This window comes from Lysobacterales bacterium, assembly GCA_016703225.1.
Classification (GTDB): domain Bacteria; phylum Pseudomonadota; class Gammaproteobacteria; order Xanthomonadales; family Ahniellaceae; genus JADKHK01.
This window is the reverse complement of sequence record JADJCM010000002.1, coordinates 341459-397043: the sequence shown is the minus strand read 5'-3', so window position 1 is coordinate 397043 and position 55585 is coordinate 341459. Positions and strand designations below refer to the sequence as shown.

Below are 55585 nucleotides of genomic sequence, written 5' to 3'. Positions count from 1 at the left end.
TTCGGAGGCTGCGCGCAACGCCAGCGCAATGCGCGCCGGGCGGTGCCCGAAGCTGCGGAACAACGCGGTGGCCAGATGCGCCATCACCATCAGGAACACTTTGTGCGCGGCCGGCACCGCTTCGCGCGCGGTGATCTGCGCTGCATTCGGCACCGCGTGCAGGCCAAAGTCGGCGAAGGCGCTGATTTCGGCCGGTATCGGCTGCGCGTCCTCCATCGCCTCGTCCATACCGACCAGATGCGCCGGATAGCGCGACAGTGTGTCGTAGGGCCGCGCCAGCGCGAAGTACATCGCCTTGGCGACGCGCTGGCGTTCGACTTCGTTGATCAGCTTGCGCTGCTCGGCATGCAGCAGGAAGCGATTCACCAGGAACTTTGGTTCGGTCGCGCAAAACGCTTCGCAGAAGCTGAAAATGTTGGCGACACGCGCAGCGTCGCTGAGCACATCGGTGAGCGCGGTGAAGGTCGCCCGTCGCCGGTGATTGACGCCGATTGCAGGCGGACTGCCACCACCGAGAAATGCCTGAGCCATGCGGCGATCATTGCCCCATCACGACTGCTTCCGCAAGAGCGGTCAGAAATGCGGCTTGTCCGGAGCCGACTGGTAGTTCGCGACCGCGGACAGGATCTCGGCGCGCGCCGCGTCCGGGCCGGCCCAGCCTTCGACCTTCACCCACTTGCCCTTCTCCAGGTCCTTGTAGTGCTCGAAAAAGTGCTGGATGCGTTCGCGCATCAATTCCGGCAACTCGTCGATGGTGCGCACGTGGTCGTAGGCCGGGAACACCTTGCTCACCGGCACCGCGATGATCTTGGTGTCGGCGCCGGCCTCGTCGGTCATCTTGAGCATGCCGACCGGACGGCAGCGGATCACGCAACCCGGAATCAGCGGCAACGGCATCACCACCAGCACGTCGGCCGGATCGCCGTCACCGGAAAGCGTATGCGGGATGTAGCCGTAGTTGCACGGATAGCGCATCGGCGTGCTCAGCACGCGGTCGACGAAAATCGCGCCACTGGCCTTGTCCACTTCGTACTTCACCGGCTCCGAGTTCATCGGAATCTCGATGATCACATTGATGTCGTCCGGCACGGCGCGGCCGGACTCGACGAGGTCTAGACCCATGCTGGCGTTCCTCAAGCGGGGCGACGAGCTTAACGGCAGCGCGCTAGAGCCGGGGCTCTGGCGCGCTGCCCGCACCGTGCTCGAATCCGTCCAGGAAGATCACAGGCGACGGGCTCGACGTGCAGGCGCCGGCGGTCGAAGCGAAAGCCATGCGCAATTCGCTGTCAGGATAGGCGTGCCCACCGCCTGAGCCTGCTGCAGCGAGGTTTCAACATTCAAGTGCCGGGCGGTTTTGCGTCGGGGCGGCGCGGTGCAACCGGCGGCGGAACGCGGCGCCTGAATGGGACTCTGCAGAGAACGAGGCAACGATGAAACCCGAAGTGCAGTCGTTTTTCGATCAGGACACCGGCACCTGGACGCACCTGGTGCAGGCCGCGGGATCGACGCAGGCGCTGGTGATCGATCCGGTGCTCGACTACGACGCCACCGCGGCGCGCATCACGACGCGCTCCGCCGATGCGCTGCTGGCCCTGCTCACCGAGCGCGGGCTGAAGCTGGCATGGATCCTTGAAACACATGCGCATGCCGATCATCTGAGCGCGGGCGACTACTTGCGCGGCCGCACTGGCGCCGGCATCGCGATCGGTCGGGGCATCCTCGACGTTCAGCGCCATTTCAAGACCGTGTTCGGACTCGGCGACGAATTCCGTGCCGACGGCTCGCAGTTCGACTGCCTGCTCGGCGATGGCAGCGTGCTGCCATTCGCCGAACTCGCGATCGAGGCGATTGCCACACCCGGCCACACGCCTGACAGCCTGAGTTACCGCATCGGCGATGCGCTGTTCGTCGGCGATACGTTCTTCGCACCCGACGTCGGCACCGCCCGCTGCGACTTCCCCGGCGGCGACGCCGCGACCCTGTTCGCATCGATCCAGAGACTCTACGCCCTGCCCGACGCCACCCGCGTGTTCCTGTGCCACGACTATCCACCGGCCGGGCGCGAACCCCGCGCCGAGCTGAGCCTGGCCGAAGCGGCAAGCACGAACCGGCAACTGCGCCGCGACAGCGAACGCGACGAATTCGTCGCATTCCGCAGCAAGTGCGACGCCACCCTGTCGATGCCGCGCCTGATCCTCCCCGCCCTGCAAATCAACATCCGCGCCGGCGCCTTGCCGCCAGCCGACGGCAACGGCGTCCACTACCTGCGCCTACCCCTGCAACTCCCAACCTCGTAGCCGCGCGCCGACGGGACTCCAGCGTTCTCGCAGCCACAAAAAACCCCGCCGAAGCGGGGCTCTTTGCGAAGCGGATGTTGCTTAGATCGACAGCATCGGGATCAGCAGCAGGGCGACGATGTTGATGATCTTGATCAGCGGATTGATCGCCGGGCCGGCGGTGTCCTTGTAGGGGTCACCGACGGTGTCGCCGGTCACCGCGGCCTTGTGGGCGTCCGAGCCCTTGCCGCCGTGGTGGCCTTCTTCGATGTATTTCTTGGCGTTGTCCCAGGCGCCGCCGCCGGTGCACATCGAGATCGCGACGAACAGGCCGGTGACGATGGTGCCCATGAGCAGACCGCCGAGCGCGGCCGGGCCAAGAATCAAACCCACCAGCACCGGCAGGATCAGCGGCAGCAGCGACGGGATGATCATCTCCTTGATCGCGGACTTGGTCAGCAGGTCGACGGCCTTGTCGTATTCCGGCTTGCCGGTGCCTTCCATGATGCCCTTGATCTCGCGGAACTGGCGGCGCACTTCCTCGACCACCGCGCCGGCGGCGCGGCCCACGGCCTGCATCGCGAAGGCACCGAACAGGTAGGGGATCATGCCGCCGATGAGCAGGCCGATCACCACCTTCGGATTGTCGATCGAGAAGTTGACGGCACCCTCACCGAGGTTCTCGCTGAGCTTGGCCGAGTAGTCGGCGAACAGCACCAGCGCGGCGAGGCCGGCCGAGCCGATGGCGTAGCCCTTGGTCACCGCCTTGGTGGTGTTGCCGACGGCGTCGAGCGCGTCGGTCACCTTGCGGATTTCCGGACCGAGCTCGCTCATTTCGGCGATGCCGCCGGCGTTGTCGGTGATCGGGCCGTAGGCGTCGAGTGCGACGATCATGCCGGCCATCGACAGCATCGAGGTGGCGGCGATGGCGATTCCGTACAGGCCCTGGATCTCGTAGCAGCCCCAGATCGCCGCAGCCACGGCCAGCACCGGCAGCGCGGTCGACTTCATCGACACCGCCAGACCGGCGATGACGTTGGTGCCATGGCCAGTGACCGAGGCGGCAGCGACCTGACGCACCGGGCCGTATTCGGTGGCGGTGTAGTACTCGGTGATGACGACCATGGCCGCAGTCAGCACCAGGCCGATCATGGCGCACTCGAACAGCGGCATCACCAGTTCGGCGGCGAACATCTCGCGGGTCACGAAGAAGAATGCGATCGCCGAGATCGCACCGGAGACGCCAAGACCGCGATACAGCGCGTTCATGATCTTGCCGCCCTCGCGCGCCTTGACGAAGTAGGTGCCGGCGATCGAGGCGATGATCGAGACCGCGCCGAGGATCAGCGGATAGATCACGCCGGCGTAGCCGTAGGTCGCAAACGAAAGGCTGGCGATCAGCATCGCCGCGATGATGGTCACCGCGTAGGTTTCGAACAGGTCGGCAGCCATGCCGGCGCAATCGCCAACGTTGTCACCGACGTTGTCGGCGATCACCGCCGGATTGCGCGGATCATCTTCCGGAATGCCGGCTTCGACCTTGCCGACCAGGTCGGCGCCGACGTCGGCACCCTTGGTGAAGATGCCGCCACCGAGACGCGCGAAGATCGAGATCAGCGACGAACCGAAGGCCAGGCCGATCATCGGATGCAGCGCGTCCTTCAGTGCCGCGGCGTCGAGTGCTGCGCCACCGGCAATGATCATGAAGTAGCCGGCGACTCCGATGATGCCGAGACCGACGACCAGCATGCCGGTGATGGCGCCGCCGCGGAACGACACCGCCAGCGCGGGATTCAGGCCCTGGGTGGCGGCATGGGTGGTACGCACGTTGGCGCGCACCGAGACGAACATGCCGATGAACCCGGCCAGGCCCGAGAGGAAGGCGCCGATGGCGAAGCCGATCGCGGTCGGCCAGCCGCTGTGCACGGTGCCGTCCACGCCCTTGGTGCTGAGCCCGAAGCCGATGATCAGGAACAGGATCACGCCGACCACGGCGATCGTCTGGTACTGACGACGCAGGTAGGCACCGGCCCCTTCCTGGATCGCCGCTGCGATGGTCTGCATGCGCTCATTGCCCGCGCTTTGCGCGAGGATCCACTGCACCGAGATTGCGCCATAGCCCACGGCGAGCAAGCCGCAAGCCATCGCGATCCAAAGACCGTATTGTTCCAACATTTCTGTCTCCAACAAGCGAAGTGACCCCGGCAGACCCGCCGGAAGCGAAAAGAGCCGGCGGATTCTACGGGGAGCGGCCAGAGCCGGCAAACGCCAGGAATGGCCGGGATCGGGCGCTGTTGCTACGCTCGCCGGCTCGTTACGCCCCCGCCATGACCCGAACCCCGGACGACATCAGCGCACTGACCGGCCTGCGCGGCTTCGCCACGCTGTGGGTGGCCACCTACCATTTCTGGGAGTTGGCCGGGCTTCCGGCAGTGCGGCTGGGGCCAATCGACCCCTCGCCGCTGCTTCAGAACGGCTATTTCAGCGTCGACATCTTTTTCGTGCTCTCGGCCTTTCTGGTCGCGCGGCCGTTCCTGCGCGCGGCGCAGGGTCGGGTGCCGATGCCGTCCTATGGCGGCTACCTGTGGCGGCGGGTGCGGCGCGTGGTGCCGGCCTACTGGGCCAACCTGTCCATCCTCTCGGTGCTGATCTGGTTCGGCACTGGCAAGTCGCCGTTGGATGCCATCGGCGTGCTCTCGCATCTAGGCTTTCTGTTCTGGTACACGCTGCCGCCGGGCAGCATGCCGTTCAATCCGGTGTGGTGGACGCTGCCGATCGAGTGGTGGGCCTACTTCCTGCTGCCACCCCTCGCCCTGGCCCTGCGTCGCGTACCGGCGTGGCTGTGGCTGGCGGTGATCATGGGCTTTGTGATGTGGACACGCATCAGCTTCGTCGAGCACTTCTTTGCGGGCGATCAGTCGTTCTGGTGGCAGGCACAGGACTACCGCAATCTGCGCGCCCGCTTCGACCAGTTCGCGATCGGCCTGCTCGCTGCCTGGTACTTCGAGCGTGGCATCACGCCGAACCAGGCCCGCATTGCCGGATGGATCGGGCTGGCGCTGTTTGTGGCGACTTTCGTGTACGTCGGCTGGTTCGTGCCGCGCTGGCTGCACGACGCGATCCGGCCGTGGCTCTACCTGCACTACACCGTGCTAGCCACCGCGGTGGCGCTGATCGTGCTTGCCATCGCATCCGGCTGGCGTCCGCTGGCGCGCTGTTTCGAGGGTCGTGTGCTGATGCTCGCCGGTACCATGAGCTACTCGCTGTATCTATGGCACTACCCGGTATTCGCCTGGGTAATGCAACACGGCAGCGTCTTCCAGACCTGGCCGCTGCTGCTGCGGGCCGCGTTCGCGCTGTTGCTGACCGCGCTGGCGACATGGATCGCCTATCGCCTGTTCGAGCGCCCGTTCCTGTCGATGCGTGCTCGCGGTGACAAAGCTGCTGCCGAGGCGGGACAATCGCCGCATGCATAGCCATCACCACGGCCCGCACGGGCATGCGCACGCCCATCCGTCGCACGATCACGGCACGGACGATCCGCACGATCGTCATGCCGTCTCGCAGACCGGGGCCGGTAGCCGCTATGTGATCGGCGTGGTGCTGAATATCGTGCTGGTCGTGGTCCAGGCCGTAGTCGGCTTCACCATCGGTTCGATGGCCTTGCTCGGCGATGCCGGGCACAACGCCGGCGACGTGCTCGGGCTGATGCTGGCGCTGTGGGCGATGCGACTGGCGCGGCGCAAGCCCGACGCGCGCCACACCTACGGCTACGCGCGCTCGACGATCTTCGCGGCGAATACCAACGCCGCACTACTGCTGATCACCTGCGGCGCGCTCGCAGTGGAGAGCGTGCGCCGTTTCACCGAGCCGGCGCCGGTACCGGGCTTCTGGGTGATGGTCGCGGCCGCCGCCGGCCTGATCGTGAACTCGGTGTCGGCACTGGTGTTCTGGCGCGGCGGCCACGCCGACGCCAACCTGCGCGCAGCCTTCCTGCACCTGGCCGCCGATGCCGCGGTCTCGCTCGGCGTGCTCGTCGTCGGCGTGGTGCTGATGTTCAAGCCCTGGTACTGGCTCGACCCGCTCGCCGGCATCCTGGTGTCGGTGGCGATTTTCATCAGCGCCATCGGCCTGCTGCGCGAATCGCTCGACCTTGCCCTGGACGCGGTGCCCAAGGGCCTCGACATCGCCACCATCGAGTCCGCGATCCGTCAGGTCGCCGGCGTGCGCCACGTCCACGACCTGCACGTGTGGCCGCTCTCGACCACCGTCACCGCGCTCACCGCGCACATCGAGCACAACGGCAAACGCGATGGCGATGCCCTGCTGCGCGATGCCGAGGCGGTGATCCAGCAGCGCTTCGGCATTAGCCACACCACGATCCAACTCGAGAATGTCGGCTGCGATCGGCACTGCGGCTGAGCTGGGCCGATACACTGCTCGGCGGAGCTTTCGAAGACGGAGGGAAGGCGCCCATGGCCACGCATCCCCACACCAGCACCGTGATTGCCCGCAGCGCGCTGCTGCTCGCTCTTGCCGGCGTCAGCCACGCGACAGATCTGCCGCGCTTCTCTGGCAACGCCGTCTGGCAGCAACCCGTGGACAGCGCGCCGCTGCATCCGCAGTCGGCGAGCATGATCGCCGCGTGGACCGCGCTCGGCGGCTTCGGCTACGGCCGCATGCAGATCGATTTCAGCATGGTCGTCAACCGCGCCGCCGCCGGGGTACCGACACGCGCGATCAGCGGCTATCCCTACGACGACTACTACGATCCCGACTGCGACCCGATCGGCAGCAGCCTGCCGGTGCCGGCGGGCGCGCGCATCGAGGGCAGTGCTGGGCTCGCCTGCGACAACGAGAACGAGGACTGCCATCTGCTGGTGGTGCAGGGCAATACGCTGTACGAGGCCTATCACGTCGATGCTGATTCGCCGACGACGCTGGAATCGCAATGCCTGGTGCGCTGGGAGCTTGATGCGCTGTACTCGGAGCGCCAGCGCGGCGAGCACTGCACCAGCGCCGATGCCGCCGGTTTTCCGATCTCCCCGCTGCTGATCAACAGCGACGAGGTGGCAGCCGCCGCGGCAATACCCGGCGGCACCGTCGGGCACGCGCTGCGCTTCATCATCCCGAACGCGCGCATGGCCAACGACCCGGCGCTCGGCGGCGTCAGCGGTCGCTTGTACGTGCGACCGGCGACGCACGCCGGTGGGCCATCCGGACCCATTGGGTCGATCCCCTACGGCGCGCGCCTGCGCCTGCGTTCCAGCTTCCCGATGGCCGGCTACAACGCCGCGGCACAGGCGATCCTGCGCAGCATGCAGCGCTACGGCATCGTGCTCGCCGACGGCGGCAACATCGCGCTCACCGCCGAGAGCGACGCGTTCAACGCCAACACCTGGGCCTCGCTCGGCATCGGCTCGCGCGTGTTCGACACCACCCCGGGCGCGCAGACCGTCAGCGCCAGCGACTTCGAAGTGATCGATACCGGCCCGCGCATCGCCGAAACCTACGACTGCGTCCGCGAAGACCCGCTGCCGGCACCGCTGTTCGCGGATGGGTTCGAGTAGCGACTGCTCACGCCGCACGCACGCAATAGCGCCCGGCGCGCTTGGCGCGGTAGAGGGCGGCGTCGGCGGCGCGGAACAGGTCGTCGGGGCCTTCGTCGGCGTGCGGCACGCGGCTCAGTACGCCGGCGCTCAGGGTCAGGGTCTGCGTGTCGTTGCCGAGCGTGCGCGGCGGCAGCGCCTCGACCAGAGCGCGCATGCGCTCGGCAATGGCGCTCACGGTGTCGAGGTCGGCATCGGGCAGCACGCAGGCGAACTCCTCGCCGCCGTAGCGCGCCACCAGGTCGTGCGGGCGGGTGGCGCTGACCAGCGCCTCGGCGATCGCGCGCAGGGCGGTGTCGCCGGTGAGATGGCCGAAGCGGTCGTTGTAGTCCTTGAAGTGGTCGATGTCGATGATGATCAGGCCGACCGGCAACTGCCGTTCGAGCGCGCGCGGCCACAGCGTCTGCAACACCTGCACCAGGCGCCGGCGGTTGGCGATGCCGGTCAGCGCATCGGTGTGCGACAGCTCGGTCAGGCGCAGGTTGGCCGCATCGAGTTCGGCGGTGCGCGCCGCGACCTGGTGCTCCAGATCACGCGCCCGCTGCCGCGCGGCACGCAGGTACAGGTGCACGCCGAGCGCAAGCGCGCCCAGTGCCGCGAACACGGCGGCCAGGCGCACCAGGTCGCGCTCCCACCAGTACGCGGCGACGTCGAAAGCCTGCACCTGCGGCGCGCTCGCGCGTCCGGCCCAGTCTCGCGCTTCGACGCGGAACACATAGCGCCCAGGCGGCAGCCGCGGGAAGCTGCGGCCGGGTTCGGCGCGCCACTCGCCCGGTGCGGCGTCGTAGCCGAGCAGCTGGCTGCGATAGCGCGACTCGCGCTCGCGCTGGCCACTCAGCAGCACGAAGTCGATGCGCAATTCGCCGGCGCCGGCCGGCACCCGCGGCGTCGCGCCCGGTCCGTGCAGCAGATCCACGCCATCGGCCTGCAACGCGGTGAGATGCAGCACCGGCGCCGCCGCGCCTGCGGCCGGGGGCTGGTCGAGCGCCGGGTCGTACATGCTCAGGCCGGCGAGGGTGCCAACCCAGTAGCGGCCGTGCGCGTCGACCGTCTGCGAGCCGGTGTTGCACTCGTCGTGCACCAGGCCATCGCGGCGGCGGAACGCGCGCGAATGAAAGCCATCGCTGCCGTCGGGCGTCAGCATTTGCACGCCGTTGTTGGTGCAGAGGTAGGTGCGGCCGGTGCGGTCGCGCAGCACGCTGTAGACGAACGGATCCGGCGGCGGCGGCAAGGCCTTGCGCACCGCCACCGGCGTCGTCGGCTCGGTCACGTCGAGCCGCACCACGCCAAAGCGATTGCTGCCGGCCCAGAGCACGTTGCGGTCGCCATCGCGCAACACGGTGACGCCGCGGAAGCCATCCTCGGGCAAGCCCGCGATGCCAGCCAGACGCTCGAAACGGCGGCCGTCGAAGCGCGACAGACCCTGCGTGCTGGCCGCCCACAGCCAACTGCGCCCGTCACCATCGACCTGCGCGGCCAGGCCCGAGACACTCCACGGCAGTTGCATGCCTTGCGCGAGGAACTGCTCGAAGCGGCCATCGCGCCAGCGATAGACGCCCGAGCGCAGCGTCGCGATCCAGATCTCGTGGCGCGACCCGTCGCTGCGCGCGAGGAAGGCCGTGGCCATGTCGCCATCGGCCAGGTTCCATGGCACTTCGATGCGCTCGAAGTGCAGGTCGTCGTGGATGCGCCAGAGGCTGCCATCGATCAGGCTGAGCAGCCGCCACGGTCGCCCGTCGGGGCCATCGACGCGCGCGATATGGCGGACACCCTCCGCCGGCAGCGTGCCGTCGGCCTGGCGGAACCGGCGCCAGCGTCCGTCGCTGAACAGGTCGAGCCCTTCCTTGGCCGAGCCCACCCACAGCCGCTCGCCACCGCGATCATCCGGCTCCACCAGCACGCCGAAGATGCCGTTCTCGCTGGCACCGAGATGGCTGACGGTCTGCCACGACTGGCGCCCGAGCACGGCGCGCGCGATGCCGCCTTCGGTGGCCAGCCAGAGCAGGTCTTCGCCGTCACGCCCGCGCTGCAGCGCCAAGCGGCGCACGGCGTCGGAGGGCAGCCCATGGCGGCGGTCGAACACGGTCACCTGATCGTCGCGGATGCGCAGCAAGCCGGCGCGACTGGCCAGCCACGCAACGCGCTCGCCAGCGCTGCCGGTCGTTGCTACGCCGGTGTAGATGGCTTCGCTCGGCAGTTCGCCGCTGCGCGCGCGCCACCAGCGCACGCCGTCCGCGCGAATGCGCACCACGCCCTGACCGTAGGTGGTCACCCACAATTCCTCGACGCCATGGTCGCTGGCGCGAAAGGCGTCGGTGGCCAGCAGCCCATGCAGTGCGGGGTCGTCCGGACGTTGCCAAACCCCGTCGACGCGGCCGCCGCGCAAGGGCCGGAACCACAGGCCATGGCTGGTCGACAGCCACTGCCGCGGCCCGCCGAACAAGGTATCGGTGTGCACCACGCCAAGCGGTCTCTCGATCGCGGCGCCGGCATTGCCGGCGTCCTCGCGCCAAGCGCCGTCGCGGTATTGCCACAGCCCGCCTTCCTGCCCGAGCCAGACCTCGCTGCCGCCATCGCCGGCGTGGGTGACGTAGAAGTTTTCCGGCGCATGCGCGCCCATCGCCACCGGCAACCAGTCGTCTCCATCCAGACGAAACAGCCCCTGTCCCTGGAACGCCGCCCACAGCGAACCGCCCGCAGATTCCAGATCGGTCACCAGGCTCCTGGTCTGCGGCGACGGCCACAACTGCCAGCGATAACCATCGAAGCGCGCCAGCTGCGATGCCGATCCGGCCCAGACGAAGTCGTCCGGCGCCACCCCGAGCGCGTTCCACACCTCATCCGACAGACCATCCTCGACGCCGTAGGAACTGAACACCGGCGCCGCCTGGTCACTCACATCGATCGGGCGGATCGGCACTGCAGGGGCCGCCGCCGCGGTCAACGCCGCGGCGGTACCCCACAACCACTGCCCGATCCGCCGCATCATCCGCCGCCCCGTGCCCCTTGCCCCGAACCGAGCATAGACGATCGCCCCGGCGCGGCCGAATCCGGAATCAGATCTTTGCGTACTCGCCCTTCAGCGCGCCGCCGATCATGATGTTGCCGGCGTGGCATTCGATGGTGTGGGCATCGCGGACCTCGTTCTTCTTGTAGTAGCTGGCGAGATCGACGACGGCGTTGGCGCCGCGCTGCTTGGCCGACTGCTGGAACGCGATCAGCGCCGACAGCATCACGTACTTGCAGCCGTACTGGTCGTCCTTGCCGACGCCGTTGGTCTTCTTGTTGGCGACGCCGCTGCCGAGCCGCTGCTGCACCTTCGGCGTGGCGGCGCCGGCGAGGAAGAACTTGACCGAACCATCGAGCTTGCCCTGCGCCTCGGGCATCGCCAGCACATCGGCAAGCGCTACTTTGACCACGCTGTCGCGGGCAGATGCGGTGCCCAACCCGGCGAGGACGATCAGTGCTGCGGACAGTAGACGTTTCATCGGAATCTCCTTGGATTGCTTGGGAAAGCTCAGTGTGGCCAGCGGCGGAAGATCAACGAAGTGTTCAGTCCGCCGAAGGCGAAGTTGTTGCTCATCACCACGTCGGTGTCGATGCAGCGGCCCTCGCCGCGGACGTAGTCGAGCGCGCCGCAGCGCGGATCGACGGTGTCGAGGTTGATGGTCGGCGCGAACCAGCCGCTGCGCATCATCTCGATGCTCATCCATGCTTCCAGCGCACCGCAGGCGCCAAGCGTGTGGCCCATGTAGCTCTTCAGCGAGGAGATCGCGACGCGCTCGCCGAACACCGCGTGCGTGGCCAGCGACTCGGCGATGTCGCCCTGCTCGGTCGCGGTGCCGTGGGCGTTGACGTAGGCGATCGCCTCCGGCGCGAGCTTGGCGTCGGCGAGCGCGAGCCGCATCGCCACCGCCATGGTTTCGGGATTGGCGTGGGTGACGTGACAGCCGTCGCTGTTGGTGCCGAATCCGATCACCTCGGCGTGGATCTTGGCGCCGCGCGCGCGAGCATGCTCGTACTCCTCCAGCACCAGGGTGCAGGCGCCTTCGCCGAGCACCAGGCCATCGCGTTCGGCATCGAACGGGCGCGGCGTGAACTCGGGCGCGGCGTTGTGCTTGACGCTGGTCGCGAACAGGGTGTCGAACACCGCCGCCTCGGTGGCATCGAGTTCTTCGGCACCGCCGGCGAGCATTGCCACCTGCTTGCCGCTCTGGATCATCTCGTAGGCATAGCCGATGCCCTGGCTGCCCGAAGTGCAGGCGCTGGAGGTGGTGACCACGCGCCCGGTGATGCCGAAGAACACGCCGATGTTGACCGCGGCGGTGTGCGCCATCATGCGGATGTAGGTGGTCGCGGTGATGCCTTCGGTGGTCTTCTCGGTGATCATGCGGCCAAAGTCGCCCATGTTCTCGGGCGTGCCAGACGAGGAACCGTAGGCGATGCCGACGCGTCCGCTCTTGAGCAGGGGATCGTCGAGCAGGCCGGCATCGGCGAGCGCGATCTCGCTGGCGCGCGTTGCCATCACCGCCACCCGACCCATGCTGCGCGTGCTCTTGCGGTTGTAGTGCGCGGGCAGCTCGAACGGCGCCGCCGGTGCGCCGACGCGCGTGTTCAGGCCTTCGTACACGGCCCAGTCGTGCATCGTCTGTACGGCATTGCGGCGCTCACGCAGCCGCGCCTCGACGGTCGGCCAGTCATGGCCGAGCGGGCTCAATGCCCCGATTCCGGTAACCACCACGCGCTTCATCCGAACATGCCTCCGTTCACCGAAATCACCTGCCGCGTGATGTACGCGGCGTCTTCGCCCATCAGGAATGCCACCGCCGCCGCCACTTCGTCGGGGCGCCCGGCGCGGCGCGCCGGGATGATCTTCAGCGCTTCTTCGAGCAGCTCGCTCGACACCATGTCGGTCTCGATCAGGCCCGGGGCGACGCAGTTGACCGTGATCTGGCGGCTGGCGAGCTCCACCGCCAGCGCCTTGGTCGCGCCGATGATGCCGGCCTTGGCCGCGCTGTAGTTGACCTGGCCGCGATTGCCGGCAAGCCCCGACACCGAGGACAGCGTGACGATGCGCGCCGGCTTGCGCCTGCGCACGAGCGGCATCGTCAGCGGATGCAGCACGTTGTAGAAGGCGTCGAGATTGGTGTGGATCACCGCATCCCAGTCCTCGCCCGGCATCGCCGGAAAGGCGTTGTCGCGGGCGATGCCGGCATTGCAGACGACGCCGTAGTAGCAACCGTGCGCCTCGATGTCGGCGAGCAGCGCCGTCGCACTCGCGTCGCGGTCGGCGACATCGAACTGCAGCACGCGCGCCTGGCGCCCGAGCGCCACGATCGCGTCCGCGACCGCCTGCGCTTCCTCGACTCGGCTGCGGCAATGCACGACCACATCGAAACCGTCGCGCGCCAGGCGCAGCGCGATCGCGCGGCCGATGCCGCGGCTCGATCCGGTGACCAAGACGGTGTGTTCAGCCATGCGTGCGTGCCCCCAGGAAACTCGCGGCGTCCGCGGGCTCGAACACGGTCAGTGCCGCCTCGGCCACACGCTCGCTATCGATCGCGATCGAACACTCGAAATGACCCAGGCCGTTCTCCGCCTGGAACTCGCGTCGCGCCTCGACCAGCAGCACCTCGCCGACGCGAAAGCGCGCGCGCGCACTGTCGAAGCGGCGACTGCCGAGCAGCAACCCGATCTTCGGCGCGGAACCGGCCAGGCGCGCACGCCAGCCAGCCCAGGCCGCGACCGCCTGCGCCATGTATTCGATGCCGACCCAGGCGCCGACCGCGCCGTCCTCGTGAAACAGGCTGTCGGCGCGGATCTCGACGCGCGCCAGCAGACTCTCCTCATCGCCCTCGATCGCCGCATCGAGCAGGCGCATGCGCCCGGCGTGCGGCACCAACTCGGCCATCGGCAACGCGATCGGCGTGCGCATCAGCAGCGCTCCAGAATCAGCGTGGCATTGCTGCCGCCGAACGCGAACGAATTGCTGAGCACATTGCGCAGCGGCCGCCCGAGCTTGCGTCCCGGTACCACGACCTGCAACGGCGGCAGCCGCGGATCGATCTCGCCGCTCAGCCAGTGCGGCGGCAGCAAGCCCTCGGGATTGTCGGTCAGCGCCAGGTAGGCGAGCGCGGCCTCGAGCGCGCCGGCGGCGCCGAGCGTATGTCCGGTCAAGCGCTTGGTCGAACTCACCGGCACGCGCGCGCCGAACAGCGCATGCACGGCAAGACTCTCCATCGCGTCGTTCTGTTCGGTGGCGGTGCCGTGCAGGTTGACGTAGTCGATCGCATCGGCGTCGAGCCCGGCCTCGGCGAGCGCCATCTGCATCGCTGCGAGCGCGCCAGAACCATCGGCCAGCGGCGCCGAGATGTGGTGCGCGTCGGAGGACTCGCCGTGGCCGGCGACGCGCACCGGTCCGGGCTCGCGGCTGACCAGAAACAGCGCAGCCGCCTCGCCGATGTGGATGCCGTCGCGTCCGGCCGCGAGCGGATTGGAACCACTGGCGCTGACCGATTCCAGCGAGGCGAAGCCGGCGACGGTGAAGCTGCACAGCGAATCGGCACCGCCGGCAACGACGACATCGGCCAGGCCGGCGCGCAGCAGCCGCGCCGCGCTGGCGATCGCCTTCGCGCTCGACGAGCACGCGGTCGACACGACATAGGCCGGTCCGCTGCTGCCGATCGCGGCGCGCAGGGCCAGCGCCGGCGAACCCATTTCCTGCTGGCGCATGTCGAACCAGGCCGGCACGCCGCCGTCGCGCAGGTGTTCGCCGACGGCGCGTTCGGTCTCGCCGATGCCCGACGTGCTGGTGCCGAGCACGATCGCCACGCGCGCCGCGCCGTGGCGCGCGATCGCGGCATCGACTTCGGGCCGGATCTGCGCCAACGCCGAGAGCAGCAAGGCGTTGTTGCGGCTGCGCAGCCAAGCCGGCAACGCCTGCTGCGAGTCGAGCGACGCAGTCACCGGCGCCAGCGGCACCGACTTGCCGGGCAATACCTCGGCACTTCGCGCGAGCACCGGCGCCTGCGCCAAGAACAGCGCCGCACGCACGCTGGCGACGTCGTTGCCGAGCGCGCAGATCACGCCGAGGCCATGGAGGTAGATCGATTGCCGCATCAGTCCGGATTCCCATCGACAGTCGCTGTTTCGATTCGCAGGCGGTACCCCTCGATGCGGTTGTCGAGCGTCACTGTGCCCTGCCAGCGCGGCATCGTCGCATAGGCGATGACCATTGCCGAAGCCCCGCCGTGCCAGAGCTCGCGCCGCTGCCCGTCTTCGCGCAGCTGCCAGCCCGGCGGCAGCGCCGCCTGCAGCGTCGGCGCGGGCGCGAAGGCGAACTGCAGGTCGCGCAGGAATGGCGCGGCGCTCACCGATTCGGGCAGTTGCGGCGCGCGCTGCTCATCCAGACGCGCGCCGTCCCAGTCCAGCCACAACACGCGCCGACCCAGCGCAAACGCGGCCAGACGCAGGCCCACAGCATCGACTTCGAGCTGGGCTTCGAGCACTTCGGTTCGTCCATCGCCGCGGGTGAACTGCAATCGCTGCACCAGGCTCGCATCCATCGCCATCGCCGCCGGCGCCAGCCGCGGCTCGGGCAGCAGCACGCGTTGCCGCGGCAGGCTGGCGCAGGCACCCAGCGCCAACAGCAGCGACGACACGAGCAGCCTCGCGGCGCTCATGGCGTCACCGACGTCGGCACGGCGGCCTCGGGACGGAAGCATGGCGTCAACAGCCACACCAGCACCTCTCCAATCAGCATGGTCAGGCCGAACGCGCGCAGCGCCGGCGTCGCCGACAGCGCCAGGAGGCCGAACGCAAGCAGCGTGCTGACGCCGGCCAATGCGACCGCGAGCCAGGCCGCGCCATCGCCCGGATGTTCGAGCAGGAAGATGCCGTAGTCGACGCCCATGCCCAGCAGCAACAACAAGGCCAGCACGCCGAACAGCTGCAGCGGCCAGCCGACGAAGCCGAATACCGCCAGCGTCAGCACCGTGCCGGCGAGCGTCGGCAGCAGCGCCCGCCAGGCGCTGCTGCGATGGCGCAGGCTGAGCAGCAAGAACACACCGAGATATCCGGCAGCGAGCAAGGCGCCCATACCCACCCGATAGCGCCCGAGCAGTTCCGAGATGCCGGCGGTGCGATCGACAAAGCGCACGCCTGCGACCGTTGCAGCGCTGGCCGCCAGCGCCGGCAACGCACCGGCGCGCACGCCGTGGAGCAAGACGATGCTGCCGCTGCGGCCATCGACCGAACCGAGCCAGGTGCGCGCGAGCCGTTCGCCCTGCGCCAGCGCGCGCAGGTCGGCCAGACGCAGCGGCTCGCTGGCGAAGTCCGCGCGTTGCAGCGCATCGCCGGTGGCGGCAGCAACGCTGGCGATCACCGCAGTCTCGACCGCGGCACTGAGGCGCGCGTTGTCGGCCTGGCGCGCGGCCGAGGGTAACCACTGCGACAGCGCCTGGTAGCCGGCGAGATCGCCGAGCGCGCGGTGTGCATCGAGCGCGGCGACGAGCGCCTCCTCACGCTGCAACACCTGCTCGACATCATCGCCCTCGACCAGAAAGAACTGCGCCGGGCTCGGCAGCCCCAGCAGGTTCCCGATGTGCTCCTGCATCGCCACCAGTTCGGCCGGCGCTGCATGCAACTGGCGCAGGTCGTCGTTGCTCTGCAGCCGCCAGCATCCGACGATGGCGAACAGCAAACCCAGCACGGCAATGCCCCAGCCGGTCCGCGTCGATCGCCAACGCGGCCAGTGCGCCAGGCTCGCGGCGCAGGCGTCGGCAAAACGTGTGCGCGTCGGCGCGCGGCGATCGAGCAACGGAAACAGGCAGACCACGGTCAGGAACGCCGCCGTCAATCCGGTGGCCGAGAACACCGCCATCTGCCGCAAGCCCGGAAACGGCGCCAGACCCAGTGCGAGGTAGGCGACGGCGCTGGTCGCGAGCGCGAGCACGAGCCCGGGCAACAACTGTGCGAGCAGTGCCTGGCGCGGCAGCTGCGGCTGGCCCTGGCGCGCAGCGAACCAGTGGAAGCCGTAGTCCTCGGCGACGCCGACCAGGCTGGCGCCGAACACCAGGGTCAGCAGATGCACCTGACCGAAGCACCACGCGGTCACGCTCAGCGCCGCTGCACATCCGACCAGCAGCGAGAACGCGATCAACGCGATCGGCCGCAGCGAGCGAAAGGTCAGCCACACCAGCAGCATCACCGCGGCGAGCGAGCCCCAGCCGATGGTGTTGACCTCGAAGCTGGCCTGGGCCGCGGCGGCCTCGGCGTGCAGCGGCACGCCGGCCGCGAGCAGTTCGGCATCGGCGACCCGGGTCTGCGCCGCCGTTCGCGCGGCGACAATGGCAGTGCTCACCGGCGTCGCGCCGCTGACCGCGAATGCCGAACGCGCAGACTCGAACTCGAGCAGCACCCACTGGCGTCCGTCGCCGGCCAGCGCCAGCACGCCATCGCGCGGCCGTGCTTGTGCCGCGCCGACACGTTCCGCCCACCATTGCGGCCACAAGGACAAGGCATCGCTGGCGAAGGGCAGCAGGCGCGGCGCGGCAAACGGTTGATACAGATCGGCCAGCACCCGCGCCGGCCAGTCCTCGATCCTGCCGCCGGCCAGTTCCGCGCGTTGCGCCGAAGTCAGCAAGCGATCGCGCCAGGACGCAAGCGCCGACACCAGTGCGGCACTCGCGCCGACACCGTCATCGACACGGCGCAGCAGCGCCGCATCGCGCCCGAGCACGGCTGCTGCAGCCTCCGCTGCGACACGCGCCTTGACGAAATCAGCCGCGCCCACCAGCACCACGACACGACCTTCGCCAAGCGCGGCGAGGCGCGCGTTCGCGGCCTGCAGCAGCGGTTCCTGCTCATCCTGCGGCAGCAGCGCCAGCACATTCGCATCCAGCCGCGACTGCTGCCAGAAGTGCCACTGGTGCACGCCGATGGCAGCGATGGCGAACAGCCACAGCAGCGCGGCGATGCGTTGCCAGCGCGACTCACTGCGCAAGACGGGCCGCCTCGTCCGCACTCAGCTCCGGGCCGGTGCCGAGCTCGCGGAACGCGATCACGGTGCCATCGCCATTGGCCTCGAACAGCTGCACGCGCTCGACCTGGCGCGCGCCTTCCAGCTCGATGCGCGTGAACGCCTGCGCGAACAGGCCCGGCTTCGGCTGCAACTGCAGGCGCCAGCGCTCGTCGTCGAGCAGTTCAGCCGCGATGGTGAAGTTCGCTTGCAGCTTGGCGATGTCGCCGCCGAGCAGGTCGAACAGCACCGCGTGGACCGCCGCCAGCGCCGGTTCCTCGGCGGCGTCGATGGTGCGCGTGCTGCCGCCCGACGCCACGCTCAGGCGCGCCCCGGTCAACGCCAGCTGCGACGCGAACGGTCGCTCGGTGAACCACAGCACGCCTTGCCCGCGCACGAGCACGAAGCGGCCGCTGGAATGCAACGGCTTGCGAAAACCGGCGACCTGCTTGTCCTGCTCGAAACGGCCGCGCAACAGTTGCGGCTGTTCGATGCGCGCAGCGACCTCGTCCAGTTCGCTCGCCGCCCGCAATGGCGTCACGCCAAGGAACAGCAGCAGCATGGCCGCGAGCACGCGCTTCATGGCTGTACCCCGAGCCGCTGCCACAGCACCGGCGGACACAGGTACAGCATCTCGCGACTGACGGCATCGACCGCGACCTGGATGGTGTGCGCGCGCGTCAGCCGCTCGCCGCTGGCGACGTCGTGGATCTCGTAGTCGATGCGCAGGCGGTTTTCCCATTCGACGATGCGCGCGCTCACCCGCAGCTTCTGCGCATACGCGGCCGGGCGCACGTACTTCAGGCGCAGATCCACGATCGGCCAGAAGTAGCCGGAGGCATGCATCGCCGGATAGTCGTAGTCGTACTTCTGCAACAGCGCGCAGCGCGCGAGCTCCAGGTACTTCACGTAGTGGCCGTGCCAGACGATGTTCATCGGATCGAGGTCGTGGAACGCGGGCGCGAGCTCGATCGTGATCGAAAGGTCGGGCGACGGCGCGCGTTCAGCGCTGCGGGTCGGCATGGGCTTGGTCCCAGAACGGAAAGAAATTGAACCAGTCAAACGGTGAACGCACCAGCAACCGCGTCAGCGCATCGGCGTAGACCTGCGCCTGCTCCTGCAAGGCCTCGGCACGACGCCCGCGCGGCAACACCACGCGTTCCGCCAGGCATTGCAGCGACACGCAGTAGCTGGCCCCCTCATGGATGCAACCGAGCAGCAGCAGCGGGCACTTGAGCAGTCCGGCGAGCACGTAGGGCCCGACCGGAAAGTCCGCGGCATGGCCGAGGAAATCGACACGCACGGTCTGGCTGGCACGCACCGGCACGCGGTCACCGGCAATCACCACGTGCTCGCCGGCATCGATCTTGTCCGCGAGCAGCACGGCGGTCGCGGCGTTCACCTCGCTGACCTCGATCAGGTTCACGTCCGACTCCGGCGCCAGCCGCTTCAGCATCCGATTGAACTGGGCCGCATGGCGCGTATGCACCAGAATGTTGAGCCGGGCCGAACTGTAGTGGCCGGCAAGCACCCGGCACAATTCCAGGCAGCCCAGATGCGCGGTGACGATCACCGCGCCACGCCCCGGCGACAGCGTCGCCAATGCGCGCTCGCGCCCCTCCACCCGCACGCGTGCGAACGGATAACGACCGGCCACCGCCAGCAACTTGTCGAGCAGGGTCTCGGCGAACAAGGCGACGTGGCGCAGGCTGTCGCGCCGGCGCACCGGGTGTCCGAGCGCGCCGGTAGCGACCTCGATGCGTTCCAGGTACTGCATCGACGCCTGCCGCACCACCGCACGCGACGCCCAGTGCAGCAACACCACCGGATACAGGCAGATGCGAAACGGCCAACGCCCGAACAGCCGATGCACGCCATAGAGCAGCCAGATGCCGAACACGAAGGTGCTCTCGCCCATCCCCGCCCAATGCGGCCGCGCCAGCGCAGCACTCATCGCGCCACCTTGCGCCAGAGCAGAAGCGGCGACGATTGAGGCACCCCCGCATGCAGGAGATGTCGCAACCGGGAAAGATCCGTCCACGGCCAACCGCGAATCGAACCGACGAGCCCCTGATGATTTGCGGCCGCACAGCGCGAACGCGCCACGCGCTTTGCTCCGCACTGCAGATCGAAATGGATGTGCTGCGCCCGGGCCCCGATTTGCATCTCCTTCTCCCGCAACGGCAACGCAGCGACCGGGCCCACTTTGATCAAGTCCGCTGTCCCGTCCGTCATCGCTCGTGCTCCACCAGACGCCGGGCTTCCGACGCGGATCTCTTGCTCAGCATGAAGGTCCCCGTTCACTACACAGCATGGGGCGGGCCGAGACACTCGCGCTGCTCACGATGGAACGACACGCTGCGCATTTGCGACTCTGAGCAATAACCTGTGGCCGATCATTGTCCAGTTGAAGCTGTTTTGCAGCACAACTACCGCGATCCTGTGCTCCAGGTCCATGCCGATGTAACTGGTGTATCCGCCCACGAGCCCAACCTGATAGGCGATCTTGGTGCCGGCACCTTCTTCGACGGTCCATGCGACAGCAGCCGTTTCAGTCCCGCTTGTAGGGCGCAGGCTCAGACTCTCCTTGATTGCGGCATCGAGCGCTGGATTGTCCGTGCCGTTCAAGTGAACGCCAGCGAAGGTCAGCAAGTCATCTGCGTTCGAGTACATTGCAGCCGCACCCCGCATGGCGTCAGTGAACCTCCAATCGGGAACAGGGCGACCTCGGCGAATGAACTTTGGTTGGTCTCCGGCGTATCCACGCGCCATATTCGAGTAGTCTGGCAACCCTTCCGGTGTGTACGCGGTATCGCTCAAGGACAGGGGTGCGGTCACGCGCTCGTGCAATAAGTCGTCCACTCGCGTCCCGGTCCGCCGTTCGATGATGTAGGTAAGCAAGCCATAGCCGATGTTCGAATACTGCCTACCAACCTTCGACGGCGCGTCGAAATTTGACAAGTAATTCAATATGTATTTCTTGTCGAAATGTCGATAGAAACTGTTTCCGGTGAACAAGTACCCGAAAAAGTATCCAAGCGTCCTCGGCGTCATGGGCTGACGCGGTAGGCCGGAAGTATGCGTTGCCAGCTGGAGGAGAGTAATTTTTTTGGCGTCGTCACTGAGAGCAATTTCTTGTGGGAGAAGCGTTTCAAGAGTGTCGTTCCACATCATCCTGCGCTCCAGCACAAGTTGCGCAGTGATTTCTCCCAAAAATAGTTTGCTTAGCGAACCCACCGCGAACAACGTCTTGCTGTTGGGTTGCTTGCCGGTCGACTTATCAGCGACTCCATAGCTGAATACATGCCTGCTTCCATCGCCCAGCAACACGCCGACAACCACCCCGGGAGTCTCCCCCTGGTCGATCAGCGGCTGAAACAAGGAATCCACTTCAGCCCGCAAGTTTCCGCTCTGCGCAAACCTCTCGGATTCGCGGCTATCCGCATCCAATTGCATGCGCGACAGGGTTCCGCAGGCCACGAGTGGCAACGCCGAAATGGCCGCCAACAATAACTGGAAACTGCGTTTGATCATCGGACAGCCATCGTGTTGGAAATTTCACTACTAATAAACACGTCGAATATTCCTGATAACCAACTTCGGAAGTCGCAACAACATTCCAAAGAAAAGTCTGGTGTGCATGCGAGAAATTAACGCGTTATCGCGGAACAACCGGAAGTGAGAAACACCGCCTGCAGGGTACCTCACTCGGGTCGGCATGTTGATGATTTCGAGCCCACACCAATGAAGGCGGACAGCAATTTCGGTATCGAAATCCATTCTCTTGCCGATCCTAGCTGAATTAATCAGTGCGATCGTTTCTGCCAGCGGATAGACGCGGAAGCCGCACATCGAGTCCCGGATCGCGAACGAGAGGGTGTTGATCCAGACCCAGACATGGGTGAGGTAGCGGCCATACAGGCGACCCTTGGGCACCGATGCGTCGTACACCGGGGTGCCGCAGATCACGGCTTGCGGATGCTGCGCGGCGAGCGCGGCGAAGCGTGGCAGGTCGTCGCCGTCGTGCTGGCCGTCGGCATCGATCTGCAGGGCGTGGCTGTAACCGAGCCGTCCCGCCTCGCGGAAGCCGGCCAGCATCGCGGCGCCCTTGCCTTGATTGACATCGAGCCGCAGCGCGCACACGTTTTCGGGATGCGCGGCGACGAGTTCGCGGATGCGCTGCGCGCAGCCGGGCTCGCTGCCGTCGTCGACCATCAGGCAGGGCAGCCGGTGGCGCAGCACCGACGCGACCACGCCGCCGATGGCGTCGCCGTGGTTGTAGACCGGAATGACCACGCACAACTTCATGGCGCCGCCGCAAAGCGGATGCGGCCGCTGGCGTGGTTGCGTTTCGCCGAGGCGATGCGGAAGGCGATGGCGTCGGCGCCGGCGCGCTCCAGCGTCAGCGTGATCTCGGTCGCGGCGCCGATCCAGTCGTGGAACTTGAGGTTCTCGATGCGCGCGAACTCCGTCGGCAGCGCGAACAGTTCACGCGCGAAGCGGATCGCCCAGTCGATCTGGGTCACCCCCGGCAGGATTGGCGCGCCCGCGAAATGTCCGTCGAAAAACGGCGAGGATGCCGCCACTTCGATGCGCAAGCTTGCGCCATCGGCGCTGTGTTCGAGCAGGCGCGCGTGCGGTCGGCGCGCATCGAACAACCGTTGCAGCGCCGCTTCGCTGGTCTTGCCGGTGGCGTTCATTGGCAGCGCCCACGGGAAGCGCCAGTGCCGCGGCAGCACCACCGCTTCGAGGGTGCCGAGCAGCAGCTGACGCAGCGCGTCGGCGAGCGCACGGCGACCGCCGTGATCGTGCAACTGCCAACCTACCTCGCTCGGCACGACGACGACACCGATGCGCTCGCGCTCGCCGCTGAGCACCAAAGCCCGCACCTCGGCTACCAGGCCGCTGGCGGCAAGCGTGTGCTCGATGCCGTGCAGCGACACCCGCTTCTCCTCGATTTTGACGATGCGGTCGCCGCGCCCGAGCAGATCAAAGCCGCTCTCGCGTGCGGCGACACGATCGGCGCTCTCCAGCCATTCGTCCGCCGCGATCCAGGGCGCGCGCAGCGCCAGTCGCTCGGCGTCGATGCGCCATTCGACGCCAGGCAGCGGTTGCCAGGGAACGTCGGCCTGCAGCGGACGCTCGCGCCAGGCCACGGCGCCGGTTTCCGAGCTGCCGTAGATCTCGATCGGCACGCGCCCAAGCACGTGCGCGCATAGCGGCAGAGCGGCATCGGGCAAGGGTCCGCCGCTGCTGAACACGGCACGCAACTGTTGGCGCGCGCGCGTCCAGTCGAGCGATTCGGGAAGCCGCTTCAGCTGCGCCGGGCTTGCAACCAGCACCGCATCCGGCGTGACCGCGAGCGTCGCCGCCAGATCCTCCGGGAACTGCAGACGCGCGCTGGCGAAGGGCCGCCCTGCGGCCAGCGGCCACAGCAGCCGGAAGCTGAGCCCGTATAGGTGCTGGTGGGTGACGCCGGCCAGCACGCAACCGCCACCGATGCGCGCCGCAAACGCGGCCTCGAACGCGCGGGCTTCGGCGCACAGTTGCGCGACGGTCTTGGCGATCAGCGTCGGCGTGCCGGTCGAGCCCGAGGTGAACACGTGCACGGCGATGGCATCGGCCGCGAGCGGCGACCATGCCGCAAGAGTGTCCGCCACGTCGCCGGCGTGTACGCGCTGCAGCGCCGCGTCGGCGGGGAAATCGCCGGCCACTGCCGCCACCAGCGCGCGAAGCCGGTCCAGGGTGTCGGGCAAGACGTCGGCGGGCAACACCGCCTGCTTGCCGGCATGCCAGGCACCGAACAACGCCGCCGCGAACTCGGCGCTGTCCTCGAAGAAGATCGCGACGCGCGGGCCTGCGACCTGCGCAAACGCATCGCGCCAGCGAGCGGCGCGGTTGGCGAACCAGGCGAAGTCGAGGTCGCTGCCGCCACGCCGGGCGAAGCGCGCGTCGGCGGCACGACCGCGCGCGAGCAGCGCGTCAAGATCGATGAACTCAGCCATGCGCGACCACCCCGCGCACGCGCCGACGCACCAGCCATTCGCCGGCGAACAGCACGCCCATCAGCAGGTAGGCGATCAGGCCGTTGTACAGCGCCCAGTGCGCGGCGCTCGCGTACAACGCGGTGTACGCCGCGATCGAACCATTGAGCACGAAGAAGCCACACCAGACCTGGGTGACGCGGCGCGTATAGGCCACGGCAGCCGGCGGCAGATCGGGCTGCTGCAGCCGCGCCAGGCGCTCGATCAGGCTCGGCGGATGCAGCAGGCTGGCCGCGAACAACACCAGCAGGCTGGCATTGACCAGCACCGGATACAGTTTCAGCGCAGTCGCGTCATTCGCCGCTGCGGCGATCAGCGACAGCGCGATGCCGCCCGCTGCGGCCACCACCCAGACGCGCTCGCGCGTGGCCAGCGCGCGCAGCAGCGCCACCGCCGCCAGCAGCAGTGCCAGCACGCGCGGCTCGAAGCGCGCCAGCCCGAAGTACACCAGACCCGGGTAGGCGAGCATCAACAGCGAAACCAGCACGACGCGCATCGCGCGCTCAACCCGCCGCGGGCTCGTCCAGCAGGCCCTGCAACGCGTTGACGACATCGTCGAGCGTGCGCACCGCCTTGAATGCGTCCGGGTGCAGGCGCTTGCCGACCAGCGGCTTGAGTTTCACGATCAGGTCAACGGCATCGATGCTGTCGATGTCGAGGTCCTCGAACAGGCGCGACTCGGGCTTGATCCGATCAGGGCTGATGTCGAAGGACTTCTGCAGGATCGCGCTGAGCTGGTCGAACAGTTCTTGTCGGGTCATGGCGGGGTTCCGTGGATCACTTGCTGCGGCCGGCGGCGACGAAATCGGCGAGCGCGCGCACGCTGGCGAAATGGCGCCGGGTTTCGGCGGAGTCGGCGGACAGGCTGAGTCCGTAGCGACGCTGCAGTGCGAGACCGAGTTCGAGCGCGTCGATCGAGTCGAGCCCGAGGCCCTCGCCGAACAGCGGCGCTTCGGTGCCGATGTCGGCGGGGCTGATGTCCTCGAGATTCGCCGCCTCGATGATCAGCGATTTGATTTCGTCTTCAAGCGCCAGCATGGGCGGGTTTCTCCGTCTCGAAATAGGATTGCAGGTGATGCGTCAAACGCCGCGCCGCAATTGCGGCTTCGCCCTCGGCCGCGACCAGGAACGGCTGCACGGCGATATCGTCGCGCACTTCGATGCTGAACTGCATGCGCCGCGCCGGCACTCGCCACCAGGGCAGGCCCTTGGTCAGGCTGCGCGGGCTGCAATCGATCAGCACCGGGGTGACATCGATGCCACCGCGCACTGCCACGTTTGCGGCGCCGCGCTGCAGCCGCGTGCGGCCATCCAGCGGCGTGCGCGTGCCTTCCGGGAAGATCACCAGGTTGCTGCCGGCGCGGATCGAACCGATGCAGTCTTCGATCAGGCCGGCGCCGGAGTCGTTGCAGATGTAATTGGTGGCGCGCACCGGGCCGCGCGTGAACGAATTGCGCGCCAGCCGCGCCTTGACCACGCAGTCGGCGTTCGGCACCAGCGAAATCAGGAACACGACATCGATCAGGGTCGGATGGTTGGCCAGAATCAGCAGGCCCTCGCGGCGCAGCTTCTCGGCACCGCTGATGGTGTAGCGCAGGATGCCGAGCACGCGCATCAACTCGATGTGCGCGGCGAAACTGCGCTTGACCATCGCCCGCGCCAGTCGCGCCTTGCGCGCGCGGTCACGCACGCCAAGATCGAGCAGCGGAAAGTAAACCAGGCGCAGCAGAAGGCCGCCGATGCCGAAGCTGGAAAACGCGATGCCGGTGGCGATCACACGCCAGCCGCGCTCGAGCAGCGCGATCATGCGCGCCTCCATAGCCACTGGCGGCCCTCGACCACGCGCCGGTGCGATGCCTGTGCGCCGGTGAGAAAGCGCAACAGTTGCAGATCGGCGGGCATCGCGGCGGTCGCATCAGCATCAGCATCAGCATCAGCATCAGCATCAGCATCAGCATCAGCGTCGACATCCGTTGTCGCAACTGGCGCCTGCAGCGTGTAGCCGATGCCGGACTCGGTGGCCGGCCCGATGCGGCAGGCCCAGGCACGCAGGAATTCGCCCGGTGGCGAGAAACCCTGCAGCGGCTCCGGCAGTGGTTCGTCGTAATAGACCACCAGCACCTCGGGCGCGCCCTCGGCGAGCAGGCCGATGGCTTCGACCAGGGCGCACTCCGCGGTCTCGGCACCCGCCGCCACCGCGCTGTAGTTGGAGCGGTCGCCACGCGCGATCGAGAACAGCGCCGCGAACGCGTTGTGCACCGACATGCTGAAGGCGGTCGGCGACACCGCGCCGTCGTTCGCCAGTTGCCGCATCAGATCGACCGAGCGCTGCATGTCGCCGTAGCGCGACGCGAACACCGTGGCACAAGCCGGCGCACCCTGCAGCGCCCGATACGCGACCTGCAACGCCGCACGCCCCAACCGCTCGACCCGACGCCGCATCATCGCCGGCATCTCGGTGAGCGCAGGCGCTTCGTCGCCAACCACCGCGCACGGCGCCGCGAACCAGTCCTGCCACGCGACAGAATCAGTCAGGCCCGGCGCCCAGGCAGCCCAATGGTGGAGGGTGAAGCGAGGATCCATGACGTTCGTGCAGGCTGGGAAAATGGCATGCCCGGCACTCGCGGCGACCTCATGTCACCCCGAACACCTCGATGCAGGCAGCCCCCGGAAGGGCCGGCATGCTAGCAGAACCTGCGCGAACCGGCCGTGGTGGCGTGCGGCACCGGCGCCGGGAACCGGACGTTACCGCGCGGCTGTCACCACACTGGCACCAGCAGCATCGTCCGCCGGTCCGATCAGGCGATCCATGATCAGGAACGCGGCGTCGGCGCAGCGCTGCCGAACCAGCTGCCAATCGCGCAGTTCGGGACGGAGTTGCTTGTACTCGCCGAGGTTCACCTGCTCCAGGTCGTACGGCAGCGGGCTCGACAGTTGCACCTGCAACTGCTGCAGGGGTGACTCGCCGTTGTCCTGCGGATACAGGCGATCGAACGACGCCAGCGCCGCGGCGGCTGCCTCCTCCCCGAGCTTTCCGCAAAGCGCGACGAAATCGAGGTAATCGCGCGTGGCGTTGCGGCGAAGAATGAGCACCGCCTTGATGCGCAGCATCTCGGCTGCAGTCGGCACCGTCACCATCACCCCGCTGCAGTCGATCTGGATAGCTTCGAGCGGTTCGGTCCGGATCAACTGGCGCACGCCGGTCTCGATGCCATCCAGGCTGCCGAGGATCTGCACTGGCCGCTGGATGCGCGCCGTCTTCCAACCAGCGACCGCTTCCAGTTGCATCAGCACTTCATCGAAGCGCGCTCGGAGATCACCGAGCACATGATCGGCGTCACTGGATAACCGATGCCGGGCATAGAGCGCCGCCGCAGTACCACCGACCAGCACCGCGTCCGGCAAAATCCGCTGCAAGTGTGCGGCGGCGGAGATCACGCGTTCCCAATCAGGCGCGTCGGCGCGAGACATAGCCATTCCAGAAGTGATAACGCTGCGCATAGGGATCGACGATCTTCGGCGCGCAGACCTGCAACACCTTGGCAGCCACGGCCGGATCGGCCAGCAACGCCCGGTACAACCCCGCCCAATCCGAACGCCGCCCGCGCGCGATCAAATCATCGATCGCGGCGAGGGTGAAATCCTGATGGTTGAGATGGCGATGGATCATGGTCCGGCCCGGGAAAAGGCCTGCGGCGAAGCCTGCAGCGGAAGATAGCACCGGTCCTCGAAACTACCGGAAGCCCCGTCGCCGACCACCGCAGCAGTTCAACGCGGCGGTGGTCGGAGGCGTCCGGCGGCCAGCCGCCGGAGCGCAGGCTCAGCCATCAATCCCGAAGTCGAAGTAACTGTCGCGGCCGGAGACGAACCGGTTCACGAGAACCCCGCCGGCGTCACCGCGAGTACGTTCCACACCTCGTCCGACCAACCGTCCTCGACGCCACACACACCACTGAACACCGCCGCCTGAACGCCTTCATCGAGCGCGCGCGGCCGCGAACACCGAGGATCCCGGGAGAGAAGCCCCCAGCCGGCACTTCTATCCGAAGCACACTATCCCCAACACGCAGTTGACAGTCGCAGCGCCTTGCAGATCTCACGTCAGCATCGGCGGCGACTCAGTTGGCGGGCGCGTCGCCGCAGCCCTTGTTGTCCATCGCCTTTCGAACTGCTTCCTTCTCTCCGCGGACGTTGGCCAGCTCGGAAGCTTCAATTCCGTCGCCTTCACCCACACCCGACCAAAACGCCTGCGCCTTGCTGGACTTGACTCGCTGGTCCTGCGCGACAACGAGTTGGCTTTCCCTTCGTGCCAGCGAATCAAATTCGACACTCAGCTTGGAGCAGTCGTACTCCTCATACTTCAACCCGGATGTGTACGAACCTGTGATCTGGGATGACTGGGTCGGCATGTTGAAGCAACCGACGATAGACAGCGACAAAACGACCGCAGCGAACACTCGCACTCCAGATGCCATCGCACTCTCTCCCGCATAAGTTGAATCGGAACACCCCATTCACCAACGCCCAACCGTTTGGCACGAGAACATCCAAGAACGTCGGCGCTCGATGCCAAGCAAGGCTAGCACGGCGCAAACCACCTGCACTCCAGCAACCAACTGGCATCCCACCCCGAACACCAGCGCCTCCATCAGCGGCCAGCATGCGGAATCGAATGGGCAATTGATGAATACCCGGCGAGTCCCTCGCGCCACGCCTCATCGCGCCTTGGCGACCATGAGTGCGCTGGCACCCATCCGGAACTTCACCAGCCCACGGCCAGATGCGGTGTCCGCGGCGCGGATCGGGCCGGCGCGCGCCGGTTTCGGATGGTCGCGAAAGTACGCCCGGACCGCCTGTTCGGGAGAGAGCACGACCGTCACCCGCTCACGCACCGCGGCGGACTTGCGTGCAGGTGCTTTCGTCCGCTTCTTGATCGTCGCCATACAAGCTCCGTCTGCCGCGCAATGGCCGGAATCCTCCGGCCGGAGCATGGTAACCCGAATGCTGCCCGCCACGTCGATCACTTGTCCGCGACCACATACTCCGCGAGCTTGCGCTTGACGAACATCGCCGCTGGCGAACACTCGGTGGGGTACGCTCGTCCCGCCGCAGCTTGACCTCCACGCAAGCATCCTCAGACTGACGCCATGTCCAATCCCGATCCCTCCCACCGCCTGCTTCGCCGCGACCGCCGGATCTTGGCCCTTGTCACCGCTGCGGTCCTTGGCGCTTTGGCTGCGGTCTTCTGGATCGGCGATTCCGCGGGTGCGAGAACGGCTGCAGCTCCCGATTCGGGGACGCCACCGTCCGACCGGATGGCGACTGCGCTTGCCGATTCGAGGCAGGGCCTCGGCCAGCGCGAACAGAACCGGAAGGCTGAAGTCGGCGCGGCCTGGCCCGAGGAATCCCGGATGCCGGTACCGGCGAGCCTATCCGCCGCCGTCGCTGCCGCATCCACGCTTCCACCACGTTCGACGCCGCTCGAAGGCATGTTCGAGGAACTCGGCAAGCGCGCCGACCACGGCGACGTCGATGCCGCCTGCCGACTGGCGTGGGACCTCGCCTTGTGCCAGTTCGCATCGACGCTGCCGGAAACGCAGCAATGGTTGATCGACCAGGCTTCGGGCCAGCCCGCCGCCAGCCGCAGCGAGACCGAGATCATCGTCTGGTCGCAACGCGTCGGCGCCTGGGCCGAGCGCAGCGCCGCCATTTGCGGCGGACTGTCAGCGAATCACATGAACCAGGTCGCGCCGCGCATGGTCCAGGCAGCCCAACTCGGCCATGCCCTTTCCATGGCGCGCTTCGCCACGTCGCCGCCTTTCGGGGAAACGCTCAAACTGTCCCAGGCCGACCTCATCGTCTTCCATCGCGAAAACGCGTTGGCCTTCCTGGAGCGCGCTGCGGCGGCGGGCGAGCCGACCGCGCTGCATGCGCTCTATCACGCCTACTCGCGTGGCTACATCGCGACCCGGTATGGCGAACTGCCGGTGACACGAAACCCCGTGCGTGCCACAGCCGCCGGCCTCGCCTTGCGCCGATTCGCCGACGCGGCCACGAATCACGACATCGATGAACGCATTGCCGAGCTCGCGACTGAAATCAGCGTCGACGACCACGCCCGGCTGCGTGCGCAAACCGAGGCCTTCGAGCGCGTGTTCGCCCACCAGGGACCACGCGACTTCGCGAGTGGAGTCTTCGGCCCCGACATCGGCGAAACCTGCGCCGGCGACCAGTAGGCCGTAGCGATCGGAAGGCCTTCGATCACTTGTCCGCGATCACATACTCCACGAGTTTGCGTTTGACGAACTTGCGCGGCACGCGCAGGTAGCTCGGGATGCCGCGGGCGTAGGGCGGGTAGGCTTCGCCGGCGATCAGCGGTTCGAGGTAGTTGCGGCAGGCCTTGGTGATGCCGTAGCCGTCGGCGCGGATGAAGTTCTTCGGCATCATCTTTTCGTGGTTGGCGATCTTCGCCAACGGGGCCGGCTCGATTTTCCAGCGGTACGGCGACTGCGCCACACGGCGGATAACCGGCATCACCGCGTTCATGCCGGCTGCGGCGTACTGCACCGCCGCGACGCCGACCGCGTAGGCCTGCTCGTCGTCGGTCTTCGAGGCGATGTGGCGCGCCGCGCGCTGCAGGTAGTCGGGCACCGCGAAGTGGTACTTGTAACCGTGACGGTCGCGCACGAGTTTCGCGATCAACTCGCCGGCACCGCCGAGCTGGGCATGGCCGAATGCATCGCGCGTGCCGGCCTCGGCGAGCAGGCGACCATCGGCGTAGCGCACGCCTTCGGACACCGCGATCGAGCAGTAGCCGTTGCGCTCAACGCTGCGCTTCACCGCGTCTTGGAACCGCGCTTCGTCGAACGGCACTTCCGGAAACAGAATGATCTGCGGCGGCTCGTCCGCGCTCTTGCCGGCGAGCCCGGCGGCAGCGGCGAGCCAGCCGGCATGGCGACCCATCACCTCCACACCTTGGTCGAGGAATCAAACATCGCCTCGACGTCGATGCTGGCCTCGAGCATGGAGATCGCGGTGTATTTCGCCGCCGAGCCGAAACCGGGGCAGTTGTCGGTGAGGACCAGGTCATTGTCGACCGTCTTCGGCACGCCGATGCAGTGCAGCCCGTAACCGAGTTGCGATGCGATCTGCGCGATCTTGTTCGCGGTGTCGGCCGAGTCGTTGCCGCCGTTGTAGAGGAAGTAGCGGATGTCGTGCGCGCGGCAGACCTCGATCAGGCGTTCGTAATGGGCTCGGCTTTCGTCGATGCCCTTGAGCTTGAAGCGGCAGGAGCCGAAGGCGCTGCCCGGCGTGGTGCGCAGTTGCCGCGCGCGCGCGGCGTCGAAGCCGGACAGATCGTAGAGCTGCTCGCGCAACGCGCCGAGGATGCCGTTGCGCGCAGCGAACACCTTGCCGATCGCCTTGCGCTGCTTGCGCGCGGCGTCGAGCACGCCGGCCGCGGTGGCGTTGATCACTGCGGTCGGGCCACCCGACTGCGCGTACAGAAGATTCCCTGCGGCCATGTGCTTCTCCTGGTGGCGTGATGCGGGCAGCGCGCGGGCTTCAGGCGCGCGTGAGACTGAGCAGGCTGTGGCTGAGCCCGATGTCATCGCGGATATCGGCCAGGCGCAGCCCGGCAGCCGTCGCCAGCTCGATGTACTCCTGCGCCCGGTACATCTTGCTGACGCCGTTGGCGATCGCGGTGAAGTACGGCGAGGTGTTGATGATGCAGTACGCGGCGATGTCGAAGCGCTGCCGATCCCAGAAGGTGTCGAGCACGAACACGCGCCCGTCCGGATTCAGGCTGGCGGCCGCGCGACGCAGGATCGTGGCCATGGTCTCGGTGCTGAAGCAACTCAGGAACTGGCTCATCCAGATCGCGTCCTGGCCGCCCGGAAACGGCGTGGTGGCATCGAGCACATCGACCTCGCAGTAGTCGACGCGCGGCGCATGCTCGTGCAGGTTGGCGCGCGCCACGCCGATCTGCTCCGGCAGATCGACCAAGGTCAGGTGCACCGAAGCGTCGTACTCCAGGCAATGCCGCGCCCACTTGCCGGTGTTGGCGCCGATGTCCATCAGTCGCGCCGGGCGCTTGGCGAACACATGCGGCAAGGCCATCGCGAAGGCCGAATCGGAATAGTGGTGGTCGAAGTCGAACCAGGCGCGCTTGGCCGCTGCGGGCAGATCACGCAGACCCGGATACACCGTCGGCCACGGACCCAGATGGTGCAATCCGGCCGGACGCGCCTCGACCAGCGCGGTCTCGAGATCGGCCATGCCGGCGTAGCAAATCTCATGCACGAACTCGAGATTCACCCGCGTCAGTTCATCGTGCAGCAGCAGTTGCCCGGTCTTCTCGATGCGATAACGGTCGTCGCTCACGCTGACCACACCGGCGCTCAGGCAGGTCTCCAGCAGCACGCTCATGGCGTATTCGCTGCGCTGCGAGAGCTGCGCCAGTTCGGCGATGCTGCAGCCTGCGGGCGTCTGGTCGAGCTGGGTGAGCACGCCCCACTGACGCGCGATGCGCACGCACTGGAACACCACCGGCCCGAACGCGATCTTCTGGGCCTCGAAGCGTGCCTCCATTGCGGAAAGCGGCTTCACGAACGTTTTGGTGGTCATCGGCTTCGGCCAGTGTCGGCGGTGGAAGCGGCGCATGATCGCATACCTGCATCGCCCTGGAGCGGCGCCCGCGAAGGCGCAATTTCAGGCATTCGCAGCGCCCTGTTGCGTTCATTGACGCGAGTCAGGCCAGCCGCTACGGTGCCGTCATCCCCTTCCACCCGAGCCGCGCCCCGCCTCGTCGCTGCGCCCGGCTCGACTGTTCTGGACTATTCATGCGCATCGTGTTTTTCGGCGCGCCCGGCTCCGGCAAGGGCACGCAGGCGACCCTCCTCAAGAGCAGCTTCGGCATCCCGCACATCTCCACCGGAGACCTGCTGCGCGGCCATGTCGCGCGCGGCAGTGCGCTCGGACTCCAGGCCAAGGCGGTGATGGAGGCCGGACAACTGGTTTCCGACGAGCTCGTGCTCGGCATGCTCGAAGACCGCCTCGCCGAAGCCGACGCTGCGCCCGGTTTCATCCTCGACGGCTATCCGCGAAACCTGGCGCAGGCCGACGCGCTCGGTGTCCTGCTCGAACGCATCGGCAAGCCGCTCGACGTGGTGATCAAGCTGAACGTGCCGAACGCGGCGATCCTGGAACGCTGCGCCATCCGCTTCGCCGCCGAGGGCCGCAAGGACGACAACCCCGAGGTGGTCCGCGGTCGTCTCGCCGTCTATGCCGAGCAGACCGCGCCGGTCGCCGCGTACTACGCGCGCGCCGGCAAGCTGGTCGAGATCGATGGCGTCGGCGAACTGTCCGAAATCACCGCGCGCATTCTGGCGGCGGTGCGCGCCAGCGCCTGAATCAGCCGCCGCGCTCGAGCGTGAAGCGCAGATGGTCGCCGCAGCGTTCCTCATCGATGAAGCCATGACCGGCACGCAGACAGAACGCGCGCACGTCGACGCTGGCCAGCGGATCGGTCGCGAGCAACACGATGCGCGTTCCGGGCGCGAGCACACGCAGTTGTGCGCGCGCCTGCAGCACCGGATGCGGACAGGCAAGGCCACGTGCATCGACAATCAGTTCATCGCTTCTCATGCATCGATGATGCCAGCCGCGAGCCCTCGCCATGAATAGCTGGATCGAGGCAACGCGCGGCCTGTTCGTGTTCCGTCGCGGCCCGGCCGATCTGCCCTACGCACCCGCGGTGTTGCTGGCACTGCTGATCGCCGCGGTCGTGCTCGATGCCGTGGCCGCGCGGGTGCTGACCGGACTGGACGGCGATCCGCTGCTCGCGGTGTTGAACAACGCCATTTCGCTCGCGTTCGTGCATGGGCTGCTGCGGATGTGGGGCAAGCCGGAGCGCTTCGTGCAGACCGCCAGCGCCTTGCTGCTGATCCGCACCGCGCTGTCGCTGCTGACGCTGCTGCTGCTCGGCGGCGTGATGCCGCTGCCGCAACAACCCGAGGACCTGCGTCCGGACCAGGCCTTGTTGATGAGCCTGATGTTCCCGATCTTCATCTGGTATCTCGGCCTGCGCACGCATGTGTTGCGCCAGGCACTGGACATTCCCATCGCACGCGCACTCGGTCTGGTGTTCCTGATCGCCGCCGCCGAGTTCTTCGTCGCGCTCTCCCTCGCCCAGGCCTTCCGATGACCCAGCCACCGCCCGCGCTCCACATCCTCGGCATCTGCGGCACCTTCATGGGCGGCATCGCCGCGCTGGCGCGCGAACTCGGCGAGAGCGTCGCCGGCTGCGACCAGCAGGTCTATCCGCCGATGAGCACGCAGCTGGAACAACTCGGCATCACCCTGCTGCAGGGCTATCGACCGGAGCACCTGCAGCCGGCGCCCGGCCTGGTCGTGGTCGGCAATGCGATCTCGCGCGGCAACCCGGCGATGGAGTACGCGCTCGATCAGCGCCTGCGCTATGTCTCCGGGCCGCAGTGGTTGGGCGAGCGCGTGCTCGCATCACGGCGTGTGCTCGCCGTCGCCGGCACCCATGGCAAGACCACCACCACCAGCCTTCTCGCCTGGATTCTCGATGCCTGCGGCGCGCAACCCGGGTTCCTGGTCGGCGGCGTGCCGGAAAACTTCGGCGTGTCGGCGCGGCTCGGTTCCGGCGACGCCTTCGTGGTCGAGGCCGACGAATACGACACCGCGTTCTTCGACAAGCGTTCGAAGTTCGTGCACTACCGGCCCGAGATCGCGGTGCTCAACAACCTCGAGTTCGACCACGCCGACATCTTCGACTCGCTCGCCGACATCGAGCGCCAGTTCCATCATCTGGTGCGCACCGTGCCCGGCAATGGCCGGTTGATCGTCAACGGCGAGGACGACGCGCTCGCGCGCGTGCTGGCCAAGGGCTGCTGGACACCGGTCGAGCGCTTCGCCATCGCGCGCGAAGCCGAATGGCAGGCCGAACTGCTGGCCGCCGACGGCAGCGCGTTCCGCGTGCTGCACCGTGGCACCGTGGTCGGCGACGCGCACTGGGAAGCGCTCGGCCGGCACAACATGATGAACGCGCTCGCCGCCATCGCTGCCGCAGCCGCGTACGGCATCGACGCTGCGCGGGCGGTCGCTGCGCTGACCGGTTTCCGCAATCCGAAGCGGCGCATGGAACTGGTCGCGGACCGCAACGGCATCCGCGTCTACGACGACTTCGCGCACCATCCGACCGCGATCGCGACCACGCTCGCCGGCCTGCGCGCCAAGGTCGGCAACGGTCGCATCGTCGTCGCGCTGGAGCCGCGCTCGAATTCGATGCGCATGGGCGCACACGCGACCGCGCTGGCACCGTCACTCGCCGACGCCGATGTCGTGGTGTTCCTCGCTCGCGCCGAGTTGCCGTGGCACGCCGCCGCGGTGATCGCAGCGGTGCGCGGTCAGGCCGTCGCCGTGACGACGGTCGAAGACCTGCTCGACACGCTCAGCCGCTTGTCCCGCGCCGGCGATAGCGTCGTGTTCATGTCCAACGGCGGCTTCGACAATGCACCCCGCCGCTACGCCGAGCAGATCGCGCCATGAGCGGGGAATCGCTGCCACTGTTTCCGCTCAACTCGGTGCTGCTGCCCGGCGGCTGGCTCGACCTGCGCATCTTCGAAACGCGTTACCTTGATCTGGTGCGCGACTGCACCCGCCACGACACCGGCTTCGGCATCGTGCTGCTGCGCGAAGGCAGCGAAGCCGGCGTCGGCGGCAGCCTGCACGAAATCGGCTGCGAGGCCCGCATCATCGACTTCAGCACCCTGCCCGACGGACTGCTCGGCATCCGCGTCGAAGGCCGCCGCCGCTTCCGTATCCGCGCCGAGCACAGCGCCGCGAATGCACTGCGCATCGCGCAAGTCGAATGGTGCGCGGACGCGCCGCCACTCCCGGTACCAGCGCAGTACGCGGTTCTCGCCACCATCCTGGAACGCCTCGCCGAGCACGGCGACTCGCAGCTCTCCGCCGCCACCAAAGCCTGCTTCGACGACGCCGACTGGATCAGCTGGCGCATGCTCGAACGCCTCGCGCTCGAAGCCCCCGAGAAGCAGCTCGCGCTGGAACTCGACGATCCGCTGCAACGCCTGCAATGGATCGTCGAACAACTGCCGCGATTTCAGGCGGAGTGAGCGGGCGTCGCCCAGCCGTCCGACCGTGCGCCATCTCGCACGCTGGTTTGGGCGCGGCTCATGACCACTCGCGCAGTGCTTGTGCCGGCGTCACGATGCGAAGTCCTTCGACCGGACTCATGTCGAGCAGGTCGGCATCGCCGGTGACAAGCATCGGGGCTCCTGCCGCCAACGCCGCGCGAACGAAGGCGTCGTCATCCGCATCTCGCGGCCACTGCCGCGCCGCCAGTTCCTGCGGGATTTCGACCCAGTCGGCCACGGCTTCCAGGTCGTGCAGAATGCGTCCGCGCAGTTCCATGCTCAGGTAACGATCGAACTTCGGGCGCCAGATGCGCGTTTCGAGCTCGGTGAAGGTCGGCCGCGTAAACACGGGGCGTCCGATTTCCAGAACGCGCCGCGCCAGTGGTGACGTTGGACCGCCCGTGGTGAGCGCGGCGCTGATCCAGACGTTGGTATCCAGCACGACCCGACGCAACTGCAGGTCCCGCTCAGCTCTCATCGGCCAGCAGACGATCCAGCTCCGCGCGCGTCAGTCCCGCCCGGGCCGCCGCTGCAGCCGATTCCCCCAGCGTCTGCTGCAACCGATTGGCATAGAAGGCACGCATGGCCTCGTAGTCCTGCGCGCTGACCATGACCCCAACGACCCGGTCGTGCCGCATGACCCGCACCGGCTCACGCTGCGCGCGATCCAGAAACTCACCGAATCGGGTCTTTGCTTCGTTGGCGGTAAAGGTCTGCATCTCGCGCAATTTGGCCAAATCGAACGATTCGATCAAATCAAGCGACCCAAGGATTCACCAGATCGATCCCGGCGCCTTGGAAGTCGTCGGTGTTGCGCGTCGCCAGCGCGCCGTCGTGAACGAGGACAATCGCGGCGATCATCCCATCCTGTGCCGACATCGCGTGACCGCGCCGCGCCGCCTTGCCCATGATCGTCCCGTACGCCAGCGCCGCCTCCTCGGTGAACCCGAAAACACGGCCGGCAAATCGTTGGCGCCACGCCTCCAGCCCCGAGGACAATCGCTTCGCGCGCTGGTCAGGGCGGACCTTCTCGATTCCGAACGCAAGTTCACCGATGACTACCGAACAAAGCACCAAGACAGCATCGTGCTTCTCCAACCATGCAAGCACGCGTGTATCCGGCGCGATTCGCAAAGTCTCCGACACCACATTGGTGTCGACGAAAATCACAGTTCCGGCCCCGCATGGACCTTGCGGTGGCCACGGATGACTGCGTCGAGATCGAGATCGACTCCAAACGATCGGCTCACGCGCGCATAGAACTTGGCCGCGGGCTCACGCCCGGTCTGCGCGGCTTCATAGGCTTCCAGTGCGCGCTCGACCACTTCGGCCACAGTGCGCTGCTCGCGACGCGCAAGACGGTGCGCAACATCGCGCGCGCGCGCGCTGCGGACAGACAATTGCGGCTCGGTCATGGCGGCATACTCCTGCGAATCGCCGGCAAGACTACGCCCGCAACGCTCTGCCATCAAGATGGCTGCGCGCAGATGGCTGCGCGCTGGTCGTGCACCCACGACCTCGAGCCCGCACCCGCGGTCGCTTGTGCAGTCGGCGGGCCTGCACCTTGCGCATAGAGCAACCACCTCCGGACCGAAGCCCATCGTGATGCCCGCGACGTTGCGGCGACCAAATTGACGCAACAGCACCTGATGCATGCGCACCACACTCGACCTGGATGAAGACGTCTTGCTGGCTTCCAAGGATCTGGCTCGCCGCCAGAAGCGGACGGCGGGCGAGGTGATTTCGGAACTGGCCCGCGCCGGGCTGCAGATGCGCGGACAAGCCGCGCGCAAGCGAGCATCCGCCAAGTTCGGCTTCGAGCCGATCCCGAAACGCGGCGGCGCGGTGGTCACCAATGAACTGATCAACCGGCTGCGAGACGAACTCGGCGAATGAAGCGCGCGCTATTCGACGTGAATGTATTGATCGCGCTGCTCGATGCCAATCATCAGCATCACGAGGCGGCACACAACTGGCTGGAGACCCACATCGATGGCGGCTGGAGTTCATGCCCGCTGACCCAGAACGGATGTCTGCGCATCTGGGCGCAACCCGGCTACCCGAACCCGATCGCTCCGGCGCGGGGCATCGGGATGCTGGCGCAGGCCTGTTCGGCGAAGCACCATCGCTTCTGGGCAGATGACATCAGCTTGCTCGACCCCGGCATTGCCCATGCGCCCCGCATTCACGGTCCGCGCCAACTGACCGATCTCTACCTGTTGGCGCTCGACGTCAGCAAGGGCGGACGCTTCGTGACCTTCGACGGCAAGATCCCGCTCAACGCAGTTGTCGGCGCGACCGCCGATCATGTGGTCGTGATCTGACCCCCAATCACTCCGGCCGGTAGATCTCCGCCCCCTGCTCGCGGAACTCGCGCGCTTTCTCGGCCATGCCGAGTTCCAGTGCCATGGATTCGTCGACGCATTGCTCGGCGGCGAAGTCGCGCACGTCCTGGGTGATCTTCATCGAGCAGAAGTTCGGGCCGCACATGGAGCAGAAATGCGCATGCTTGGCAGCGTCCTTGGGCAGGGTTTCGTCGTGGAACTCCGTGGCCTTTTCCGGATCGAGGCCGAGGTTGAACTTGCCGTTGCGTACAAGACGCACACTGCCGCCGTGCGATCTTTGTATTACCCTGCGGGGTGTTGCGCATTCCGCATCGTTGCACTCAGCATTCCGTTGTGTGGTGATAGCGCATCGAACGAATAGGAATTTCAGCTTGGCAGTGAACCCAATCCAAACTATTCGCGATGCATTTCTCGCTGAGGCGAGTAGCGCGCCGTCTCTTTTCGCGGACTTGGCCAAGGTCGAGCTCTACATCGCCGAGAGCTACCGCACCCGCGCATTGATCGAACTTCTCCAAAACGCAGACGATGCTGGCGCGACCAATGTATGCATCTTCGGTGAAGGCGATCAGTTAATCGTGTCCAACGACGGCCGCTCCTTCACCGCCAGCGATGTCGAGGCGCTGTGTCGAAGTGGCGCCTCAAGCAAACAACGAGGCGCTGGGAGCATCGGCTACCGCGGCATCGGCTTCAAGTCAATCGCCGGCCTAGCCAAAGAAGTCGTGGTGCTGTCCGGTGAACACTCCTTCCAGTATTCGAAAGATCAAACTCGCTCGGCCCTGTCCCTGTGGGGCGATGTGCCATTGATACGCATTCCGCATCTACTGGATCAGGGAATGCGAGCGCAGCATAGGGCGCTGGAGCAGCGGTACGTACCCTCTGGCGGCACGGTGTTCGTGATGGCGGGACTCGATCTACGTGCACTGACTCAGGAAGTCGAAGACCTCTCGCCCGACGTTCTGATCTTCCTGAACAGCGTCCGGCAAATCGACATCCAGCTCGGCACCTACTGTCGAGCCATCCAACGCGATGTCTCTCAGACCCGCGGCTCTAACACTTTGGAGCGCATCGTCGAAGGCGGTGTCTCCACCAACTGGCTGGTTCGCCGCAACGACGGCTGCGAATGCGTCGCGCTGCTGCTCGAAGGAGAGAGCATCGTCCCCGTTCCGCAAGAACACGCCGTGATCCACGCGTTTCTTCCGACGCAGGAGTTCTCCGGTGCATACCTGAAAATGAACGGGGATTTCTCGACTGACCCTTCGCGTAAGGCAGTCGATCTCGACGCTACGTCCGAGGCATCACTACGCGCTTGCATCGACATTCTCTGGGACATGCTGGAAGAAGCTGTCGCCGACAATGCACATCGCGGCATATTTTCGATTCTGAAGCCAGCCATCGCGGCCAGCGGACGAGTGATGCCGAAATTCAGAAACGCACTGATCGAACGTCTCGAAGTGAGGGGATTGCCGCTATCGGGCCGCGTTGCCAAGGCAACTTCAATTGACATTCGACTGGCACCGACTTGGCTCAACTACGCTGACTATGAGACTCTGTGCAACGGTTTCTATAGCTCGATTCCCGCGCTGCTGCTAGCCGACCAACCCAATCTCCCTGATGCATTGAAGTGGATGGACGCAAGAACTTTGACGTTGCAAGAAGCTCTGCAATGTACAACGGCTAACACACCCTCACCCATCGCGTGCGTGCAACTTTGGGCGAAGGCCGCAAAGCAGATGCGTTTCGACCTGACAGCCGAAACCATGCAATGGCTGGCCAGCCTTCCGATTCTTCCTGGCACCAAAAAAGAACATTTGCCCCGCCAACTATGACGGAGAAGAACTGGCGGCAGAGTTCGTGAAATTGATGCGGGTGGCCAACGAGCTGGACGACATCCGTTACCTGCTGAAGAAGATGGGCGGAGAACCGCTGGTTGCGTTCGTTGGCAAGCCGAAAGCAACGGAGGCGGTGGTGCGTGCTCCCAACAATCGAAGTGCAACATCCGACAAGGATGGCGCAGAAGGCCCCACAATCCTCCAAGAGTCCGCGCGGAAGCCTGTGCCAGCCATTCAATATTGGCGGAGCGCGGAGAAGAATGCGGCCGCCTGGTTCACGGTACAGCCCGGTGTGCTTTTCGTCCGAGACGTGTCTCAGGCAAATCTTGGATACGACCTACTCGTCGCGAGCGACGATGGCAGCCAGATTCACGTCGAAGTGAAGTCGGTGAAGCGAATGGGCGAACCATTCCGACTGACCAACAATGAGCATGCCACCGCCTATCAGGAAGCCGAAGGGTATGTACTGGCGATCGTCGTCAACGCGGAACCTTTCGAGATCTGCCTGATCAGCGACCCAATACGGCGGCTGAAACTGGAGAAGCGCTGCGAGCAGTGGAGCTGGTTTGCGGAAAACTATGATGCATTCGTCGACCAGGAGCGCCCTACCCCATGATCCCAGTGCAAACCGCAATCAAAGAGCAAGCTTGGCTACTGATCGACAATTCCGATTATTCGAATAAAGACGACTATGACGCGGACGAAATCCGCAAAGTGAAGTTCCGAATCAGACCCTTAGGATTGACCAAAATTGATCCGGCGCCAATCGACAACCAAGACGAGATCACCAAAGTAATGATTTCAGACAGCTTGTGGCTGCTGAGCATGGACTTGGTGGTCCTCAGCAAGGAACCCGTCGAGGACGCCCCAGAGAACGTATTCCACAAGTACATTTTGATAAAGGACGGCGATGGATTTACATTCAAGGCAGTTTACGACTACCACCTTTGCTGTTCCTCCAGTTCAAACTTCGCGAAGCGAAATGGCCTCGCGAATTTCTACCGGACAGAGCTATTTAATCCAAAAATAAAATACAAAGCGGCAATCCTGTTCGAGCTCCCCGACGAAATTGACGACCTCTTCTTTGCATCTGCCTACAGTGAGATCAGGGAGGCATAGTTCACATCAACATGGAGACTAACGCCCTCACTTTTGGATTCTGCCCGTTGCGCCTTCGCGTTTCCGGGCATGGCTTATCAATTGAGCCACTCGACAACTTCGATTCCGTTGTGGACAAGATTCAGCGCAGCGGCGCCGTCAGAATGGACTGGTACTACGGCAGTCTCTTTTCGAGTTCCACGGCGAATTCCCCGCCTGGGAGAGTGTTCGGTTTGTCCAAGACCCATATGCTGTCCATCCATGGGTCGGCCGACGAAGAAAAGCTACGCTTTGTTGTCTGGTGCCTGTCCTTCCTAGTCGGCATGCGATTAACCACGACCGAAGCAGGGTTTCTGGATGCCACTCCCGTAAAGCCTCGTCTTTTGGTCGACTTCTTTGCGGACGAGAAGAACATCGTGCGCGGTTTGGGATACGCATTGAATTTCTATGACCAATGCCATAACGGGAACAACCCGGCAATCAATGCGAAACGGTACGAAGCTGCGATACATGCGCTATTTCTTGCGCAGAATCCAGGGAATCTGCCGTTTGAAACATTCTCCTACTTGTACATGGCGCTGGACACTTCTTTTTCGATGATGAGCGATGGCCAAGACCTCCACATAGCTCACGCCGAGCGGATAAAGTGGATGTGCGGTCGATCGAAAATTGACACGCCGACATGGGCAAAATCTAGTGCCGGAAAAGGAAAAAGCTCGGCTGTATCGATACTGAGGAATTCGGCCGTTCACGAGGCAATCTCTATGGGCGAGCCACTGGGTTTTTCTGTTCTCGACCCAAGCACTTTCTCCGGAAGCGACCCGACCAAGATATTGCTCGAGATGAGGGCCCTCACGTGCCGGCTTCTCGTCTTTATCCTCGACAAACAGAGCGGCTCGTCGAGAATTGACTATGTCGGATCACCCGTCGACACCAGGAGCACTCACGACCTGAGCTTCTGCTGATCGTCTGAACCCGTGCTCTTCAACACGGTCTCGTGTTGTCTGCGAGTATCGGTAACCTCTCGGGAATCACTCCGGCCGGTAGATCTCCGCCCCCTGCTCGCGGAACTCGCGCGCTTTCTCGGCCATGCCGAGTTCCAGTGCCATGGATTCGTCGACGCCTTGCTCGGCGGCGAAGTCGCGCACGTCCTGGGTGATCTTCATCGAGCAGAAGTTCGGGCCGCACATGGAGCAGAAATGCGCATGCTTGGCAGCGTCCTTGGGCAGGGTTTCGTCGTGGAATTCCTTGGCCTTTTCCGGATCGAGGCCGAGGTTGAACTGGTCTTGCCAGCGGAACTCGAAGCGCGCCTTCGACAGCGCATTGTCGCGCGCCTGTGCACCCGGGTGACCCTTGGCGAGATCGGCCGCGTGCGCGGCGATCTTGTAGGTGATGATGCCGTCGCGCACGTCCTGCTTGTTCGGCAGACCGAGGTGTTCCTTGGGCGTGACGTAGCACAGCATGGCGGTGCCGTACCAGCCGATCATCGCCGCACCGATGGCGCTGGTGATGTGGTCGTAACCGGGCGCGATGTCGGTGGTCAGCGGCCCGAGCGTGTAGAACGGCGCCTCGCCGCATTCGGCGAGCTGCTTGTGCATGTTCTCCTCGATCAGGTGCATCGGCACATGGCCGGGGCCCTCGATGATCGTCTGCACCTCGTGCTTCCACGCGGTCTTGGTCAACTCGCCCAAGGTCTCGAGCTCAGCAAACTGCGCACGATCATTGGCATCAGCGATCGAACCCGGGCGCAGGCCGTCGCCGAGCGAGAAGGCGACGTCGTAGGCCTTCATGATTTCGCAGATCTCTTCGAAATGCGTGTACAGGAAACTCTCGCGGTGATGCGCCAGGCACCACTTGGCCATGATCGAACCGCCGCGGCTGACGATGCCGGTGACGCGACCCGCCGTCAGCGGCACATAGGCGAGGCGCACGCCGGCATGGATGGTGAAGTAGTCGACACCCTGCTCGGCCTGTTCGATCAGGGTGTCGCGGAAGATCTCCCAGGTGAGTTCTTCGGCACGACCGTCGACTTTTTCCAGCGCCTGGTAGATCGGCACGGTGCCGATCGGCACCGGCGAGTTGCGCAGGATCCACTCGCGCGTTTCGTGGATGTGCTTGCCGGTGGAAAGGTCCATCACCGTGTCCGCACCCCAGCGGATCGCCCAGACCATCTTCTCGACTTCCTCGGCGATCGAACTCGTCACCGCCGAATTGCCGATGTTCGCGTTGATCTTCACGCGGAAATTGCGGCCGATGATCATCGGCTCGGATTCCGGGTGGTTGATGTTGTTCGGAATCACCGCGCGCCCGCGCGCCACTTCGGCGCGCACGAACTCGGGCGTGATCAGCGCCGGGATGCTGGCGCCGAAGGACTCGCCGCCATGCACGCGCCCGCGTCCGCCAGCGGCATCGCGCAACGCTTCGATGCGCGCGTTCTCGCGAATCGCGATGTACTCCATCTCCGGCGTGACGATGCCGCGCCGTGCGTAGTGCATCTGCGACACGTTCGATCCGGACTTCGCGACGCGCGGCGCTTGAACGCGCGGGAAGCGCACCGGGGCGAGCTTCGGATCGGCCGCACGCTGGCGGCCGTAGTGCGAACTCAGGTCTGCCAAGGTCTCGCTGTCGCACCGCGCCGCGATCCAGCCGGCGCGCACTGCCGCCAGACCCGCAGTCAGGTCGATGCGTTGCGTCGGGTCGGTGTACGGACCCGAGGTGTCGTACACCACGAACGGCGGATTCGGCTCGGCACCGAACAGCTTTGGCGTGTCGGCGAGCGCAATCTCGCGCATCGGCACGCGCAACCCGTTCGCACCCTCGACGTGGATCTTGCGCGAACCCGGAATCGGCTGCGTCACCGCCTCCGACAACTCGCTGGTACGACGGATCAAATCACTCGGCAACGCATTCATGGCAACTCCTCGGAATGGATGCGGAGTGCCGACGCCGGACGCGAGTCCTGATCGAAGCTTCCCTACGCCGATGCGAATCGGATCAGGTTCAAAGGGTCTCTCTCAGCCGGCCATCGCACGGCACCCCCGCAGGGGCGTATTGAACCATGGATGGCGCCGCCCGGTGCGCTTGCAGCATTCGTACTCAGCGCCGCGATGCATGACTGGGGTAATCTTGCGAGTGGGCTCGGACGAGCAGCGCCACGCGTTGAAGGGGACCTGCATGAAGCTTCACGAAATACAGATCAAGGGGTTCAAGTCCATCGTCGATCAAACGATCGCCTTGGGACGCGTGAACTGCTTCATCGGCGCCAATGGCGTCGGCAAGAGCAATGTCCTTGAAGCCATTGGCGTGCTCGGTGCAGCAGCCTCGGGGCGTGTAGATGACGAGGCGATCATTCGCCGCGGCGTGCGCGCGGCACTACCTCGCCTCTTCAAGACATCGTTTTCCGCCACGAAGATTCCACCGCACATCACTCTCGAAGCACGCGGCGAATCGGACCTCAGTTTTCGCGTTGCATTGCTGAATCCACTCGAGAGACCGGAACCGGCCTGGACGTTCAAGACGGAGCATTTCGCATGCGGAAGCCTCGAGTTCGCCAGTCGTGGGGTTCGCAGCCGCAGCGACAACCTCGATCCAACCGCAGGGCTCTCAGCACTGAAGCTGGTAGGCCTGCAAGCGGATGATCCGGCATCACTGCTATTGAAGGCGCTGCAGGGTTACGCGATCTACACGCCCAATACCCCTGCCTTGCGCGGAACGGTGCCCGATTCGCAGATGCGAGCACCGGTCGGCCTCGTCGGCGGCGGTCTTGCCGAGGGCTTCCACGCACTGAGGCAAGCCCTCGACCCGGATCAACTGGACAACGTGCTCGATCTGGTTGACTGGGTCAGCGACGTGAGCGCAACTGAATCTGCCGGCGCACTGCTTTCACCGGCAGTCCCGCGCTCCAAGCATGTGTTGAAGTTCACCGATCGCTTCATGGCGATGTCGCGAAACACGCTGACCGCCTACGATGCGAGCGAGGGTGCGCTGTACATCCTGTTCGCCGCTGTCCTCTGCCTGTCGTCGGCATCGCCCTCCATCTTTGCGATAGACAACCTCGACTCGTCACTGAACCCGCGTTTGGTAACGCGGCTGATCGCAAGGCTGCCCGAGTGGCTACGCGCAGGAAATCCTGAGCGACAACTCCTGTTCACGGCGCACAACCCAGCCGTATTGGACGGACTCGACCTCGACGATCAGGAAGTCCGGCTTTTTGCAGTAGAGCGCAACAGTCAGGGGCACACCGCCATCAGGCGCATCGAAGTGTCGCCCGATCTGCGCGCACTGAACGAGCAGTACCCGCTGTCGAGACTCTGGGCCATGGGTCACCTGGGGGCCGTTCCGAATGTCTGAACTTCGCGTGGCGCTGGTTGCAGAGGGCCCTACCGACTTCATCCTCATTGAGGCTGCTCTCAAGGCGCTGTTGCCGGCGCCATTCTTGGCAACCCGGCTGCAACCGGAACCCACTCGTCCCAAGTTCGGCGAGGGCTGGGGCGGGGTTCTTCGCTGGTGTCTGGATTTTGCGTCGGGCGGCCATACCGCATTCGAGGATGATCCCAGGCTTCCTGGGTTCGATCTCTTCGTGATCCACCTCGATGTGGACGTGGCCGAGATGGCCTATGGCGATCTGGGCACAGAGATGCAGTTGCTCGCAGAAAGGCGCCAATTGCCGAAGCTGCCTTGCCACTTGCCCTGTCCGCCGGCCGCAGACAGCGCGACTGTACTACGCACACATGTCCTGGCGTGGGCAGGCATCACGCGACTGGGATCGCGCACCGCGCTGTGTCTGCCCTCGAAGGCAACGGAGGCCTGGCTGGTGGCAGCCACATTCATGGACGCAGACCCGATGCTCGCCGGACTGGAGTGCAATTCGAGGATTGGAACGCAACTCCTCTCCCTGCCAAGAACCAGGCGCATCCGAAAAACACAGCGGCGGTACCACGAGCTTGCTGCCGGCGTCACCGAGCACTGGGACATCGTTCGACGACGCTGTTCGCTCGCAGAGCAGTTCTCCGCTGATATCGCAGCGATAGGCGCGGGTACAGGCGGCCGCAGTGCGATCAGATGAATCGGAGCTTGTGATCGTGGATGTCAGGTGAACGTGAATGGGGATCGGGAGTGAGGGCCAGTGCGGAGCCCGACACTTCGCATGCCCCTCACGCCGAGGTTGATCGCTTAGCTGTGCCTGAATTCAACCCGATTCGCGGCTACTCCTCCGCAAACCCAAACTCCGGCAGCGTCTTGATGCAGGCGGTGTCCAGGGTCTGGAGGTCGGCGGACTGGATGGCTTGGACGATGAGGCCGCCGATGCAGGGGTTGACGTCGCCGTGGCCGGCGTTGGGGATGCGCAGCAGTCGGGTCCCGGAAAGCGTGGCCGCAGCCTGCTCGGCGTAGGCGGTTGGGGTGACGTGGTCCTCGTCGCCGGCGAGCATCAGCACCGGTACCGATGACGCCACCGGCTTCCAGAACGCAGCGTCGTGTCGCGCACGCGGCCACACCGCGCAGGACTCGCGTTCGTGCGCGAGCCAGTCGCCGTCGCGTTCGCGGTCGGCCGGCTGCCACAGCGGGCGTTCCTCGCCGCAGGCGATCGAGAGATACACGCCCGGCGGCACCGGCGGCGGGCGGTCATCGAGACCTTCGCTCAGCGCGGCGTAGTTTCCCGCATGCAGCTGATCGATCAGCGCCGGGATGCGCGCGCCGTCGCGCGTGCTCGACAGGCGCGCGCCGAGCAGTTGCAGCAGGGCGCGATCGTCGATGATGCCCTCGATCGCAACGTCGGCCGTCCCGACCTTGAAGCGATGCGGCTTCTCGGCCAGTCGTACTTGCAGCGCCGCCAGCTTGTCGGCCAAGCCGGGATAACGCGTGTTGCAGCCCTGGTCCTCGCGACAACGATCGAGAATGCCGGCCAGCGCGCGCCGCTCGTTCGCCGGCAGGTCGGTCCACATCGAATCGCCGATCGGCACCACGCCGTACAGCGCGATCACCCGTACCCGCTTCGGGTACTGGCGCAGGTACACGCGCGCCGCCTTGGTGCCGTAGGACACGCCCCAGAGCGACCATTGTTCGTAGCCGAGCGCGGCGCGCACTTCGTCGAGATCGTGCATCGCCTCGACCGTGTTGTACGCGGTCAGGTCCGCACGCGCGGACAGCTCCCTGGCGCAACCGGCCACCGCGTCGGCATGGCGCTTCGGATCGAGATAGCGATCGCGCTCGAAGATCGGCGAAGGCAGCTCGCAGGCCAGCGGGTTCGACTCCCCGGTGCCGCGCTGATCGACCAGCACGATGTCGCGGGTTTCACGCAGCGGCGCCAGCACCCGCGCCAGGAACGGCGCGTAGCGCGTGGCCGGCATCACCCCGCCACCGGCGAGGAAGGTAATCGCATCGCGTGCCTTGTGCTCGGCCGGTCCCGTCGCCGGCAGCATCAGCACCTTCAGCTCGATGCTGCGGCCGCCTTCGGTATCGCGTCGTTCGGGCACTTGGATGCGACCACAGCGCGCTTCGCCCTCGATGCCGGGCACCGCACACGGCTTCAGTCCTGCGCTGGATGGCGCCGCCTCGGCCACACCGAGCGCAGCACCGAGCAGCGCCCATCCCACGACCTTCGCCCATCGACCCATGACCTTCCCCGAGCATTCCAGTCGACCAAGGATGCGCGCCGGCGGCAAAAGGTTCAAAGCCCGCGTCCCGCTCACCGATCTTCAACCCCATCGCCCAGGCACTTGCGCGACAATGCCGGCATGAGCGACGCATGTGACGTGGTGGTGATCGGGGCCGGGCCGGCGGGATTGAGCCTGGCCGGGGTGTTGGCGCGGCAGGGCTGGTCGGTGACAGTGGTCGATCCGGCGGCGAGCGAGGCGTTGGCGGCGCCTCGCGACGACGGGCGCGAGATCGCGCTGACGCTGTTGTCGCTGCAATTGCTGGAGCAATGGGGCCAGTGGTCGCGATTGCGCGAGGCCGAGTACGCGCCGCTGCGCGAGGCGCAGGTGTTCGATGGCGATTCCGAATCGCCGATGCGGGTGGCGGCAGCCGAAGGCAGCGAGGCGCTGGGCTGGATGGTCAGCAATCACGCACTGCGCCGCGTCGCCTACGAGACCGCGGCCGAGGCGGAAGGCATCACCTGGCGGCTCGGGCGCAAGGCCGGTGACATCGCCACCGACGGGGACGCGGCGCGGGTCACGCTCGACGATGGCGAGGTGATCACAGCGCGACTGGTGGTCGCGGCCGACAGCCGTTTCTCCACCAGCCGCCGGCGCATGGGCATCGCCGCGCGCCAGCACGATTTCGGTCGCAACATGCTGGTCTGCCGCATGCGCCTGGAAAGGCCGCAGCCGGGCATCGCCTGGGAATGGCTTGGCTACGGCCAGACGCTGGCACTGCTGCCGCTGCGCGACGACCTCGCTTCGGTGGTGATCACGCTGACGCCCGCCGAGATGGATGCGCTCAAGGCGCTGTCGCCCGAAGCCTTTGGCGAAGCCGTCGCCGCGCGCTACGGGCAACGCCTCGGCGCGATGCAACTGGTCAGCGAGCGCCATGTCTATCCGCTGGTCGGGGTCGCGCCCGAGCGTTTGGTCGCGACCCGCTTCGCCTGCCTGGGCGACGCCGCGATCGGCATGCACCCGATCACCGCGCACGGCTACAACCTCGGCCTGCGCGGCATCGCCTTGCTCAGCGACGCGATGATGCTGGCGCGCCGTCGCGGACAGGACATCGCCGACGCCGAACCGCTGGCCGAATACGAACGCAACCTGCGCGCGATCGCGTTGCCGCTGTACCTGGCGACGCTGTCGGTGGTGCACCTCTACGGCGACGACCGCCCCGGCATGCGCCTGCTGCGCCGCGCGCTGCTGCGCCTCGCCGAACTGGCGCCGCCGTTCCAGCACTTGATGCGCATGGCCCTCGCCGGCCGCGACGCCAAGCCACCGCTGCCGCTGCGACTGCTGGCCCGGGCCGTGGCAGCGCTGCCGGGGCGGGCGACGCATTGAACCTGCTCCGTAGACGACACGCGGCGCAGTACGCGACGGCGATGCTGGCCCTCGCCTGCGTGGCCGCCTCCTTGTTGCCGGACGATGCACACGCCCGGCGCAGTCGCTATCGGCCGATGCCGGGGCATCCATGGCTTGAGGACCGCGAGACCGGGCGCTATCCACACGCGCATTGCGAATTGCGAGTATCGGTCGCGCGACCACTGCCCGAGCCGCTGACCAGCCCCGCCACCGGCGATCTGCTGAGCAAGATCTACCTCACCGCGGCAACGATGGAGAGCGCCGGCATCGTGCTCACCGACGTGATCGTCGCCGACGGCTGGCGCACCTGGTTGTGGCGCGACACGCCCGATGCCACGCGCGTGCAGGGCAGCGGCCGACTGGCCATCACCGTGCGCTGGCCGAACCCTGATGGCACGCTGCGCAAAGAGGCCACCGAGATCTTCGCGCTGCCGGCGCTTGAGGCACATCCGCCCTGGCGCTGGTCGCCGTGGCAGCGCGCACAGCAGATCCGCAGCGGCGAGCACGCCACCTACGAGGCATTCGAAAACGCGCCCGCAGCCGCGATCGCGCCGCCGGCGCAGCCCTTCGAGGTACGTTGCCGCACCGTGCTGTCGGAGGAACTTGTGGTGCCCGGCGCCTTTGAGGATCGCAACATCGGCCGCGACGAAGAGGGCCACGCGCCCGACGCGCCCAAGGACTGACTGATCCCGCGCGCGCCGCGAAAAATCCGCCGCGCTTTTGCGCATGGAGGGGGAAAGGAGATCTCCATGTCCAAGCCCCGCATCCGTTCCCTGCTGCTCGCCGCCCTGGTGTCGCTCGCAAGCCCGGGCTTCGCCCAAACGCTCCAGTCCACGCCCAACGTCAGCATCGTCAGCAACGGCTTCGTCTTCGCGCTCGCCGCCATGCCCGATGGCGACTGGATCGTCGGCGGCGAGTTCGATTCGGTCAACGGCGTCGCGCGCAAGAACCTCGCCCGGATCAATGCCGATGGCAGCGTGGATGCGGCGTGGAATCCGGGGGCGGATGCATCGGTGCGGGCGATCGCCATCACCACGGGCGGCGACGTGTTCATCGGCGGCTGGTTCCAGCATGTCGCCGGGATGCCGCGCGCAGGGTTGGCGAAGATCACCGCCGCGGGCGTGCTCGCGGTCTGGCAGGCAGGCGTCGGGGCCGATTTCATCAATGCACTCGCGATCGATGGCAGCGGTCGGCTGCTCGTTGCCGGACAGCTCGGCGACTTCCCTGCGATCAGCTACCTGAAGCGCCTGTCGCCCAGCACTGGCACGGTCGATCCAGGTTTCGTCGGACTGCCCGATTCCCACGTCGAGCAGATCGCGCTCACCGCCAACGGCGACCTTCTGGTCGCAGGGGGCTTCACCCAGATCTCGGGTGTGGCCCGTCGCGGCGTGGCACGACTCGATCTGGACGGTCTGCCGCGCGCGAATTGGAACGCGGCCGCCGACGGTCCGGTGAGCGCCATGGCGGTCGGTAGCGGCGACACGCTCTACGTCGCCGGATTCTTCAGCCAGATCGGCGGTGCCGCCCGCAGCGGGCTGGCCAAGCTCGACGCCAATGGTCAAGCCGACCCCGACTGGCATCCCCAGGGCCCGGATGGCGGCACCGCGACGCTCGAGATCGATGGCAACCGCCTCTACGTCGGCGGCGCTTTCGAAGAAATCGCCGGCGGTGTGTGCCCCAACCTGGCCCGACTCGATGCGTTCGGCAGCGGCGCCCTCGATGCCACCTGGACCGCCAGCATCGATGGACCGGTCGGAAACATCGGCCTCCCGCCCTCGGGCGAGATCTGGCTGGGCGGGGAATTCCTGCACGTCGGCACCGCACTGCGCATGGGCCTGGCGCGCCTGGATGCAGCCGGCACGCCGGCAGCCGCGAGCGATGCCGAACTGCCGGGCACGGTCACCCGCATCGAGCCGGTCGCGGGCGGCGCCGTGGTGATCGGCAACTTCCTCAAGATCGACGGCGCAGCCCACGCCCGCATCGCGCGACTCACGACCGCTGGCGCACTCGACCCGGCATTCGTGGCCAACGTCGAGGGAACGATTTTCGCGCTGTCCAGCGACGCCACCCACCTGTACATCGGCGGCACCTTCACCGCCGTCAACGGCGTTGCGCGCAACCGTCTGGCCAAGCTCAAACTCGGCAGCGGCACCCTCGACCCGACCTGGACCCCCGTCGTCGACGGCAACCTCCGCGCATTGCACCGTGACGGCGCAACGCTCTATGCGGCCGGCGATTTCACGCAAGTCAACGGCGTCGCTCGCAGCGGCCTTGCGAAGCTGGCGACGGCGGGCAGCGGCACGCTGGACACCGGCTTCGACGCCGGGCTGAATGCCGCCGCGAAGGACGTGCGAGACGGCGGCGGTGGCCGGCTGCTGCTGCTCGGTTATTTCACGCAGGTCGGCGCCAGCGCGCGTCGGTATGTCGGCATGGTGTCCGCCAGCACCGGCGCCGCGCTCGCCTTCGATGCCGGCTTGCCGAGTGGCAACTTCCCGGTCGCCGCCGCGATGGATGGCAGCGGGCGCGTGTACCTGACCGGCTCTCTGCAATCGGCCCAGGGCACTTCGCTGTGCGGACTGGCCCGGTTCGACGGCGGCAGTGGCGCACTCGACACGCGCTGGCGCCCGCGTGCCACTGGCCCGATCCAGCCTCTGGCGGTGATCGGCAACGCGGTCTACGTCGGCGGCTCATTCACTGCGCTGAGCGGCGTGCCACGCGTCAGCCTGGCCAAGCTGCCGCTGACCAGCCCCTTTCCGGAGAGCACCTGGCGTGCGGATGTCGGCATCAGCAGCGGCGACGCCGTCCAGACCATTGCACCAATCGGTACCTCGGTCTGGGTTGGCGGTTTGTTCAGCAGCATCGGCGGCACGGCGCGCAGCTCGCTGGCTGCGCTCACGACCGGAGTCGAAACCCTGTTCGGCGACGCCTTCGAGGATCTGCCGAGCGCCTGCGACTTGGGCCCCGCCTGAGAACCGGCTCGCGATCGCCGGCCCGGCAGACGATCGCCAACCCCAGAGCCTGAGGCCATGAAACGCGCGCCGCGAAAAATCCGCCGCGCTCCTGCGCATGGAGGGGGAAAGGAGATCCCATGTCCATGTTCCGCGTCCGTCCCCTGTGGGTTGCCGCCCTGCTGGTCACTGCCCTGCTCTCGCTCGCGAGCCCGGGCTTCGCCCAGACCCTCCAGTCCACGCCCAACGTCAGCATCGTCAGCAACGGCTTCGTCTACGCGCTCGCCCCCATGCCCGATGGCGACTGGATCATCGGCGGCGAGTTCGAGTCGATCAACGGCGTGGCGCGCAAGAATCTCGCCCGGATCAATGCCGATGGCAGCGTCGATATGGCGTGGAATCCGGGGGCCGATGACCGCGTCGGTGCGCTGGCTGCGAATGCCACCGGCGACGTGTTCGTGGGCGGGTCGTTCACCAGCGTGGGCGGATTTGCTCGCACGCATCTGGCGAAACTCACCGGCGCGTCTGCGGTGGTCAGTATGTGGCAGCCCGGCGTCGCACCAGAGGCGGTGGGTGCCCTGGCGGTCGACAGCGGTGGGCGACTTCTGGTGGGTGGGCGCTTCGGCAGCGGCCCGTCGGCGACCTACCTGAAGCGCTTCTCAGCCGTCACCGGTGCGGTCGATGCGAGCTTCAGCGCAGCGCCGGACGCGTGGGTCCGCAAAGTGCTGGTCGAGGCGAGCGGCAGGGTGTTGATCGCCGGCGACTTCGCCAACATCTCGGGAAATGCGCGCCGCGGCATCGCGCGACTCGATGGCAATGGCCAACTGCTCGCGAGCTTCGACGCCGCAAGCAACGGCACCGTTACCGCGATCGCGATCGGCTCCGGCGGCGCACTCTACGTCGGCGGCTACTTCACCGAGATCGGAGGCACGCCGCGCTCCGGCCTCGCCAAGCTCGGCAGTACCGGCAGTACCGACGCCAACTGGACCCCGGGCGGCATCAATGGTCCGGTGAACGCCCTCACGCTCGAAGGCGACCACCTCTACATCGGCGGCATGTTCACGCTGGTTGGCGGCAACCCGTGCAAGAACCTGGTGCGTGTCGACGCGCTCGGCAGCGGCGCACTCGATGCTGGCTGGGCCTTGCAGGCCGATGGCGAGGTCCGCGCCGTGGGCGCGACGGCATCGGGAGAAATCTGGCTGGTGGGTGCCTTCAAGCACCTGGGCACCAGCCTGCGCATGGGACTCGCTCGCTTGGACACGGCGGGCACGCTCGCACCGCGCATCGACGCGGAACTGCCCGGGGAGGTGTCCAGCATCCTGCCCGTCGCCGGTGGCGCGGCCATCGTCGCCGGCCGCTTCCTCAAGGTCGATGGTGCCGCGCACCGCCACATCGCCCGATTCGCGAGCAATGGGTCGGTCGACCACGCTTTTCAGGCGCAGGCCGACGCCACCGTCTTCGCGCTGGCCCCCAACGGCAGCCGATTCTTCGCGGGCGGCGCGTTCACCACGATCAATGGCAGCCCGCGCAGCCGCCTGGCCAAACTCGATGCGATCACGGGTGCGCTCGATGCAACCTGGACCCCGGCTCCCAACTACATCGTCAGAGCCCTGACCAACGCCGATGGTGCACTGTTCGTCGGCGGCGATTTCACCAGTGTCAGCGGCATCTCCCGCCGCAGCCTGGCCAAGCTGGCAACCGACGGCGCCGGAAGCGTGGATACCGGATTCGATGCTGCCATCGACGGGTCGGTGTCCAGTTTGCTCGGCGATGGGCTGGGGCACGTACTGGTCTACGGCGGCTTCAACCAGATCGGCGGTACCACGCGCGCAGGTCTCGGCATGGTCGACGCCAGCAACGGTTCGGCCCTGGCATTCGACGTCGGCGTGCTGCAGGGCCGCATCAACGCCATGGCCACCGACACCGCCGGGCGCGTCTACCTGGCCGGGAATCTCGAGTCTGCCCAGGGCACGTCTTTGTGTGGCCTGGCCCGCTTCGACGGCAGCAGCGGCGTGCTCGACCCACGCTGGCTGCCGTTCGTGAACTACGGCGTGGGTGCGCTGCGCATCGTCGCCGGCGCGGCCTACGTGGGCGGCGGCTTCAGCTCGGTGAGCGGCCAGCCGCGTCGCGCCTTGGTCAAACTGTCCCTGACCAGCCCATTCCCGGAGTGGCAGTGGGTCGCCGACGTCACCGGTGGCAATTATCCCTGGGTGAGCGCCATCGCCGCCGTCGGATCATCGATCTGGGTCGGCGGCGAGTTCGCGTCGGTGGCGGGGCAGCCACGCGCCGCGCTGGCCGCCGTCGCACCCGGTGCGCAAACCCTGTTCGGCGACGGCTTCGAACAGGTACCAGGCGACTGCGTCGCGCCCGAGTGAGCGCCCTCCAGATCGCCGCCGAACCGCGGCTCGATCAGCGCGCCCGCTTGGTCCCGTAAGCGCGCAGGAACATGTCGACGACACTGTCGATGTGCGCGGCCACTTCCTTGCGCGGCACCGGTTTCTGGCAACCGCACAGTTGCTTGAGGTGGCCGATGCCCTTGAGCAGGCAGAAGAAGTGTTGCGCAGCACGCGCCGGGTCCGGCACATCGAGCTGGCCGGCGGCGATGGCCTGATCGAGGAAGTGCTCGAAGCCATCCAGGGTCAGGCGCGGGCCGGCCTCGAAGAACAGCTCGGCCAGGCGCGCGTCCTGACCGGCGTTGGCGATCATCATGCGGTGCAGCGACAGCGATTCCGGACTGTGGATCAGCCCATGGAAACCGCGCGCGATCACGATCAGGGCATCGCGCACCGGCGTGCCCGCCGGTACCCGGAACATCGCCGCCGGCATCTGCTCCTCGCACTTGGCCGCGACCGCCGCTTTGAACAGCGCGTCCTTGTCGCCGAAGTGGCTGTAGACGGTGAGCTTGGACACGCCCGCAGCCTGCGCGATGGCGTCCATGCTGATGCCGTCGAATCCGTGGCTGGCGAACAGGCGCTTGGCCGCATTGAGGATGGCGTTGCGCTTGCCGAGGTCCTTAGGCCGACCGGGGGCCATGGCTTTCTTTGCGGTTCTGGGCATTACGATACTGGACAGTTCGGTTTGGTAACCATACTCTACCGCCCGGTTCACTAACTCGTCCATCGGAATTCGCCATGCTCCGTCTTCGCCTCGCGCTTGCTGCCGTCTTCGTCACCCTGTTCGTGATCCTGGCCGGCGCCTGTAGCGGCAATGGCAAGCCCGCCGAAGCGGTGAAGCCC

The 55585-nt window shown here is 66.5% G+C and carries 58 protein-coding genes, 1 pseudogene and 1 riboswitch (2 of these 60 cut by a window edge); of the genes and pseudogenes, 22 read left to right on the top strand and 37 right to left on the bottom strand.

Features of this window, described 5'->3' with window-relative positions; translation table 11 throughout:
* A protein-coding gene (locus IPG63_10380; GenBank protein ID MBK6727650.1) for a hypothetical protein crosses the window boundary here: on the bottom strand, positions 1–531 show its 5' portion. Its footprint begins 243 nt before the window's first position; only the first 531 of its 774 coding nucleotides appear in the window; it begins with the start codon at positions 529–531; its stop codon lies off the left edge, out of view.
* 42 nt (positions 532–573) lie between these two features.
* On the bottom strand, positions 574–1122 hold the full coding sequence (ppa, locus tag IPG63_10375) for an inorganic diphosphatase (protein ID MBK6727649.1): 549 nt from the start codon (positions 1120–1122) through the stop codon (positions 574–576).
* A gap of 308 nt (positions 1123–1430) precedes the next feature.
* On the opposite strand from ppa, the gene IPG63_10370 reads away from it, so the two are divergent.
* A complete protein-coding gene (locus tag IPG63_10370; protein MBK6727648.1) occupies positions 1431–2297 on the top strand; it encodes an MBL fold metallo-hydrolase in 867 nt (288 codons plus the stop codon).
* A gap of 81 nt (positions 2298–2378) precedes the next feature.
* Here the strand turns inward: IPG63_10370 and IPG63_10365 are convergent, their stop codons facing one another.
* Complete coding sequence (locus IPG63_10365) at positions 2379–4451, bottom strand: sodium-translocating pyrophosphatase (GenBank protein MBK6727647.1); 2073 nt, start codon at positions 4449–4451, stop codon at positions 2379–2381.
* A 152-nt stretch (positions 4452–4603) separates the two neighbouring features.
* On the opposite strand from IPG63_10365, the gene IPG63_10360 reads away from it, so the two are divergent.
* Genes IPG63_10360 through IPG63_10350 form a run of 3 tightly spaced genes read left to right on the top strand, consistent with a single transcriptional unit; the run spans position 4604 to position 7846 of the window.
* Positions 4604–5752 (top strand): acyltransferase, encoded by a 1149-nt coding sequence (locus IPG63_10360; GenBank protein ID MBK6727646.1) that lies wholly within the window; start codon positions 4604–4606, stop codon positions 5750–5752.
* On the top strand, positions 5745–6698 hold the full coding sequence (locus IPG63_10355; GenBank protein ID MBK6727645.1) for a cation transporter: 954 nt from the start codon (positions 5745–5747) through the stop codon (positions 6696–6698). Before IPG63_10360 ends, IPG63_10355 begins: the two co-directional genes overlap by 8 nt.
* Positions 6699–6751: 53 nt before the next feature.
* On the top strand, positions 6752–7846 hold the full coding sequence (locus tag IPG63_10350) for a hypothetical protein (protein MBK6727644.1): 1095 nt from the start codon (positions 6752–6754) through the stop codon (positions 7844–7846).
* Positions 7847–7853: 7 nt separating this feature from the next.
* On the opposite strand, the gene IPG63_10345 is transcribed toward IPG63_10350, so the two are convergent.
* The 23 genes from IPG63_10345 to IPG63_10235 form a co-directional block, all read right to left on the bottom strand.
* Positions 7854–10874 (bottom strand): diguanylate cyclase, encoded by a 3021-nt coding sequence (locus IPG63_10345; GenBank protein MBK6727643.1) that lies wholly within the window; start codon positions 10872–10874, stop codon positions 7854–7856.
* A gap of 67 nt (positions 10875–10941) precedes the next feature.
* Positions 10942–11373 (bottom strand): excinuclease ATPase subunit, encoded by a 432-nt coding sequence (locus IPG63_10340; GenBank protein MBK6727642.1) that lies wholly within the window; start codon positions 11371–11373, stop codon positions 10942–10944.
* A gap of 29 nt (positions 11374–11402) precedes the next feature.
* Positions 11403–12635 carry a beta-ketoacyl-ACP synthase gene (locus tag IPG63_10335; GenBank protein ID MBK6727641.1) on the bottom strand — a complete coding sequence of 411 codons (1233 nt, stop codon included), beginning with the start codon at positions 12633–12635 and terminating at the stop codon, positions 11403–11405.
* Positions 12632–13363 carry a 3-oxoacyl-ACP reductase FabG gene (gene fabG / locus IPG63_10330; GenBank protein MBK6727640.1) on the bottom strand — a complete coding sequence of 244 codons (732 nt, stop codon included), beginning with the start codon at positions 13361–13363 and terminating at the stop codon, positions 12632–12634. Before fabG ends, IPG63_10335 begins: the two co-directional genes overlap by 4 nt.
* A complete protein-coding gene (locus tag IPG63_10325) occupies positions 13356–13820 on the bottom strand; it encodes a 3-hydroxylacyl-ACP dehydratase (GenBank protein MBK6727639.1) in 465 nt (154 codons plus the stop codon). The genes fabG and IPG63_10325 overlap by 8 nt, the downstream gene beginning before the upstream one ends.
* Entirely contained in the window at positions 13820–15004 is a 1185-nt protein-coding gene (locus IPG63_10320; protein MBK6727638.1) for a beta-ketoacyl-ACP synthase, read from the bottom strand. Before IPG63_10320 ends, IPG63_10325 begins: the two co-directional genes overlap by 1 nt.
* Positions 15004–15567 (bottom strand): DUF3261 domain-containing protein, encoded by a 564-nt coding sequence (locus tag IPG63_10315; protein MBK6727637.1) that lies wholly within the window; start codon positions 15565–15567, stop codon positions 15004–15006. Before IPG63_10315 ends, IPG63_10320 begins: the two co-directional genes overlap by 1 nt.
* The gene (locus tag IPG63_10310; GenBank protein ID MBK6727636.1) at positions 15564–17861 is read right to left on the bottom strand and encodes a hypothetical protein; all 2298 of its coding nucleotides are present in this window, start codon (positions 17859–17861) and stop codon (positions 15564–15566) included. Before IPG63_10310 ends, IPG63_10315 begins: the two co-directional genes overlap by 4 nt.
* A gap of 16 nt (positions 17862–17877) precedes the next feature.
* The gene (locus IPG63_10305) at positions 17878–18486 is read right to left on the bottom strand and encodes an outer membrane lipoprotein carrier protein LolA (protein MBK6727635.1); all 609 of its coding nucleotides are present in this window, start codon (positions 18484–18486) and stop codon (positions 17878–17880) included.
* Entirely contained in the window at positions 18483–18926 is a 444-nt protein-coding gene (locus tag IPG63_10300) for an acyl-CoA thioesterase (GenBank protein MBK6727634.1), read from the bottom strand. Before IPG63_10300 ends, IPG63_10305 begins: the two co-directional genes overlap by 4 nt.
* Positions 18907–19857, bottom strand: coding sequence for an acyltransferase (locus IPG63_10295; protein ID MBK6727633.1), 951 nt, complete (start codon positions 19855–19857; stop codon positions 18907–18909). The genes IPG63_10300 and IPG63_10295 overlap by 20 nt, the downstream gene beginning before the upstream one ends.
* A 386-nt stretch (positions 19858–20243) precedes the next feature.
* Entirely contained in the window at positions 20244–21437 is a 1194-nt protein-coding gene (locus IPG63_10290) for a beta-lactamase family protein (protein ID MBK6727632.1), read from the bottom strand.
* A gap of 30 nt (positions 21438–21467) precedes the next feature.
* Positions 21468–22211, bottom strand: a complete 744-nt coding sequence (locus IPG63_10285; GenBank protein ID MBK6727631.1) for a glycosyltransferase family 2 protein — start codon at positions 22209–22211, stop codon at positions 21468–21470.
* Positions 22208–23908, bottom strand: a complete 1701-nt coding sequence (locus tag IPG63_10280) for an acyl-CoA synthetase (protein ID MBK6727630.1) — start codon at positions 23906–23908, stop codon at positions 22208–22210. The genes IPG63_10285 and IPG63_10280 overlap by 4 nt, the downstream gene beginning before the upstream one ends.
* Entirely contained in the window at positions 23901–24443 is a 543-nt protein-coding gene (locus IPG63_10275) for a hypothetical protein (GenBank protein MBK6727629.1), read from the bottom strand. Before IPG63_10275 ends, IPG63_10280 begins: the two co-directional genes overlap by 8 nt.
* A 7-nt stretch (positions 24444–24450) precedes the next feature.
* Positions 24451–24708 carry an acyl carrier protein gene (locus tag IPG63_10270; GenBank protein ID MBK6727628.1) on the bottom strand — a complete coding sequence of 86 codons (258 nt, stop codon included), beginning with the start codon at positions 24706–24708 and terminating at the stop codon, positions 24451–24453.
* A 16-nt stretch (positions 24709–24724) separates the two neighbouring features.
* A complete protein-coding gene (locus tag IPG63_10265) occupies positions 24725–24985 on the bottom strand; it encodes an acyl carrier protein (GenBank protein MBK6727627.1) in 261 nt (86 codons plus the stop codon).
* A complete protein-coding gene (locus IPG63_10260; GenBank protein ID MBK6727626.1) occupies positions 24972–25754 on the bottom strand; it encodes a 1-acyl-sn-glycerol-3-phosphate acyltransferase in 783 nt (260 codons plus the stop codon). Before IPG63_10260 ends, IPG63_10265 begins: the two co-directional genes overlap by 14 nt.
* Entirely contained in the window at positions 25751–26530 is a 780-nt protein-coding gene (locus IPG63_10255; protein MBK6727625.1) for a beta-ketoacyl synthase chain length factor, read from the bottom strand. Before IPG63_10255 ends, IPG63_10260 begins: the two co-directional genes overlap by 4 nt.
* A 162-nt stretch (positions 26531–26692) precedes the next feature.
* Positions 26693–27424, bottom strand: a complete 732-nt coding sequence (locus IPG63_10250) for a hypothetical protein (GenBank protein MBK6727624.1) — start codon at positions 27422–27424, stop codon at positions 26693–26695.
* The gene (locus IPG63_10245) at positions 27396–27617 is read right to left on the bottom strand and encodes a hypothetical protein (protein MBK6727623.1); all 222 of its coding nucleotides are present in this window, start codon (positions 27615–27617) and stop codon (positions 27396–27398) included. The genes IPG63_10250 and IPG63_10245 overlap by 29 nt, the downstream gene beginning before the upstream one ends.
* Before the next feature lie 448 nt (positions 27618–28065).
* The gene (locus tag IPG63_10240) at positions 28066–28422 is read right to left on the bottom strand and encodes a hypothetical protein (protein ID MBK6727622.1); all 357 of its coding nucleotides are present in this window, start codon (positions 28420–28422) and stop codon (positions 28066–28068) included.
* Between the two features lie 240 nt (positions 28423–28662).
* Positions 28663–28890, bottom strand: a complete 228-nt coding sequence (locus IPG63_10235; protein ID MBK6727621.1) for a hypothetical protein — start codon at positions 28888–28890, stop codon at positions 28663–28665.
* Positions 28891–29358: 468 nt separating this feature from the next.
* Between IPG63_10235 and IPG63_10230 the strand changes: the two genes are divergently transcribed.
* Entirely contained in the window at positions 29359–30183 is an 825-nt protein-coding gene (locus tag IPG63_10230) for a hypothetical protein (GenBank protein MBK6727620.1), read from the top strand.
* Between the two features lie 25 nt (positions 30184–30208).
* Here IPG63_10230 and IPG63_10225 read toward each other — a convergent pair.
* Together IPG63_10225 and IPG63_10220 are read right to left on the bottom strand one after the other, a co-directional pair.
* Positions 30209–31470 (bottom strand): annotated as a pseudogene (locus tag IPG63_10225) (6-phosphofructokinase).
* 40 nt (positions 31471–31510) lie between these two features.
* Positions 31511–32572, bottom strand: a complete 1062-nt coding sequence (locus IPG63_10220; GenBank protein ID MBK6727619.1) for a class I SAM-dependent methyltransferase — start codon at positions 32570–32572, stop codon at positions 31511–31513.
* A gap of 215 nt (positions 32573–32787) precedes the next feature.
* Here IPG63_10220 and IPG63_10215 point away from each other — a divergent pair, with 215 nt between their 5' ends.
* A complete protein-coding gene (locus tag IPG63_10215; protein MBK6727618.1) occupies positions 32788–33357 on the top strand; it encodes an adenylate kinase in 570 nt (189 codons plus the stop codon).
* Position 33358: 1 nt separating this feature from the next.
* On the opposite strand, the gene IPG63_10210 is transcribed toward IPG63_10215, so the two are convergent.
* Complete coding sequence (locus IPG63_10210; protein ID MBK6727617.1) at positions 33359–33592, bottom strand: sulfurtransferase TusA family protein; 234 nt, start codon at positions 33590–33592, stop codon at positions 33359–33361.
* 31 nt (positions 33593–33623) lie between these two features.
* Here IPG63_10210 and IPG63_10205 point away from each other — a divergent pair, with 31 nt between their 5' ends.
* From IPG63_10205 to IPG63_10195, 3 genes are read left to right on the top strand one after another with little or no spacing between them, the layout of a single operon-like run.
* The gene (locus IPG63_10205) at positions 33624–34151 is read left to right on the top strand and encodes a hypothetical protein (protein MBK6727616.1); all 528 of its coding nucleotides are present in this window, start codon (positions 33624–33626) and stop codon (positions 34149–34151) included.
* The gene (gene mpl, locus IPG63_10200; GenBank protein MBK6727615.1) at positions 34148–35521 is read left to right on the top strand and encodes a UDP-N-acetylmuramate:L-alanyl-gamma-D-glutamyl-meso-diaminopimelate ligase; all 1374 of its coding nucleotides are present in this window, start codon (positions 34148–34150) and stop codon (positions 35519–35521) included. The genes IPG63_10205 and mpl overlap by 4 nt, the downstream gene beginning before the upstream one ends.
* On the top strand, positions 35518–36108 hold the full coding sequence (locus IPG63_10195) for an LON peptidase substrate-binding domain-containing protein (GenBank protein MBK6727614.1): 591 nt from the start codon (positions 35518–35520) through the stop codon (positions 36106–36108). Before mpl ends, IPG63_10195 begins: the two co-directional genes overlap by 4 nt.
* A 58-nt stretch (positions 36109–36166) precedes the next feature.
* Here IPG63_10195 and IPG63_10190 read toward each other — a convergent pair whose 3' ends face one another.
* Genes IPG63_10190 through IPG63_10175 form a run of 4 tightly spaced genes read right to left on the bottom strand, consistent with a single transcriptional unit; the run spans position 36167 to position 37544 of the window.
* Complete coding sequence (locus IPG63_10190; protein MBK6727613.1) at positions 36167–36607, bottom strand: putative toxin-antitoxin system toxin component, PIN family; 441 nt, start codon at positions 36605–36607, stop codon at positions 36167–36169.
* Positions 36597–36848 carry a type II toxin-antitoxin system Phd/YefM family antitoxin gene (locus IPG63_10185; protein ID MBK6727612.1) on the bottom strand — a complete coding sequence of 84 codons (252 nt, stop codon included), beginning with the start codon at positions 36846–36848 and terminating at the stop codon, positions 36597–36599. Before IPG63_10185 ends, IPG63_10190 begins: the two co-directional genes overlap by 11 nt.
* A 37-nt stretch (positions 36849–36885) precedes the next feature.
* The gene (locus IPG63_10180; GenBank protein MBK6727611.1) at positions 36886–37299 is read right to left on the bottom strand and encodes a type II toxin-antitoxin system VapC family toxin; all 414 of its coding nucleotides are present in this window, start codon (positions 37297–37299) and stop codon (positions 36886–36888) included.
* On the bottom strand, positions 37296–37544 hold the full coding sequence (locus tag IPG63_10175; protein MBK6727610.1) for a plasmid stabilization protein: 249 nt from the start codon (positions 37542–37544) through the stop codon (positions 37296–37298). The genes IPG63_10180 and IPG63_10175 overlap by 4 nt, the downstream gene beginning before the upstream one ends.
* A gap of 238 nt (positions 37545–37782) precedes the next feature.
* On the opposite strand from IPG63_10175, the gene IPG63_10170 reads away from it, so the two are divergent.
* Together IPG63_10170 and IPG63_10165 are read left to right on the top strand one after the other, a co-directional pair.
* Complete coding sequence (locus IPG63_10170; GenBank protein MBK6727609.1) at positions 37783–38025, top strand: antitoxin; 243 nt, start codon at positions 37783–37785, stop codon at positions 38023–38025.
* The gene (locus tag IPG63_10165) at positions 38022–38453 is read left to right on the top strand and encodes a VapC toxin family PIN domain ribonuclease (protein MBK6727608.1); all 432 of its coding nucleotides are present in this window, start codon (positions 38022–38024) and stop codon (positions 38451–38453) included. Before IPG63_10170 ends, IPG63_10165 begins: the two co-directional genes overlap by 4 nt.
* Positions 38454–38460: 7 nt before the next feature.
* Here the strand turns inward: IPG63_10165 and IPG63_10160 are convergent, their stop codons facing one another.
* Complete coding sequence (locus IPG63_10160; GenBank protein MBK6727607.1) at positions 38461–38931, bottom strand: phosphomethylpyrimidine synthase ThiC; 471 nt, start codon at positions 38929–38931, stop codon at positions 38461–38463.
* On the opposite strand from IPG63_10160, the gene IPG63_10155 reads away from it, so the two are divergent.
* From IPG63_10155 to IPG63_10140, 4 genes are read left to right on the top strand one after another with little or no spacing between them, the layout of a single operon-like run.
* Positions 38924–40300, top strand: coding sequence for an ATP-binding protein (locus IPG63_10155; protein ID MBK6727606.1), 1377 nt, complete (start codon positions 38924–38926; stop codon positions 40298–40300). The two genes, IPG63_10160 and IPG63_10155, sit on opposite strands and share 8 nt — an antisense overlap.
* Before the next feature lie 25 nt (positions 40301–40325).
* Positions 40326–40919 (top strand): DUF3883 domain-containing protein, encoded by a 594-nt coding sequence (locus IPG63_10150; GenBank protein MBK6727605.1) that lies wholly within the window; start codon positions 40326–40328, stop codon positions 40917–40919.
* Positions 40916–41422, top strand: coding sequence for a hypothetical protein (locus IPG63_10145; protein ID MBK6727604.1), 507 nt, complete (start codon positions 40916–40918; stop codon positions 41420–41422). Before IPG63_10150 ends, IPG63_10145 begins: the two co-directional genes overlap by 4 nt.
* Positions 41423–41469: 47 nt before the next feature.
* Positions 41470–42366: a hypothetical protein gene (locus IPG63_10140; GenBank protein MBK6727603.1), complete on the top strand. Its 897-nt coding sequence runs from the start codon at positions 41470–41472 to the stop codon at positions 42364–42366.
* 66 nt (positions 42367–42432) lie between these two features.
* On the opposite strand, the gene thiC is transcribed toward IPG63_10140, so the two are convergent.
* The gene (gene thiC / locus IPG63_10135; GenBank protein MBK6727602.1) at positions 42433–44313 is read right to left on the bottom strand and encodes a phosphomethylpyrimidine synthase ThiC; all 1881 of its coding nucleotides are present in this window, start codon (positions 44311–44313) and stop codon (positions 42433–42435) included.
* Between the two features lie 41 nt (positions 44314–44354).
* A riboswitch (TPP riboswitch) is annotated at positions 44355–44451 on the bottom strand.
* A 124-nt stretch (positions 44452–44575) separates the two neighbouring features.
* Between thiC and IPG63_10130 the strand changes: the two genes are divergently transcribed.
* Positions 44576–45751 carry an AAA family ATPase gene (locus IPG63_10130; protein MBK6727601.1) on the top strand — a complete coding sequence of 392 codons (1176 nt, stop codon included), beginning with the start codon at positions 44576–44578 and terminating at the stop codon, positions 45749–45751.
* The gene (locus IPG63_10125) at positions 45744–46466 is read left to right on the top strand and encodes a hypothetical protein (GenBank protein MBK6727600.1); all 723 of its coding nucleotides are present in this window, start codon (positions 45744–45746) and stop codon (positions 46464–46466) included. The genes IPG63_10130 and IPG63_10125 overlap by 8 nt, the downstream gene beginning before the upstream one ends.
* A gap of 139 nt (positions 46467–46605) precedes the next feature.
* On the opposite strand, the gene IPG63_10120 is transcribed toward IPG63_10125, so the two are convergent.
* Positions 46606–48015, bottom strand: coding sequence for an alpha/beta fold hydrolase (locus tag IPG63_10120; GenBank protein MBK6727599.1), 1410 nt, complete (start codon positions 48013–48015; stop codon positions 46606–46608).
* Between the two features lie 120 nt (positions 48016–48135).
* On the opposite strand from IPG63_10120, the gene ubiM reads away from it, so the two are divergent.
* The 4 genes from ubiM to IPG63_10100 all read left to right on the top strand — a co-directional run bounded on the left by ubiM (position 48136) and on the right by IPG63_10100 (position 54724).
* Positions 48136–49380: a 5-demethoxyubiquinol-8 5-hydroxylase UbiM gene (gene ubiM, locus IPG63_10115; GenBank protein ID MBK6727598.1), complete on the top strand. Its 1245-nt coding sequence runs from the start codon at positions 48136–48138 to the stop codon at positions 49378–49380.
* Positions 49377–50084 carry a hypothetical protein gene (locus tag IPG63_10110; protein ID MBK6727597.1) on the top strand — a complete coding sequence of 236 codons (708 nt, stop codon included), beginning with the start codon at positions 49377–49379 and terminating at the stop codon, positions 50082–50084. The genes ubiM and IPG63_10110 overlap by 4 nt, the downstream gene beginning before the upstream one ends.
* A gap of 66 nt (positions 50085–50150) precedes the next feature.
* Complete coding sequence (locus tag IPG63_10105) at positions 50151–52370, top strand: delta-60 repeat domain-containing protein (protein ID MBK6727596.1); 2220 nt, start codon at positions 50151–50153, stop codon at positions 52368–52370.
* 119 nt (positions 52371–52489) lie between these two features.
* Positions 52490–54724 carry a delta-60 repeat domain-containing protein gene (locus tag IPG63_10100; protein ID MBK6727595.1) on the top strand — a complete coding sequence of 745 codons (2235 nt, stop codon included), beginning with the start codon at positions 52490–52492 and terminating at the stop codon, positions 54722–54724.
* Between the two features lie 34 nt (positions 54725–54758).
* Here IPG63_10100 and IPG63_10095 read toward each other — a convergent pair whose 3' ends face one another.
* A complete protein-coding gene (locus IPG63_10095; GenBank protein ID MBK6727594.1) occupies positions 54759–55406 on the bottom strand; it encodes a TetR/AcrR family transcriptional regulator in 648 nt (215 codons plus the stop codon).
* 74 nt (positions 55407–55480) lie between these two features.
* Here IPG63_10095 and IPG63_10090 point away from each other — a divergent pair, with 74 nt between their 5' ends.
* Positions 55481–55585: the 5' portion of an efflux RND transporter periplasmic adaptor subunit gene (locus tag IPG63_10090; protein ID MBK6727593.1), read on the top strand. Its footprint extends 999 nt past the window's final position; 105 of the gene's 1104 nt are visible here — the first part of the coding sequence; the start codon lies at positions 55481–55483; the stop codon falls past the right edge of the window.

Coding starts and splice junctions, on each gene's coding strand:
- ppa (MBK6727649.1), bottom strand. CDS start 1,122: ATGGGTCTAGACCTCGTCGAGTCCGGCCGCGCCGTGCCGGACGACATC.
- IPG63_10370 (MBK6727648.1), top strand. CDS start 1,431: ATGAAACCCGAAGTGCAGTCGTTTTTCGATCAGGACACCGGCACCTGG.
- IPG63_10365 (MBK6727647.1), bottom strand. CDS start 4,451: ATGTTGGAACAATACGGTCTTTGGATCGCGATGGCTTGCGGCTTGCTC.
- IPG63_10360 (MBK6727646.1), top strand. CDS start 4,604: ATGACCCGAACCCCGGACGACATCAGCGCACTGACCGGCCTGCGCGGC.
- IPG63_10355 (MBK6727645.1), top strand. CDS start 5,745: ATGCATAGCCATCACCACGGCCCGCACGGGCATGCGCACGCCCATCCG.
- IPG63_10350 (MBK6727644.1), top strand. CDS start 6,752: ATGGCCACGCATCCCCACACCAGCACCGTGATTGCCCGCAGCGCGCTG.
- IPG63_10345 (MBK6727643.1), bottom strand. CDS start 10,874: ATGATGCGGCGGATCGGGCAGTGGTTGTGGGGTACCGCCGCGGCGTTG.
- IPG63_10340 (MBK6727642.1), bottom strand. CDS start 11,373: ATGAAACGTCTACTGTCCGCAGCACTGATCGTCCTCGCCGGGTTGGGC.
- IPG63_10335 (MBK6727641.1), bottom strand. CDS start 12,635: ATGAAGCGCGTGGTGGTTACCGGAATCGGGGCATTGAGCCCGCTCGGC.
- fabG (MBK6727640.1), bottom strand. CDS start 13,363: ATGGCTGAACACACCGTCTTGGTCACCGGATCGAGCCGCGGCATCGGC.
- IPG63_10325 (MBK6727639.1), bottom strand. CDS start 13,820: ATGCGCACGCCGATCGCGTTGCCGATGGCCGAGTTGGTGCCGCACGCC.
- IPG63_10320 (MBK6727638.1), bottom strand. CDS start 15,004: ATGCGGCAATCGATCTACCTCCATGGCCTCGGCGTGATCTGCGCGCTC.
- IPG63_10315 (MBK6727637.1), bottom strand. CDS start 15,567: ATGAGCGCCGCGAGGCTGCTCGTGTCGTCGCTGCTGTTGGCGCTGGGT.
- IPG63_10305 (MBK6727635.1), bottom strand. CDS start 18,486: ATGAAGCGCGTGCTCGCGGCCATGCTGCTGCTGTTCCTTGGCGTGACG.
- IPG63_10300 (MBK6727634.1), bottom strand. CDS start 18,926: ATGCCGACCCGCAGCGCTGAACGCGCGCCGTCGCCCGACCTTTCGATC.
- IPG63_10295 (MBK6727633.1), bottom strand. CDS start 19,857: ATGAGTGCTGCGCTGGCGCGGCCGCATTGGGCGGGGATGGGCGAGAGC.
- IPG63_10290 (MBK6727632.1), bottom strand. CDS start 21,437: ATGATCAAACGCAGTTTCCAGTTATTGTTGGCGGCCATTTCGGCGTTG.
- IPG63_10285 (MBK6727631.1), bottom strand. CDS start 22,211: ATGAAGTTGTGCGTGGTCATTCCGGTCTACAACCACGGCGACGCCATC.
- IPG63_10280 (MBK6727630.1), bottom strand. CDS start 23,908: ATGGCTGAGTTCATCGATCTTGACGCGCTGCTCGCGCGCGGTCGTGCC.
- IPG63_10275 (MBK6727629.1), bottom strand. CDS start 24,443: ATGCGCGTCGTGCTGGTTTCGCTGTTGATGCTCGCCTACCCGGGTCTG.
- IPG63_10270 (MBK6727628.1), bottom strand. CDS start 24,708: ATGACCCGACAAGAACTGTTCGACCAGCTCAGCGCGATCCTGCAGAAG.
- IPG63_10265 (MBK6727627.1), bottom strand. CDS start 24,985: ATGCTGGCGCTTGAAGACGAAATCAAATCGCTGATCATCGAGGCGGCG.
- IPG63_10260 (MBK6727626.1), bottom strand. CDS start 25,754: ATGATCGCGCTGCTCGAGCGCGGCTGGCGTGTGATCGCCACCGGCATC.
- IPG63_10255 (MBK6727625.1), bottom strand. CDS start 26,530: ATGGATCCTCGCTTCACCCTCCACCATTGGGCTGCCTGGGCGCCGGGC.
- IPG63_10250 (MBK6727624.1), bottom strand. CDS start 27,424: ATGGCTATGTCTCGCGCCGACGCGCCTGATTGGGAACGCGTGATCTCC.
- IPG63_10245 (MBK6727623.1), bottom strand. CDS start 27,617: ATGATCCATCGCCATCTCAACCATCAGGATTTCACCCTCGCCGCGATC.
- IPG63_10240 (MBK6727622.1), bottom strand. CDS start 28,422: ATGGCATCTGGAGTGCGAGTGTTCGCTGCGGTCGTTTTGTCGCTGTCT.
- IPG63_10235 (MBK6727621.1), bottom strand. CDS start 28,890: ATGGCGACGATCAAGAAGCGGACGAAAGCACCTGCACGCAAGTCCGCC.
- IPG63_10230 (MBK6727620.1), top strand. CDS start 29,359: ATGCCGGTACCGGCGAGCCTATCCGCCGCCGTCGCTGCCGCATCCACG.
- IPG63_10220 (MBK6727619.1), bottom strand. CDS start 32,572: ATGACCACCAAAACGTTCGTGAAGCCGCTTTCCGCAATGGAGGCACGC.
- IPG63_10215 (MBK6727618.1), top strand. CDS start 32,788: ATGCGCATCGTGTTTTTCGGCGCGCCCGGCTCCGGCAAGGGCACGCAG.
- IPG63_10210 (MBK6727617.1), bottom strand. CDS start 33,592: ATGAGAAGCGATGAACTGATTGTCGATGCACGTGGCCTTGCCTGTCCG.
- IPG63_10205 (MBK6727616.1), top strand. CDS start 33,624: ATGAATAGCTGGATCGAGGCAACGCGCGGCCTGTTCGTGTTCCGTCGC.
- mpl (MBK6727615.1), top strand. CDS start 34,148: ATGACCCAGCCACCGCCCGCGCTCCACATCCTCGGCATCTGCGGCACC.
- IPG63_10195 (MBK6727614.1), top strand. CDS start 35,518: ATGAGCGGGGAATCGCTGCCACTGTTTCCGCTCAACTCGGTGCTGCTG.
- IPG63_10190 (MBK6727613.1), bottom strand. CDS start 36,607: ATGAGAGCTGAGCGGGACCTGCAGTTGCGTCGGGTCGTGCTGGATACC.
- IPG63_10185 (MBK6727612.1), bottom strand. CDS start 36,848: ATGCAGACCTTTACCGCCAACGAAGCAAAGACCCGATTCGGTGAGTTT.
- IPG63_10175 (MBK6727610.1), bottom strand. CDS start 37,544: ATGACCGAGCCGCAATTGTCTGTCCGCAGCGCGCGCGCGCGCGATGTT.
- IPG63_10170 (MBK6727609.1), top strand. CDS start 37,783: ATGCGCACCACACTCGACCTGGATGAAGACGTCTTGCTGGCTTCCAAG.
- IPG63_10165 (MBK6727608.1), top strand. CDS start 38,022: ATGAAGCGCGCGCTATTCGACGTGAATGTATTGATCGCGCTGCTCGAT.
- IPG63_10145 (MBK6727604.1), top strand. CDS start 40,916: ATGATCCCAGTGCAAACCGCAATCAAAGAGCAAGCTTGGCTACTGATC.
- thiC (MBK6727602.1), bottom strand. CDS start 44,313: ATGAATGCGTTGCCGAGTGATTTGATCCGTCGTACCAGCGAGTTGTCG.
- IPG63_10130 (MBK6727601.1), top strand. CDS start 44,576: ATGAAGCTTCACGAAATACAGATCAAGGGGTTCAAGTCCATCGTCGAT.
- IPG63_10125 (MBK6727600.1), top strand. CDS start 45,744: ATGTCTGAACTTCGCGTGGCGCTGGTTGCAGAGGGCCCTACCGACTTC.
- IPG63_10120 (MBK6727599.1), bottom strand. CDS start 48,015: ATGGGTCGATGGGCGAAGGTCGTGGGATGGGCGCTGCTCGGTGCTGCG.
- ubiM (MBK6727598.1), top strand. CDS start 48,136: ATGAGCGACGCATGTGACGTGGTGGTGATCGGGGCCGGGCCGGCGGGA.
- IPG63_10105 (MBK6727596.1), top strand. CDS start 50,151: ATGTCCAAGCCCCGCATCCGTTCCCTGCTGCTCGCCGCCCTGGTGTCG.
- IPG63_10100 (MBK6727595.1), top strand. CDS start 52,490: ATGTCCATGTTCCGCGTCCGTCCCCTGTGGGTTGCCGCCCTGCTGGTC.
- IPG63_10095 (MBK6727594.1), bottom strand. CDS start 55,406: ATGCCCAGAACCGCAAAGAAAGCCATGGCCCCCGGTCGGCCTAAGGAC.